This window comes from Neobacillus soli NBRC 102451, from assembly GCF_001591665.1.
In the GTDB taxonomy this organism is placed as follows: domain Bacteria; phylum Bacillota; class Bacilli; order Bacillales; family Cytobacillaceae; genus Neobacillus; species Neobacillus soli.
Map to the genome: position 1 here is coordinate 115,343 of NZ_BCVI01000036.1, position 48,523 is coordinate 163,865.

General features: G+C 40.8%; 48 protein-coding genes and 1 pseudogene (1 of these 49 only partly in view). 11 read left to right on the forward strand and 38 right to left on the reverse strand.

Features of this window, described 5'->3' with window-relative positions; genetic code table 11:
* From BSO02S_RS13340 to BSO02S_RS27120, 3 genes are all read right to left on the reverse strand, one after another.
* A protein-coding gene (locus BSO02S_RS13340) for a magnesium transporter CorA family protein (RefSeq protein WP_066067854.1) crosses the window boundary here: on the reverse strand, positions 1-361 show its start. Its footprint begins 578 nt before the window's first position; the window shows 361 of its 939 coding nt (coding positions 1-361); it begins with the start codon at positions 359-361; the stop codon falls past the left edge of the window.
* A gap of 279 nt (positions 362-640) precedes the next feature.
* Complete coding sequence (locus BSO02S_RS13345; RefSeq protein ID WP_066067857.1) at positions 641-1,537, reverse strand: cation diffusion facilitator family transporter; 897 nt, start codon at positions 1,535-1,537, stop codon at positions 641-643.
* 106 nt (positions 1,538-1,643) lie between these two features.
* Positions 1,644-1,790 (reverse strand): hypothetical protein, encoded by a 147-nt coding sequence (locus BSO02S_RS27120; RefSeq protein WP_157081466.1) that lies wholly within the window; start codon positions 1,788-1,790, stop codon positions 1,644-1,646.
* 93 nt (positions 1,791-1,883) lie between these two features.
* Here BSO02S_RS27120 and BSO02S_RS13350 point away from each other — a divergent pair, with 93 nt between their 5' ends.
* Positions 1,884-2,084, forward strand: coding sequence for a YozQ family protein (locus tag BSO02S_RS13350; protein WP_066067860.1), 201 nt, complete (start codon positions 1,884-1,886; stop codon positions 2,082-2,084).
* Between the two features lie 54 nt (positions 2,085-2,138).
* On the opposite strand, the gene BSO02S_RS13355 is transcribed toward BSO02S_RS13350, so the two are convergent.
* Complete coding sequence (locus tag BSO02S_RS13355; protein WP_066067863.1) at positions 2,139-2,894, reverse strand: TraR/DksA C4-type zinc finger protein; 756 nt, start codon at positions 2,892-2,894, stop codon at positions 2,139-2,141.
* A gap of 241 nt (positions 2,895-3,135) precedes the next feature.
* Between BSO02S_RS13355 and BSO02S_RS27125 the strand changes: the two genes are divergently transcribed.
* On the forward strand, positions 3,136-3,297 hold the full coding sequence (locus BSO02S_RS27125; protein WP_157081467.1) for a hypothetical protein: 162 nt from the start codon (positions 3,136-3,138) through the stop codon (positions 3,295-3,297).
* Between the two features lie 148 nt (positions 3,298-3,445).
* Here the strand turns inward: BSO02S_RS27125 and BSO02S_RS13360 are convergent, their stop codons facing one another.
* The 20 genes from BSO02S_RS13360 to BSO02S_RS13455 all read right to left on the reverse strand — a co-directional run bounded on the left by BSO02S_RS13360 (position 3,446) and on the right by BSO02S_RS13455 (position 20,902).
* Positions 3,446-4,141, reverse strand: coding sequence for an ABC transporter ATP-binding protein (locus tag BSO02S_RS13360; RefSeq protein WP_066067868.1), 696 nt, complete (start codon positions 4,139-4,141; stop codon positions 3,446-3,448).
* The gene (locus BSO02S_RS13365) at positions 4,134-4,904 is read right to left on the reverse strand and encodes an ABC transporter ATP-binding protein (protein ID WP_066067871.1); all 771 of its coding nucleotides are present in this window, start codon (positions 4,902-4,904) and stop codon (positions 4,134-4,136) included. Before BSO02S_RS13365 ends, BSO02S_RS13360 begins: the two co-directional genes overlap by 8 nt.
* Before the next feature lie 10 nt (positions 4,905-4,914).
* Positions 4,915-5,916: a branched-chain amino acid ABC transporter permease gene (locus BSO02S_RS13370; protein WP_066067874.1), complete on the reverse strand. Its 1,002-nt coding sequence runs from the start codon at positions 5,914-5,916 to the stop codon at positions 4,915-4,917.
* Positions 5,916-6,782, reverse strand: coding sequence for a branched-chain amino acid ABC transporter permease (locus BSO02S_RS13375; protein ID WP_084375019.1), 867 nt, complete (start codon positions 6,780-6,782; stop codon positions 5,916-5,918). Before BSO02S_RS13375 ends, BSO02S_RS13370 begins: the two co-directional genes overlap by 1 nt.
* Positions 6,783-6,881: 99 nt before the next feature.
* Positions 6,882-8,099: an ABC transporter substrate-binding protein gene (locus BSO02S_RS13380; RefSeq protein WP_066067875.1), complete on the reverse strand. Its 1,218-nt coding sequence runs from the start codon at positions 8,097-8,099 to the stop codon at positions 6,882-6,884.
* A gap of 359 nt (positions 8,100-8,458) precedes the next feature.
* Entirely contained in the window at positions 8,459-10,036 is a 1,578-nt protein-coding gene (locus tag BSO02S_RS13385) for a benzoate-CoA ligase family protein (protein ID WP_066067877.1), read from the reverse strand.
* Between the two features lie 130 nt (positions 10,037-10,166).
* A complete protein-coding gene (locus tag BSO02S_RS13390; RefSeq protein ID WP_066067880.1) occupies positions 10,167-10,964 on the reverse strand; it encodes an enoyl-CoA hydratase/isomerase family protein in 798 nt (265 codons plus the stop codon).
* A 30-nt stretch (positions 10,965-10,994) separates the two neighbouring features.
* The gene (locus BSO02S_RS13395; protein WP_066067881.1) at positions 10,995-12,488 is read right to left on the reverse strand and encodes an aldehyde dehydrogenase family protein; all 1,494 of its coding nucleotides are present in this window, start codon (positions 12,486-12,488) and stop codon (positions 10,995-10,997) included.
* Between the two features lie 13 nt (positions 12,489-12,501).
* Positions 12,502-13,701 carry a thiolase family protein gene (locus BSO02S_RS13400; RefSeq protein ID WP_066067884.1) on the reverse strand — a complete coding sequence of 400 codons (1,200 nt, stop codon included), beginning with the start codon at positions 13,699-13,701 and terminating at the stop codon, positions 12,502-12,504.
* Positions 13,698-14,450, reverse strand: a complete 753-nt coding sequence (locus tag BSO02S_RS13405; protein ID WP_066067886.1) for a 3-hydroxyacyl-CoA dehydrogenase family protein — start codon at positions 14,448-14,450, stop codon at positions 13,698-13,700. Before BSO02S_RS13405 ends, BSO02S_RS13400 begins: the two co-directional genes overlap by 4 nt.
* Entirely contained in the window at positions 14,440-15,300 is an 861-nt protein-coding gene (locus BSO02S_RS13410) for a 3-hydroxyacyl-CoA dehydrogenase NAD-binding domain-containing protein (protein WP_066067889.1), read from the reverse strand. The genes BSO02S_RS13405 and BSO02S_RS13410 overlap by 11 nt, the downstream gene beginning before the upstream one ends.
* A 20-nt stretch (positions 15,301-15,320) precedes the next feature.
* Complete coding sequence (locus BSO02S_RS28655) at positions 15,321-15,491, reverse strand: PaaD-like zinc ribbon domain-containing protein (RefSeq protein ID WP_439951383.1); 171 nt, start codon at positions 15,489-15,491, stop codon at positions 15,321-15,323.
* Positions 15,475-16,113, reverse strand: a complete 639-nt coding sequence (locus BSO02S_RS13420; protein WP_066067894.1) for a Phenylacetic acid catabolic protein — start codon at positions 16,111-16,113, stop codon at positions 15,475-15,477. Before BSO02S_RS13420 ends, BSO02S_RS28655 begins: the two co-directional genes overlap by 17 nt.
* Before the next feature lies 1 nt (position 16,114).
* The gene (locus BSO02S_RS13425) at positions 16,115-16,345 is read right to left on the reverse strand and encodes a hypothetical protein (RefSeq protein ID WP_066067897.1); all 231 of its coding nucleotides are present in this window, start codon (positions 16,343-16,345) and stop codon (positions 16,115-16,117) included.
* Positions 16,342-16,662, reverse strand: coding sequence for a metal-sulfur cluster assembly factor (locus BSO02S_RS13430; RefSeq protein ID WP_066067994.1), 321 nt, complete (start codon positions 16,660-16,662; stop codon positions 16,342-16,344). Before BSO02S_RS13430 ends, BSO02S_RS13425 begins: the two co-directional genes overlap by 4 nt.
* Before the next feature lie 2 nt (positions 16,663-16,664).
* The gene (locus tag BSO02S_RS13435; RefSeq protein ID WP_066067898.1) at positions 16,665-17,603 is read right to left on the reverse strand and encodes a Phenylacetic acid catabolic protein; all 939 of its coding nucleotides are present in this window, start codon (positions 17,601-17,603) and stop codon (positions 16,665-16,667) included.
* A 198-nt stretch (positions 17,604-17,801) separates the two neighbouring features.
* Entirely contained in the window at positions 17,802-18,578 is a 777-nt protein-coding gene (locus BSO02S_RS13440) for an enoyl-CoA hydratase-related protein (RefSeq protein ID WP_066067901.1), read from the reverse strand.
* A gap of 46 nt (positions 18,579-18,624) precedes the next feature.
* On the reverse strand, positions 18,625-19,503 hold the full coding sequence (locus BSO02S_RS13445) for a PaaX family transcriptional regulator (RefSeq protein ID WP_066067903.1): 879 nt from the start codon (positions 19,501-19,503) through the stop codon (positions 18,625-18,627).
* A gap of 78 nt (positions 19,504-19,581) precedes the next feature.
* The gene (locus tag BSO02S_RS13450; protein WP_066067905.1) at positions 19,582-20,031 is read right to left on the reverse strand and encodes an acyl-CoA thioesterase; all 450 of its coding nucleotides are present in this window, start codon (positions 20,029-20,031) and stop codon (positions 19,582-19,584) included.
* A 76-nt stretch (positions 20,032-20,107) separates the two neighbouring features.
* Positions 20,108-20,902: an enoyl-CoA hydratase/isomerase family protein gene (locus BSO02S_RS13455; RefSeq protein WP_066067908.1), complete on the reverse strand. Its 795-nt coding sequence runs from the start codon at positions 20,900-20,902 to the stop codon at positions 20,108-20,110.
* Between the two features lie 346 nt (positions 20,903-21,248).
* On the opposite strand from BSO02S_RS13455, the gene BSO02S_RS13460 reads away from it, so the two are divergent.
* Positions 21,249-22,235 carry an MBL fold metallo-hydrolase gene (locus BSO02S_RS13460; protein WP_096190835.1) on the forward strand — a complete coding sequence of 329 codons (987 nt, stop codon included), beginning with the start codon at positions 21,249-21,251 and terminating at the stop codon, positions 22,233-22,235.
* Between the two features lie 48 nt (positions 22,236-22,283).
* Here the strand turns inward: BSO02S_RS13460 and BSO02S_RS13465 are convergent, their stop codons facing one another.
* The 4 genes from BSO02S_RS13465 to BSO02S_RS13480 form a co-directional block, all read right to left on the reverse strand.
* A complete protein-coding gene (locus BSO02S_RS13465; protein ID WP_066067911.1) occupies positions 22,284-24,074 on the reverse strand; it encodes an adenine deaminase C-terminal domain-containing protein in 1,791 nt (596 codons plus the stop codon).
* Between the two features lie 191 nt (positions 24,075-24,265).
* Positions 24,266-24,892, reverse strand: a complete 627-nt coding sequence (locus BSO02S_RS13470) for a LysE family transporter (protein WP_066067914.1) — start codon at positions 24,890-24,892, stop codon at positions 24,266-24,268.
* A 123-nt stretch (positions 24,893-25,015) separates the two neighbouring features.
* Positions 25,016-26,056 carry a glycosyltransferase family 2 protein gene (locus BSO02S_RS13475; RefSeq protein WP_066067917.1) on the reverse strand — a complete coding sequence of 347 codons (1,041 nt, stop codon included), beginning with the start codon at positions 26,054-26,056 and terminating at the stop codon, positions 25,016-25,018.
* Between the two features lie 20 nt (positions 26,057-26,076).
* Entirely contained in the window at positions 26,077-27,753 is a 1,677-nt protein-coding gene (locus BSO02S_RS13480; RefSeq protein ID WP_066067921.1) for a DUF6044 family protein, read from the reverse strand.
* 281 nt (positions 27,754-28,034) lie between these two features.
* Here BSO02S_RS13480 and BSO02S_RS13485 point away from each other — a divergent pair, with 281 nt between their 5' ends.
* The 3 genes from BSO02S_RS13485 to BSO02S_RS13495 all read left to right on the forward strand — a co-directional run bounded on the left by BSO02S_RS13485 (position 28,035) and on the right by BSO02S_RS13495 (position 31,001).
* On the forward strand, positions 28,035-29,303 hold the full coding sequence (locus BSO02S_RS13485; RefSeq protein ID WP_066067924.1) for an MFS transporter: 1,269 nt from the start codon (positions 28,035-28,037) through the stop codon (positions 29,301-29,303).
* 17 nt (positions 29,304-29,320) lie between these two features.
* The gene (locus BSO02S_RS13490; RefSeq protein ID WP_066067926.1) at positions 29,321-29,914 is read left to right on the forward strand and encodes a winged helix-turn-helix domain-containing protein; all 594 of its coding nucleotides are present in this window, start codon (positions 29,321-29,323) and stop codon (positions 29,912-29,914) included.
* Positions 29,915-30,014: 100 nt separating this feature from the next.
* Positions 30,015-31,001 (forward strand): potassium channel family protein, encoded by a 987-nt coding sequence (locus BSO02S_RS13495; protein WP_066067930.1) that lies wholly within the window; start codon positions 30,015-30,017, stop codon positions 30,999-31,001.
* 56 nt (positions 31,002-31,057) lie between these two features.
* Here the strand turns inward: BSO02S_RS13495 and BSO02S_RS13500 are convergent, their stop codons facing one another.
* From BSO02S_RS13500 to yugI, 5 genes are all read right to left on the reverse strand, one after another.
* A complete protein-coding gene (locus tag BSO02S_RS13500) occupies positions 31,058-32,404 on the reverse strand; it encodes a glucose-6-phosphate isomerase (RefSeq protein ID WP_066067933.1) in 1,347 nt (448 codons plus the stop codon).
* Positions 32,405-32,514: 110 nt separating this feature from the next.
* Complete coding sequence (locus tag BSO02S_RS13505) at positions 32,515-33,678, reverse strand: iron-containing alcohol dehydrogenase (protein ID WP_066067935.1); 1,164 nt, start codon at positions 33,676-33,678, stop codon at positions 32,515-32,517.
* 293 nt (positions 33,679-33,971) lie between these two features.
* Complete coding sequence (locus tag BSO02S_RS13510) at positions 33,972-35,255, reverse strand: Glu/Leu/Phe/Val family dehydrogenase (protein WP_066067938.1); 1,284 nt, start codon at positions 35,253-35,255, stop codon at positions 33,972-33,974.
* Between the two features lie 32 nt (positions 35,256-35,287).
* A complete protein-coding gene (locus BSO02S_RS13515; protein ID WP_066067941.1) occupies positions 35,288-36,487 on the reverse strand; it encodes an ornithine--oxo-acid transaminase in 1,200 nt (399 codons plus the stop codon).
* Positions 36,488-36,638: 151 nt separating this feature from the next.
* The gene (gene yugI / locus BSO02S_RS13520) at positions 36,639-37,046 is read right to left on the reverse strand and encodes a S1 domain-containing post-transcriptional regulator GSP13 (RefSeq protein WP_066067944.1); all 408 of its coding nucleotides are present in this window, start codon (positions 37,044-37,046) and stop codon (positions 36,639-36,641) included.
* Positions 37,047-37,289: 243 nt separating this feature from the next.
* On the opposite strand from yugI, the gene BSO02S_RS13525 reads away from it, so the two are divergent.
* Positions 37,290-37,514, forward strand: coding sequence for a helix-turn-helix domain-containing protein (locus BSO02S_RS13525; protein WP_066067947.1), 225 nt, complete (start codon positions 37,290-37,292; stop codon positions 37,512-37,514).
* Positions 37,515-37,833: 319 nt separating this feature from the next.
* On the opposite strand, the gene BSO02S_RS13530 is transcribed toward BSO02S_RS13525, so the two are convergent.
* The 4 genes and pseudogenes from BSO02S_RS13530 to BSO02S_RS13540 all read right to left on the reverse strand — a co-directional run bounded on the left by BSO02S_RS13530 (position 37,834) and on the right by BSO02S_RS13540 (position 41,131).
* Entirely contained in the window at positions 37,834-38,097 is a 264-nt protein-coding gene (locus BSO02S_RS13530) for a DUF1871 family protein (protein WP_066067950.1), read from the reverse strand.
* A gap of 534 nt (positions 38,098-38,631) precedes the next feature.
* Positions 38,632-38,757: pseudogene (locus BSO02S_RS27130) on the reverse strand (PH domain-containing protein); the annotation flags it as partial.
* A gap of 34 nt (positions 38,758-38,791) precedes the next feature.
* Positions 38,792-40,204 carry an NADP-dependent phosphogluconate dehydrogenase gene (gene gnd, locus BSO02S_RS13535; protein ID WP_066067955.1) on the reverse strand — a complete coding sequence of 471 codons (1,413 nt, stop codon included), beginning with the start codon at positions 40,202-40,204 and terminating at the stop codon, positions 38,792-38,794.
* A 177-nt stretch (positions 40,205-40,381) separates the two neighbouring features.
* The gene (locus tag BSO02S_RS13540; RefSeq protein WP_066067958.1) at positions 40,382-41,131 is read right to left on the reverse strand and encodes a helix-turn-helix domain-containing protein; all 750 of its coding nucleotides are present in this window, start codon (positions 41,129-41,131) and stop codon (positions 40,382-40,384) included.
* 106 nt (positions 41,132-41,237) lie between these two features.
* On the opposite strand from BSO02S_RS13540, the gene BSO02S_RS13545 reads away from it, so the two are divergent.
* The 4 genes from BSO02S_RS13545 (at position 41,238) to BSO02S_RS13560 (ending at position 47,142) form a co-directional block, all read left to right on the forward strand.
* Positions 41,238-42,503: an extracellular solute-binding protein gene (locus tag BSO02S_RS13545; RefSeq protein ID WP_066067961.1), complete on the forward strand. Its 1,266-nt coding sequence runs from the start codon at positions 41,238-41,240 to the stop codon at positions 42,501-42,503.
* Between the two features lie 275 nt (positions 42,504-42,778).
* Positions 42,779-43,993, forward strand: a complete 1,215-nt coding sequence (locus tag BSO02S_RS13550; RefSeq protein WP_066067964.1) for a carbohydrate ABC transporter permease — start codon at positions 42,779-42,781, stop codon at positions 43,991-43,993.
* A 12-nt stretch (positions 43,994-44,005) separates the two neighbouring features.
* Complete coding sequence (locus BSO02S_RS13555; protein WP_066067967.1) at positions 44,006-44,839, forward strand: carbohydrate ABC transporter permease; 834 nt, start codon at positions 44,006-44,008, stop codon at positions 44,837-44,839.
* Positions 44,840-44,859: 20 nt separating this feature from the next.
* Positions 44,860-47,142: a glycoside hydrolase family 65 protein gene (locus tag BSO02S_RS13560; RefSeq protein ID WP_066067968.1), complete on the forward strand. Its 2,283-nt coding sequence runs from the start codon at positions 44,860-44,862 to the stop codon at positions 47,140-47,142.
* A gap of 40 nt (positions 47,143-47,182) precedes the next feature.
* Here BSO02S_RS13560 and BSO02S_RS13565 read toward each other — a convergent pair whose 3' ends face one another.
* Complete coding sequence (locus tag BSO02S_RS13565; protein ID WP_066067970.1) at positions 47,183-48,373, reverse strand: alanyl-tRNA editing protein; 1,191 nt, start codon at positions 48,371-48,373, stop codon at positions 47,183-47,185.
* Positions 48,374-48,523: the final 150 nt, after the last annotated feature.

Consider the following 48,523-nt stretch of genomic DNA (forward strand, 5'->3'; position numbering starts at 1 on the left):
TCACTCTGTTTTTCCGAAATTCCTCTAGGATCGGTGTATCTTTTAATGAAACGGTAATAATACAGTCTTCCGTCAGGATAATCCCAATTGGAATCGTCTCATAACCGGCAAACCCCGTTTCGTCGTGAACGATATAGGGAAAGTCGACAATGATGTAGACTCGGCCGTCATCCCGTTCAATCCTTGGACGTTCTTCATCATCCAAGGCGTCTTTGATAATATCCACATCGACTTGGGCATCAATTGATACTCGGGTAATTTCTTCTGCTGTTGGGGCAGACATATTGACCCAGCAGCCCTTTGAAATCACATCAACCGTCTCTAACACCTTTGTCTCTGTGCTTTTAAAAATTTCCAACATACGAAAACCTCCTCACTTACTTTGTTTGAGGAAGCCAACAACCTTTTCCAGAGTTGATATTCTTGATATTCAATTCAATCCATTCAAAGACATTGACTTCCCCTCGCCTACTTGGGTCCGGGTCCACGGAATAACACAAAAATATCAACTCCTTCTAACTTTTTTCATCCTATCCTATCATAAACTGAAACTCCATAAAGTTCAAAGGAGTTTTTAAAAAAAGAAAGCCATGCTTCAGAATATTCATAGCCGAGACAATCTGTGCTTGTTTTGTTCGTCTTATTTGTCTTCTGAAAAATAGGGATTTAAATGAATTAATACTTCTCTAATGTTGTCATTTTTATCAATCAAATTCTTTTTAATCGATTTTGCTAAATCATGCCCTTGTTTGATTGTTTTATCATGATCAATTGCGATTCGTAAATCGACCAACACATAATGACCATGTTCTCTCGCCCTGATCCTGTCGATTCTCTTGACGTCAGGGGATTGCTTAATAATTGCCACGTATTCCTCAATTGTCTCTGTCTTAATATTACGCTCGAGTAATATGTCAAAGGCCTCTGTCAGCATTTCTTTCGCAATTTTAAAAATCAAATAAGCCACAAAAATACTTGCAACCCTATCACCGTAAAGTAAAAAAGGAATGTCCAACCGTTCCCCAATGATTGAAAGGAGTACTCCGATTGCAGCTGCGATGGATGCAACAATGTCAGCTTTATGATCAAACGCGATTGCCTCAATGGCCTTACTATTATTTTGATTGGCAACCCGCAATGAACTCCGGTATAAAATAATCTTGGTAATAAAGGAAAAGAGCGCGACCCACATTGCCAGGAAGCTTGGTGATTCTACTGTATGGAATAACCCGCTGATCCCTTCATAAGCGACATAAATGGCCACAAGCAGCAGCAAAAACCCAATAATTTCGGAAACGATAACCTCTGCTTTTCCATGGCCATATGGATGTTCCTTATCTGCTGGTTTATCAGAAATCTTTATAACCAACAAAACAATAACAGACGCAAAAACATCTGCAGCCGAATGGATCCCATCAGCAAATACAGCTTCACTATTTCCATAGGACCCAATAATAATTTTTCCTAATGTAAGAATTAAATTACTGATTACACTAATCCAAGCCACTTTTTTGGCCAGGGCTTCTCTCATTCCCATAGTAAACCACCTCGAAATTCCCTTTAGAAATCATAACAAACATGACCTTGATGGGTCTAGAGAAAAAGTCTTGCCCAATCCAAGTTAAGTTGAACGAATACAACATTTAGGGTTGTTTTTCTTCATGCCCGTCTCCTTCATTTTTAACCATTTCTACTTCCTCAATTACTGAAATTCGTGTGATTTGGTCGTGCAAGAAATGGAAGGCTTGATCTAAATCCTCCCGTGTTGGGAATTCATCTTTTTTATACATATTGGACACCCCCCTTATAAGTTTTTTTATGAGTAATATTTTATAAAAAGAAGAAAATATCGTTGTACCCAATATGAAAAGGAGGAATACAGGATGGACCACAAGAAAGCTAATCCAAAGAAAGAAGTTGCCGGAAGTTTTTATCATCCAAGCTATTATCAAGAAAAGGATGATTTATCAGCTGGACTTGCGACCACACATGAACAAGTAAGTGATGTTTATATGGAAGGAGACATCAGTGCCGCTGTCTTTGACAATGGCGGTGATTCCTCGGAAGGCCTGGACCGAGAATAAAAGCGGAGAAAACAGCTCTCACAAGAAAGCTGTTTTCTTCCTTTTTTCAGAAAGTTATTTATCGTCGTCAACGTATGGGTCATGTTCATATGCCGGCAAATCCCCAAAGCTGGTCATAATTCCTTCATCGTCTAAGACTTCCTCATACTGTTCATGCTGTGCGTTTGGATATACCTTAATCTCTTTTCCATACATGTCATTTCCAACAAAGTTTTCGTAATCCTCAACATAACCAACATTCTCATCCGCTTCGATATAGATATCACTATAGTCGTCCTGCGGGAAGGCTAAATCGGAGGGTGTATCAGACGTGCCCCATTCAGCAACAGCTTGCCACGAATCCTCCGCATCAAAGGCAACATCTTCATCCTTGTCATCCATATCAAATTTTCCGAAGGGAGGAGCCAATACTTCTTCCTCAATAGGGCGGCTGTGTGAAGTAATTTGATCCTGACTATGCTCAATACAAAAAATGGTATTTGGCAGGGCCCGAAGCCGTTCTAGCGGAATTTCCTTTCCACAGACCTCACATTTCCCGTAAGTGCCTTTTTCCATTGCCTCTAAGGCCTGATTGATATTCTTTAGCTGTGTTTCCGAATGTTCATTTAAGGCAATATCCTTTTCACGTTCATATAATTCGGTTCCCTCATCTGCAGGATGGTTATCATAGCTCGATAATTCTCCCATTGACTCATGTGCATGGCCTCGCTCAAGACCAAAATGGTCATTTTGCTTTAGGCTTTCCTCCACTTCGTCCTTGCTCTGCAATAATTGTAAACGCAACTCAGATAACTGCTCTGTTGATAACATTGAGATAAACTCCTTTCATAAAAAAACAGTACCTAACCTTTAGTATCCACCAACATCTATCACTTCATTTTTTTATTTTTAACTTTATATTTCCATTCTATTTTCATTTGTTTAATGATTGATTATGTAAATAATTTTTATTTCCATTAAAATTCACTCCATCACTTCTATACGAATCGAATAAGAATTAGTTTGTCGTGTATCTTAAGAAATATCAGCCGATGAGAAAAGAGGAGATTAGATGGTAAACCAAAACTTTGATAAATTTAAGCAGGCTCAGAAAGAACACCACCCCCAATATTTAGGTGGGACTAAAAACCAAAAGCCCGGTCTTAATGATCCAGAATATAACAATCAGGACAATACCGACAAATCGCCTGGGGCAACTGGGCGTAACATATAACAACCGTTAAAAGGCAGTCAGTATCACTGTTTCGATTGTGGCGGCATTGATGATGCCTAAATAAACCCGTTCAAAAGGCTTCCTCAAAAAATCATTAGTAAATGACTTTTTGAGGAAGCCTCCTATTGTGCCGCAGGATTAAATGGATTCAGCTTATCGCCAGATGATGGTAAGCGATATCCATATTTTTCTTTAGTTCATCGGGGTGATTGTGATAGACAACCTCACCCTTATTTAAAATGTAGACATCGTCAGCAATGCTTAAGGCCGTTGCAATGTTTTGCTCGACTAAAAGCATCGACATACCTGCTTCCTTTAATTTCAAAAGAACGTCCATTACTTCCCCTACCATTAAAGGGGAAAGGCCTTCTGTCGGTTCATCAAGAAGAAGAATTTTAGGATTACGCATTAATGCCCGGCCAATCGAAAGCATGGATTGCTCGCCGCCGCTTAAATTCCCGGCATGTGTCTTTTCCCGTTCCTTTAAGCGGGGGAAAAGATCAAAGATACGTTCCAAGTCCCACTTTCCGTTGTCGTGATCCGCAAACACAGCTAAATTTTCTCGCACCGTTAAGTTAGTAAAAATCCGTCGCCCCTGCGGTACAATTCCAATCCCTTTTCTGGCAATTTGATGACTTTTAAGCTTGATGATATTTTCACCTTCAAGTGAAACTTTGCCTTCCTTTTTCGTGACAAATCCGATAATAGAATGAATCGTCGTTGTTTTTCCCATGCCGTTCCTCCCAAGCAGGGTCACGACACTCCCTTTTTTCACTTCGAGATTAACTCCATGAAGAATATGGCTTGCTCCATAGTAACTATGGACCCCTTTCAAGCTAAGCATTGGCCGCTTCCTCCTTTCCCATATAGATTTCTTTGACGTCTGGATTTACCCTTACCTCCTCAGGGCTTCCATCCGCAATGAGTGTACCGGCGTGCAGAACAATCACTCGATCCATATTACCAAATAACACTTCGATGTCATGCTCAATCATCATAATCGTCACCTCGGAAGGTAATTTGTTGATTAACGAAATGATCTGATCGGTTTCCAATTGCGACATCCCGGCAGTTGGTTCATCTAATAGAAGCAATTTAGGATTCCCTGCTATCGCCATAATGATCTCAATTTGCCGCTGCACACCATAAGACAAATCCTGAACCTTCGTTTGGCTATATTCTTGTAATCCCCACTCATATAGAAGTTTTTCTACCTTTTCATACAACGATGGATAATTCTTCTTATTTGCTGTTTTCCACCATTGGGTATGTTTTTTATCTATTCGCTGTAAAACCAGAAGCAAATTTTCCTTTACAGTTAAGCCCAGCATTAAATTATTTTTTTGGAAGGTACGGACGATTCCCTGTTCCGTCCGTTTATAATTTGGCCAACGATTGATCATATCAGCAAAATAGCTAATTGATCCCCCAGATGGTTCTAAATCGCCGGCAATCATATTAAATAACGTCGATTTACCAGCACCATTTGGACCAATAAGCCCAACTCGTTCTCCTGCAGTTACTTCTAATGTAACATCCTCAATCACCTTTATACCGCCAAAATGTTTCGATAGGCCCTTAAGGGAAAGAATATTTTCCTTCTTCATCTACATTCTCCTAACCATCCATTTTAGTTTGCTGCTTTATTGGTATGATATTAGGTTCCTTATGTTCTATCTTTTGCTGTTTAACCACTATTCTTTTTGCACGATTGAAAATCCCGACAATTCCATTTGGGGCAAAGATGACAAATAAAATGAAGGCTGTACCAATAATCATCATCCAATTTTCCGTATAGGAACTAACAATGGTTTCCAAAATCACGATGAAGGCTGCACCAATGACCGGCCCCCATAATGTACCAACACCACCGATTAAAACCATGATTAACACTGACCCCGATGCTGTCCAATAAACGTCGGTTGGCGAGATGAAGCCGTTGAAAATTACATATAAACCTCCCGCTAAACCACCCATTGTCCCTGAAATTAAAAAGCTAATATTTTTATATAACGCTGTGTTATAACCGATTGATTTCATCCGTTCCTCATTTTCTTTTATACCAATAAATACAGATCCTAACGGGGAATGTAAGAACCGGCTCAAGAGGAATAGTAGTATAGCCATCACAACCAGGATAAAATAGTAGACAAACACTTGATTTGAAAGCCGTATATCACCGAATACATCGAGGGGAGCGATACCTGATAATCCGTTCGAACCACCGGTTACGGTTGTCCATTGGTAGACTAGCGAGTAAAAGATTTGCGAACAGGCTAGTGTCAGCATTAAAAAATAAAAACCATGTGCTTTAGTGGAAAGTAAACCAATAATCAGTGCCAGCAAAAAGGCGAATAAAAGTCCGATTCCGAGGGTGACGAAAATGTTCGTGCTAAACTTTATGGCAGCCAATCCCGTTGCATAGGCACCAGCACCAAAGAAGGCAGCGTGGCCCAATGAAACCATCCCTGTCTGTCCGACCAGAATATTTAAGCTTACCGCAAAAACACCTAAAATTAATATTTCCGATAAAATATTCACGTAATAAATAGATAAAAAGAATGGAACAAGAACCATTAGTAAAAATAGGAGAGTTCCTTTAATCGGTCCCTTCTTCATTACACCACTCTCCTGCCAGTAAGACCTTGCGGACGAATCACTAGTACCAACGCCATTAAGGCAAATGTAATAATTAAACTTAGTTCAGGCAGAAAAAAGCGGCTAAAGGTTTCAACAAAGCCTACGAGCAAACTTGCAATAAATGTTCCCGTTACTGAACCAAGGCCGCCTACGACGAGAACAACCAAAGATAAAATGAGAATTTGAAACTCCATTCCCGGATAAACACCGAGTACTGGTGAACCAAGGACTCCTCCCAAACCTGCCATTAAGCTGCCTAAGAAAAATACACAAGTAAACACAAAATGAATGTTAACACCTAAACCTCCTACCATTTCCTTATCAGACAATCCGGCCCGGATAACAGCACCCCACTTTGTTTTTTCCTGGGTATACCATAAGAAAATAGCAATCACAATTCCAATAACGATTAGGGCAAGGCGGTAAGCAGGAATGGCATTACCTGCAATTTCTACCGACATATTCAGTACATCCGGCGGGTTAACAACTAGAATATTTTTACCCCACATCATCGAAAAAACATCGTGAAAAATATAGGCCAATCCAAACGTTAATAAGACTTGGGAAAGGTGTCCCAGCTTGTATGTAGGCCGGAGAATAACCACTTCGAGCACTAATCCGATAATTGCAATCAGAAGCGGAACCGCCATTAAGGCCACCCAAAATGGCAATCCCGCCTTTATTATGAGCGAGTAGCCAACATAGGAACCAAGTACATACAAGGATCCATGCGCTAGGTTTAACACGCCCAATATACCAAAAACAATCGTGATCCCACAGGTGATAATAAATAGTAACATTCCATAGCTTAATCCATTCATCATTTGCAGAAGCAAGGCGCTCAAATGTTTAGCCTCCTTTTCCCAACTTTTATTTTATTTTTAAAAGAAAGAGGCAATTTAAATCTTGCCTCTTTCAACTTGCAGCTATTCAGTAAAATAAGCTTATTTTCCTGGATCTACTACTTGTGGAATCGTATCAATGACTTTATTTTCTGTTTTTCCATTAACAATTCCCGTTTCCACAATATAAAGATTTTGGATTACATTATGAGTGTCTTTATCAAACTTAATTGGGCCTCGTGGACTGTTTATTTCGACAGATGACATGGCTTCAATCAACTTATCTGGATCAGATACATCACCTTTTAATTTATTAATTGCTTCTGCAAGAATCATTGCTGCATCGTATCCTTCAGCGGATTCAATACTTGCCCGTTTGTTGTATTTCTTTTCGTAGGCTTTGATAAATGTCTGATTTTCCTTCGTATCTAAACTGTAATCCCAGAAAATAGATGCCTTAATTCCATCTGGTGAATTAGCTTGCTGCGGACGAACATCTTCAGCAGTTAGCCAGCCTGATCCAATTAGCGGAATCTTCTCTTTTAATCCGTATTGGTCATATTGCTGGACAAACCTTACCGCATCACTGCCTGCATAGAAAGCGTAAATGCCGTCAATACCCTCTTTATTCATTTTCCCTAGATAGGAGGAATAGTCATTATTCCCTAGCGGTGGATAAACTTCTCCGGCAATTTGCCCGCCGGCTTTCGTATACGCTTCTTTAAATGCCTCTGCAACTTCATGACCAAAGGCATAATCAGCAGCCGTAACATAGATTTTCTTGCCAACGTTTTTGTATGCCCATTCACCCATAGAATGACCGATTTGCCATGAGCTAAAGGAGGATCTCCAAATATAATCGCTCCGCTTGCTTCTAGTTAAATCATTGCCTCCTGCATGGGAATCAAGAAATGGAAGCTTTTTGCTATCAACTTCATCACGTATTGCATAAGCGACTGCTGTACTGACCGGACCAGTTAGAATGTCGATTTTATCCTGATCCGTTAATTTTCTCAGCTTTCTTAGTGCCACCTGCGGATCTGCCTCTGTATCTTCATGGATTATCTCAATTTTTTTACCGGCAACTTCCCAGTTTTGTTCTTCAAAGTATAGGTTCATTCCATTTAGCAGGTTTTCACCTAAGGATGCGTATACACCAGTTGAAGGAAGCAAGGCCCCAATTTTAATTGGAGAATTGTCATCCGTTTTTTCTTTTGTTTTCTCTTTTGAAGTGGTTGTGTTAATGGCACCTGAACTGCATGCCGAAAGTAACAGGACTAAAAGGATTAAGACAAAACCATTTCTTTTAAAATTTTTCATAATTACCCCCTGATATATTGATAACGCTTTCAGTAATAACGAATGAACCTCCCTTTTTTGAAAAATTTAGAACATTTACACTATTATTATATTGTTTATAGTGTTTATTTTCAATGCTTTTTTTAAACACTAATTAAAAAATCATAATATAAAAATAGTTAAAATGGGCTAAATAGAGGAAATTATCGTTATCTTTCGGGAAAAATGACTTATATTTTATTTTTATTTCCAATAATTAAAATATGTTTTTAATCCCATAGTAATAATTTCGCATTATAACTTCAATAGACTATGTGTGATTTAATTGACATAAAAAATAGCCAGCTCAAAAACTGGCTATTTAGTCACTAGATTAATTTTTATGCGTGTTTCAACCTAAACCGCTGCACTTTTCCAGTTGCTGTTTTAGGTAAATCCTCGATAAATTCAATTTCTCTAGGATACTTATATGGTGCAAGATTTTGTTTTACAAACAGCTTGAGATCTGCTTTTAAGTCATCTGTAGGTTCTACCCCATCCCTTAGGACAATAAATGCCTTCGGGTATACAAGATTATTCTCGTTTTTCGCCCCGACAACAGCGACCTCAAATACATACTCATGCCGGATAAGAGTTGATTCTATTTCAATAGGTGAAACCCAAATACCGCCCACCTTCAGCATGTCATCAGAGCGGCCGCAGTACCAGAAATATCCTTCTTCATCTTGATAATATTTATCCCCTGTATACATCCACTCTCCGTGGAATTTACTTTGATTTTCTGCTAAATTACAAAAGTAACCGATGCTGACGCTATCCCCTTTGATGACAAGGTCGCCAATTTCATTGACTTCCACTGGCGCAGATTCTTCATTGACAATTTTAGCCTTGTAGCCCGGGACAACCTTTCCCGTGCTTCCCGCTTTAATTTCACCAATCGTATTAGAAAGGAATATGTGTAAAGCTTCCGTCGATCCAATTCCATCTAAAATATCAATATTAAATAGCTCTTTCCACTTTTGAATAAAGGTTGCCGGAAGTGCCTCACCTGCTGATACGCAAATCCTGACGGATGAGAGATCGGGAATGACTCCCGTTCTTTCAACATATTGGATCAGTGATCCATATAAAGTAGGCACGCCAAAGAATATGGTCGGCTTCTGCTTTTCAATAACGGTAAAGATATTTTCGGGTGTCGGGCGATCCTTTAATAAAACGGTTGAACCGCCAGCACCAAGCGGGAAGTACATCCCATTCCCAAGACCATAAGCAAAATATAGCTTGGATGCAGAAAAGGTTCGGTCGTTCTCATTGATTTTAAGTACAGTCTCTGCAAAATTTCTATGGGCCACTTCCATACTTCTTTGCATGTGGACAACACCCTTTGGATTACCTGTGCTTCCGGAGCTGTATAGCCAAAAGGCAGGGTCTTCCGAAATGGTCAGTTCTGCCTCCAATTCAGAAGAGGCTGGATTAATAAACTCATCATAATCAAAAGCATCCGTAAAACTATAGCCGTTCTCTGAAATGACAATAACGTCTCTAAGGAAAATAAATCGGTCTCTGTTTTCCTTTATTGCATTCCATACTTCTTCCTGTATTAATAATACCTTGGCACGACTGTGATTTAGAAAATATTCATAGTCTTGTGGCTTCATTGACGTATTGACAGGGATTGGAATGGCACCAATTTTCACAGCCCCAAAAAAGGAGTAAATAAATTCAGGGGAATCATAAACAACTTGCAGGATCCGATTTTCCCTTTCTACACCAATTTCTTTGAGAGCGTTTCCAAATTTATTTGCCTTTTCAAGAATGTCTTGGTAGGTGATTTGTTCATCCTCACTATAAATAGCCACCTTGCTGCCAAGACCTTTTTGCACATTTTCTTCTACAAAACGGTTAGCACTATTATAAAAGTCTTTAATACCCTTTAACTGTTGAACTGACTCTAGCATTCTTTAACCCCCAATAGAAAATTGGTACTCATTAATCCGGATAAAACTTTCTGCTGAATCTAGAGGTAGGGTTATCATGTTTTTTTCAATAGCAGGGTCTGGCTCATTCGGATGAGCCAGACCGTACCTATTACTTACCGGCCCATTCCGCCGGGCGTTTTTCAATAAAGGCACTAAGGCCCTCTTTTGCATCTTCTGAGCGGAATAATAGATTTTGTAATTCTCCTTCGTAACGAATGGCTGCATTTAAAGGCATTTCTTTCCCATTCATTATCGAAAGCTTAATGTTAGAAGCTGCATATGTTGCACTATTAGCAATCTTTCTTGCATATTCTAATGTTTTTGCACGTGTTTCTTCCTGCGGATAGACACGGTCAACTAATTTTATATTTAGGGCTTCTTGTGGGGTTAATGTTTCCCCTGTTATATTCAAATCAAGCGCTTTCGAATGGCCAACTTGGCGTGCCAAACGTTGTGTTCCGCCTGTACCAGCCAATACCCCAAGGGTAATTTCAGGCAAGCCAATCTTACCGGCTTGGTCTCCCATAAACCGCAGGTCACAAGCAAGTGCCATCTCTAGTCCGCCGCCAACGGTATGTCCTTCAAGACAAGCGATCCAAATTTGCGGGGAACGGGCAATCTTATCTAAGGTTTCATTACAGAATAAGCAAAATTGTGTTTTAAAACGCGGCTCTGCTGCTTTTAGAAAGTTAATATTTGCTCCCGCCGAGAAGAATTTTGGCATATCACTCATTAATACAGCGACTTTAATGTCGTTATCAAAACGAATATCATCAATGGCAGCGTTTAATTCTTTGTAATATTCTAAGTCATACGCATTGGTTTTATTGACGTGAATATGAACCTCAGCAATTCCATTTTCTTTTTTAACTGTTAATGTTTTAGTATCTAATTTGACTTGAGTCATTAGAATTCCTCCTTGTATTTGTAATCTTTCCTATATTCCGAAAATATTTAATGGTTTAGCCCCAATATAGGAGACAACACTCTTCGTTTCTGTATATAATTCGAGCGTTTCAACACATAACTCCCTGCCAAATCCAGACTGTTTGTAGCCGCCGAAAGGTGTGCCCGGGAAGGCTGAAATCGGACTATTCACCATCACAATGCCTGCCCGGATTCCCGCCGCAATTCGGTGTGCTTTGCCGTGGTCTTTTGTCCAAATCGCAGAACCTAGCCCAAAGATTGAATCATTGGCCTGTTTTAACACTTCGGAGTCATCTTTAAATTTCATCACAACGACTACAGGTCCAAACACTTCTTCTTGGGCAATCCTCATATCATTGGTTACATTGCCAATAATGGTTGGCTGATACCAATAGCCGTTTTCAAACTCTGGTCCTTCAGGGCGGCTTCCGCCAAAAAGAATTTCCCCGCCTTCTTCAATCGCCAGCTTTACATAGCCATCAACTGTATTCTCATGACTTTTCGAGATGAGTGCGCCCATATGCGTTTCTTTGTTGAACGGGTCGCCTACTTTTAATTTCCTTGCCTTTTCAATAAACCTTGTCAAAAATTCATCATAAATATTTTCATGAACAAAGATTCGCGAGCGCGCTTCACAGGATTGACCTGAGTTGTAGAATATTCCATATATAGACCCAGCAACTGCCGCCTCAATATCACAGTCATCAAAGATAATACTTGGTGATTTTCCGCCCAGCTCAAGGGTTATACGCTTAAGGGTTTCCGATGCACGTGCCATGATGTCTTTCCCTGTTTCGGTTTCACCGGTAAAGGCCACTTTATCTACACCCGGATGCTCGGTCAAATATGGACCAATTTCAGAACCGCTCCCAGTTAGAACATTCACCACGCCAGCCGGTACGCCGGCCTCCTGACAAATATCTGCAAGCATGAAAGCCGTAATTGGCGTATAGCTAGCTGGTTTTAAGATAATTGTACAACCTGCTGCCAATGCAGGTGCTACCTTCCATGCAGCCATCATTAATGGATAGTTCCAAGGAATAATTTGAGCACAAACACCCACTGGTTCCTTCGTGGTATAGTTAAAAAATCCATTGGGTACTGAGTTAGTCCGTCCTCCAAAAGTGGTAATTGCACCTGCATAAAATTCAAAGTCCTCAATCGCCTGTGTAATTTGACCTTGTGCGGCTGCCACCGTTTTTCCGCTATTTAAAACCTCCGCCTCAACAAGCTCATTAAAGCGCTCACGCATAATTTGGGCAATTTTATTAAGGACCCTTGCCCTTCTTGCCGGCGATAATTTCGGCCACTTGCCAGTATCAAATGCCTTTCTTGCTGCATTTACAGCACGATTTACATCTTCCTTCGTCGCTTTTGCGACTTTTGCTAACACTTCACCCGTAGCAGGATTATGTGTTTCAAAAAATTGTTCACTGCTGCTATTGCTGTATTCCCCATTAATTAATAACTGGTACTCTTCCTTCAATGTCGTTGTTTTTAACATTCCGGTAACCCCTTTACATTTTTTCGATAATCGTGGAAATTCCTTGGCCAACTCCAATGCACATGCTAGCAAGACCATATCTGCAATCACGTTTCTGCATCTCATGCACAAGCGTGGTTAAGATTCTTGCACCACTACAGCCAAGAGGGTGTCCAAGTGCAATTGCGCCTCCATTTACGTTGACTTTCCCCATGTCAAACCCTAACTCTTTAATGCATGCTGCAGATTGAGCAGCAAATGCTTCGTTAAGTTCAATCAAATCAAGATCATTAACGGATAATCCTGCTCTCTGCAATGCCTTCCTAGTTGCGGGAACCGGCCCAATTCCCATGAATGCCGGATCCACCCCTGCAACGGCAGAGGTCACGATTCTAGCTAATGGTTTTAAGCCTAACTTTTCTGCCAGCTCTTTTTCCATGATTAAGATGGCGCTTGCTCCATCATTAATGCCTGATGAATTTCCAGCAGTAACCGTTCCCCCATCCTTAAATACGGGTTTTAACTTCGCCAGCGCCTCCCATGTGGTGGAAGGACGAACATGTTCGTCCGTTTGAAAATTAATCGATTCTCCCCTTTTCTGCGGAATTTTAACTGGGATAATTTCATCCTGGAATCGACCACTTTCTATTGCAGCAGCTGCTTTTAATTGACTGCTGAGTGCGAGCTCATCCTGCTCTTCTCTGGAAATGTGATATCTTTCCGCTACATTTTCCGCTGTTTCTCCTAAACTAATCGGAGGATGTGCCTTGGCAAGACTAGGATTAACAAGGCGCCAGCCAATCGTCGTATCAAATAAAGTTTGATTGCTTCTAGCGTTTGACAACTGGGGTTTCATCATGACATATGGAGCCCGTGTCATGTTCTCGGTTCCACCTGCAATAAAAATGTTACCAAGCCCTGCTTTAATTGCGGAGGAGGCTTGATTTATCGCATCTAACCCTGAACCACATAAACGATTAATTGTCACCCCAGCTACGGATTCAGGAATCCCTGCTAATAGCAGGCCCATTCTCGCTACATTTCGATTATCTTCGCCCGCTTGGTTCGTACAACCGAAGTAAACATCTTCTATTAAAGAAGGATCCACTTGTACTCTAGCCAAAAGACCTTTCATGACATGTCCTGCTAAGTCGTCGGCACGAATGTTTGTTAAAGCACCGTTTATCTTCCCAATGGGTGTCCGCACCGCATCAATTATGACTGCTTCTCTCATTGCGAGTACTCCTTCACCTGACGATTTTGGTTGAAATAGAAACCCTTCCCTGTTTCCGTGCCGGTCCAGCCGGCATAAACAAGCTTGCGGATTAATGGTGCGGGTCGATATCTCTCTTCACCCAGCTGTCTGTGCAACCCAGTTAAGACAGCATACACATCATCAATACCAATTTTCTCCGCCCATTCTAAGGGGCCGAGCGGATAATTGGTTCCTTTTTTCATCGCTTCATCAATGTCTTCCGCCGAGGCTGTGCCTTCAATGAGAGAAAAGGCTGCTTCATTAATAATCATCGATAGGATCCGCGGGAAGACCAGACCGGCTTCATCCTGAACCACTTCTGTTTCCTGCCCAATCGCAAAAAACAGTTCTTCGACCAGCTGCAAATAATAAAGATCTGATTGTAATGCCGGGGCTATTTCAATCAATTTTCCCTCCATGAAATTCGCGAAGGCTCCAAACCCAATCAGCCTCTCAGGATGGGTCAGCCACGATGCTGCTTCTGTTGCCGTTAATGCAAGCGTGGTTGCTACTATCAACGTCGAAGGATGGACATGGGCTTCAATATCTCTTAGGTTTTTCCTTTTTTGCTCAAGATCGAGATTGGTCGTTTCAATAACTGCCTCAATGTCTTTAACTGCTTCGAAGTCGTTGAGCGCAACTTCTTTTAACCCATTTGCTCGAAGAGAATGTACAAGCTCTTTTGCTAACAAATTTTCACCTATGACGACAATTCCTTTAGGTGTCATATGAAAAGAACCCTCCCTTCGTCTTTCTCCCCAGGCTGCCTGCTTGAACCATCCGTTCCTGAAGATAATGCGGTCGAAAACGCGGTTCCCCATAAAAACTGTTGTGGACTGATTTTGTTACCGCGAAATTGACATCAATCCCAATTAAGTCCTGAAGCTCAAAGGGCCCCATTTTAAAATTCCCTGCCATTTTCATAATACGGTCAATTTGTTTCACGTCAGCTACTTGATCATTCATGATTTTCAAGGCTTCACCGTAAAATGGCCGTGCGACGCGATTGACAATAAAACCTGGAGTATCTTTGCAGACAACCGGACTCTTACGAATCTTTTTAGCAAACTCAACCAATGTTTCCACTGTTTCAGATGACGTTTTTAATCCGCGGACGACCTCAACTAATGGCATGACAGGAGCTGGATTGAAGAAGTGAAAACCAGCTACTCGCTTTGGTGTCTGTATTTGCCCGGAGATTTCTGTAATGGATAACGATGAAGTGTTCGTTGCCAGGATGGTATCTTTAAAACATACTTCTTCAAGGGTTCTAAAAATGGAACGCTTAATTTCGATATTTTCTGGTGCCGCTTCAATGATAAGCTGGCAATCATGAAGCTCTGATAAATCAGCCGTTGTTTGCAGGTTTTCTTTCATTTCCTTAATTTCTTGAGCGCTTGCTCTATTTTTTTGCACTAATCGATCCAATCTTGACTCTATTGCTGCTTTGGCTCGATCAACTGTTTCAAGGTCGATATCATAAATGATGACGGTATATCCGTATTGAATCATGAGCTGGGCAATTCCAGCTCCCATTGTTCCCGAACCAACAATACCAATTTTCTCAATTTGCTTCATCGGAAGCTTGACACCTCTCATTATTTCGACTGTGATGCTTGCCAGCGAATATATTCAAAGACAGTGCGGCAGCTGTTGCAATAATACTGGAGGACCAATTGGGCGGTACCGAAAGAAGATATTTTTTCAACATTTTCGGAAGAGCAAAATGAGCATTGAATTGTTCTTTTCTCATCAGACATGTTGTACATCCCCAAGGGTCATTAGTTTTTCGATTGTTTCATTGTATGCATTTACTAGATTGCTATTTTCCAAGATTACTTTTTCAGAGATTAATAGTTTGTCATTTTCCACATTCTTTAACCATTGCAAAACTTCTATAGTTACCCGTTCTAACTCCTCTGTAAATGTTTTTGGAACGGCCCCTTTATCAGTAAGCAATTGTTTACACCAACTCTTTGAGTAAAGAAGATGTTCCTCTTGTTCTTTAAGCATTTTACTAAATGGCGTGTGTAAACCTGGGTGCTTTGCACTGCTAACAGCATTTATGACGAGATCCACGGCAGCATTCACCGCGTAAACTCCGGCAATTAACGCAACCCAGTTGGTGGTATTTACAACAGCCGGAAAGGCCTTTCCTGTTTGGGTTTTAATTTCAACTTTACTGCCGTTTAGACCCTGCAATTCATTTGCCCATTTATACATAAGCCGCGCATGACCAAGTTCAGCTTGGGCCAAGGCAATCGAAGATAGCGTAGCTTCTAAATTTGGACCGCTAATACCAATTTCTACAAGACGGTCACCTAGGATAAATTTGTTATCGGCCACTGTTTCGGCTAATTTTATAAGAGATACATTGTTTAGGATACTCATTTTAATTAACACCCTCTTTTTCAAATAGTGGTTCTGGAAGGCGTACTGTAATGAAGGCATCTTTTCGGACAATTTGCATTTCTACCCAGTCTTCTTCATCGTAAATGTATTGTGCATAAACTTTTGCCAGTTCATCACTCTCAGCCTGAAATGACCCAACATAAATTAAATCATCGCCTCGTTTGATCCGGGTAAAAAGAAAGTATTCCTGTTTCTGTTTCGTAAAAGTCATGAGCTAACCCCCCAAGTTCTGAGTTTTTCTTTCCCCTTATCGCTCATATTTTGTACGGTCCAAGGCGGACTCCAAACCACTTCAATATCCACTGCTGAAATATCTTCTTCTTTAAGAAGCCGTTCCTTGATATCGCTTTCAATCCATTGCATGCAGCCGCAGCCTGTTGAGGTGTAGGTCATCTTTACGGCAAGCTTGCTGCCTTCCACTTTTGTAATTTCATAGATTAATCCCATATCAACGACACTAATCGGAAACTCTGGGTCCATTACTTCGGTTAGAGCATTCCAGTATTTTTCAGTCTCTACCGTTTGCATCATTAGATAACCTCCTTCGCTCTTAGTTCTTCTAATTCAAAGAATCCCTGTTGAATTCTACTAACAAACTCTTGATTATTGGGGCCGCGTTTTTTAAAGCGTTCAATTACTCCCTGCCATGTGTCTGGTTGATCCGTCAGCCATTTTTTATTTTCAACATCAAATTTGCACGGAAAAGGGACATCAATCACGTACTTCCCTTGTTCCTCATCAAAATGGGCGGGAACTTTTATACCAATTGATTCACAAAATGGCACCGCTGTTGACAACCATTTTTGCCTTAGCTCATCATTTGTGCTTCCTTTGAGCTTATAATCTAATTGAGCCGAACGGCTTTTGAGGTTGTCAGAGACTCCGAAAAACTCTAAAGCCATTAAGAACATCCAATCCACCGCTTCTTGAACTTGCTTGGCTGTTTCCGGGCTTTTCATTCCCGCCTTCATAATGATTTCCCCATTGCGTAAGTGGAAAAGCTCTTCTTTGTCTACCTTCACTAAGGCACGTTTCCATGGACCATATGATGTGTTGTGGTAGGCATCTCCCAGCAGGGTGTATCCTGAGCGGTCAAATAGGCCATTAAAAACGCCTAACTCAATCCAATTGTCTAATTTAAAATCAAAGGCATATGGGTTTTTCCAACGATTGGCAGGGCGATTATAAAGAAGCTCATCAACATCTTCACCAAGATCCTCTAATAGTCGATAGGCAATATGTGCGTGGCCGATTTCGTCCTGAATAACAGCAAGTGCTGTAATCTTATAGTTTAGATTTGGGGCTTGATTGTATACGGTTAAAAGGGGAGGTACACTCAAAAGCTCTGTGTCGCCAACAATGGTTAACGTCTGTTTTAGGGCACGGAGATACTCATCATTCATATCATCTCTACACTCAAGCATAAATCCCTTTTGAATCTTATCTATTAAAACTTCAGCCTGACTCATATTGCTCGCCTCACTTTATTACGTTTTTTATTTCATCGTCTATATATGATAATATAGATTATTTTAAATTGTCTGTCAATATATTTATTACGTTTTTACAGTGATAATATTAAAAACATAATATCCATAAAAAAAAAGACACCATTCACTGTAAAAATGGCGTCTTTCGCTTATCTGTATTTTATTAGTAATCCTCTACTACTCACCTTTAAAGTTCGGTGGCCGTTTTTCCTTAAAGGCTTCTAAGGCCTCTAACCGATCTTTAGTAGGGATTATCACCTCATAGGCCTTCGCTTCAATCGCTAAACCTGTGTTTACATCTGCATTGCTTCCGTAATTTATCGCAAACTTCGCCTGTGTGACGGCAAGTGGAGCATTTTTCTTGATTTCCTCTGCTAATTCAATAGCGGAATCTAGTAACTGGCTGCGTTCAACCACCCTATTTATGATTCCCAAATCAAAGGCTTGGGCAGCATCTATCCTTCTAGCCGTTAAAATCAATTCCTTTGCTTTCGATGTTCCAATTAAGCGGCTTAAACGCTGTGTGCCGCCAGCGCCGGGGATAATTCCCCAGCTCACTTCCGTTAACCCCATGGTTGCTTCTTTAACTGCCATGCGAAAATCACAAACAAGGGCAAGCTCCAGCCCGCCGCCAAGCGCATAACCATTGATAGCAGCGATGGTTGGCTGCGGCAACTCTTCAATCTTTGTGAACACATCCCGGATCATATTCACGTTTCTACGTACTTCTTTTTCGTTGAGTGTGCGTCTTTCCCGCAAATCTGCGCCTGCACTGAATGCCTTTTCTCCAGCTCCAGTAATAATAACGACACGTGTATCCTTATCTAACTTAAGGCCGTCTATCACTTCTTCCAATAGTAAAAGTGTATCATAATCAAAGCAATTTAATTGTTCAGGGCGATTAATGGTCACGACCGCTAAATGATTTTCTATCTTTAATTTTACTTTTTCCAAATCGAACCCGCCTTCTAATTAGGGATTAGTCTTTTTACGAAGCGCATTAAACATAAACTTCTTTAAAAGGATTAATTGCTTTGTCTCTTACCGGCTTTATTTCTTGGTCTGGTGCAGATTCATAGATGGATTCAAAATAGCGAATGGATGGTATCGAGATTAATTGATGAATATTCCAAAATAGTTCTCTTGCTTTTGTTCCTACCCAATCCTCCGGCAGTAAATCGCGGGGAAAGCCTGGGTCTTGGAAGAGAAATTTTCGATATTCATGAACGATAGATGTTCGTTTAATGAAACATTCTTCATCTGTTAATGTATTGGTTAAGGCCTTCTCCCGTAGTTGTTCAAATTCCGGGGAATACTTTTCAATGAATTTATCGTAATTATCAGAAACCTGACCAATGTCCCATCCCTTTTCAATAATACTGTCGTTTGTATGCGAGACAACATCGGAACAGCTAAATAAAATGGTATTTTCCTCAATTTGATAAATCTTAATCATTTCCATTACCTGGTTTTCGAGTGGATTAGGGCTGATCCAGGTACTATTTGAAATCATGCCAAAACCTGTCCAGGTAAGCTCCTTGCGGATTTCATTGCGAAGCTCTCGTTTTTCCTCCGGGAAGGAATAGCTTAAAATTCTCCACTTGCCATCCCAAGCTGCTCGAGGGGCTGCATATACCCTTGTCACTCCATCATCCACCCTTCGTTTCCCATGTTCTGTAATAGAGTAATAGCTTTTATTGCCCTTTTTTCTGACCTTCAATAAATTCTTCTGGACCATTCTTAAGATTGCACCACGAACAGAGGATTCTGAAATACCAAATCCACTCATTAGCTGAATTAAACTCCCGACCCAGATTTCTCCCCCATAATATTGAATGTATTCTCCATATAGAGTAAACATTAGCGATCTCGGCTTCATAATTGCCACCATCCAGTAATTTATAATTTCATTTGTCTTTCTTTAGGAGACATTTATATTATAGAGGAACGCCATCATTTATGCATTAAACCTGGGCCTGTTTTCATCTGCTTTTACATGAATATTTTTGCTTAGAATCGTTTTAACATCCTCTGGAATGATGACTGCTTTGATTCCTTCGGCAGACTGCTCTACCCAGCCGCGCACTTCGTAACCGTAGGCAACGCGTTTTCCATCCCTATAAACCACATGTCTCAATTTAATGGTCTTTCGATTCATTTCTTCCACCTGTGTATGAATCGTGATCAAATCATCATAAAGCAGTGCTTTTTCAAACGTACATTGCACATCGAGAAGCGGCACAATAATTCCTCGTTCTTCTTCCAACTTTGCCGGTGATAAATCACAGCTTCTAAAAAATTGATGGCCTGCAATATCAAACCATTTAAAGAAGTTCGGATAATAGACAATCCCCGCTTTATCCGTATCACCCCAATTGACCAACACTTCAAGCTCATTTGATCGCACTCAGAGGCCTCCTTTCACGTTTACCCTCACTTGATTAAAATGGCGATATCGATAATCGATATCGCCACTTTGTATATTACTGACCTGACCAATCAGCGCTGCGTTTTTCAATAAATGCACTCAAGCCTTCTTTCGCATCTTGGGAACGGAATAATAGATTTTGCAGTTCGCCTTCATAACGGATGGCCGCATTTAACGGCATTTCTTTTCCATTCATAATCGATAGTTTAATATTCGATGCCGCATATGTCGCACTGTTAGCAATTTTCTCTGCATACGCCAATGTCTTAGCTCTTGTTTCCTCTTGTGGGAACACGCGATCAACTAATTTTATTTCCAATGCTTCTTGCGGTGTTAGTGTTTCTCCCGTGAGGTTCAAGTCAAGCGCTTTAGAATGGCCAACTTGACGTGCAAGACGCTGGGTGCCGCCTGTTCCTGCAAGGACACCAAGTGTTATTTCTGGAAGTCCAATCTTACCGGCATTGTCACCCATAAAGCGTAAGTCGCAAGCGAGGGCCATTTCCAACCCTCCGCCCACTGTATGTCCTTCTAAACAAGCAATCCAAATTTGCGGGGAACGCGCGATTTTATCTAATGTCTCATTACAGAATAAGCAGAATTGCGTTTTAAAGCGCGGCTCAGCGGCCTTTAGAAAGTTAATATTTGCTCCAGCAGAGAAGAATTTAGGCATGTCACTCATTAAAACCGCCACTTTAATATCACTATCAAAACGAATATCATCAATCGCCGCATTTAATTCTTTGTAATATTCCAAGTCATAGGCATTCGTTTTATTGACATGGATATGTACCTCTGCCACACCCTTCAATTTTTTAACTGTCAGCATTTTTGTTTCCGTTACTGTAGTCATTTTAAATCCTCCTCAAAGTTTTCATTATGGTTTTATTTCTATCGTCCTTATTTCATAATATATAAAATATTTTCACTATTTGCAATACTTAAAATCCATCTGTTTACGGTGGTAAATATGACATTTACTTTCATTTTCTTTACTATCCTCACTTTTTCTCACATTTAGTATTTTTCACACCATCATAGTAAAAACCTACGAGCAATCGTGACTACATTATTTTTTTTCGACAACCGTTACAATTACCTATAACGAAATAATTGCCGCTGAAATATTTCATTGCTATAATACAAATTAATTTCAAAATTTTGAAAATACTTTATTGATAAATTTATCTTCTTGAGAGGTGTATTCTTTGATTGAATTGAAAAACGCTTGCTGCGAGGTATTCCCAATCATTATTCCTGATCGGTCTTCATTAAAGAGTGTTAACTTCTTTTTAGTTAAACAGGGGCATTCCCTTTCATTAATCGATGCTGGTTGGAATAATGATGAATGCTGGAATGGACTAATCGAAACGCTAAACAAAAATGGCTTCACTCTAAAGGATTTAACGGAAATTATCCTGACCCATCACCATATTGACCATGTTGGATTAGTCAATCGTATTACGTCAGAACATCCGATTCCGGTTTATGCCCATCCTGATTCCATTCCCCGTTTAAAAAGGGACAGACATTTCCTAGTGATGAGGGTCGAATTTTACGAACAGCTTTACCACGAAATGGGTTGTGGTGAAAGCGGGGAACATCATGCTGCCTACCTAAAAAAGGCTATGGAGCGCAATAAACAGAACATTATTCAAGCTGATATCACTAAAATTATTGATGATCCATTGTTCAATTTTCATATTATCGACGTTCCAGGACATTCCCCGGATCAGCTTGCTTTTTATGACGAAAAACAAAGTTGGTTGTTTGCCGGTGATTTGTTGATTGAGCATATTTCAAGCAATGCTTTAGTGGAACCAGATTTATTGGGGAACAGAACCCCAACACTGCTTCAACATATTGACTCTTTAAAAAAATGCTTAGCCTTAAATGTGAAATGTGTCTTCCCCGGTCATGGCTCGTTAATTGAAGATCCACATTCATTAATTTTAAAACGATTGGACCGTACAGAAGCAAAATCAGAGCGATTTATTCAATTAATCAAGTCAGGTATATCAACCGGAAGTGAGCTCGCCATTTCCTTTTACAAAAAGACTTATTACGAGCAATTTTCTCTTGTTATGTCAGAAATTATTGGTCATTTAGATTACTTAGAGATTAAAGGGAGACTTAAAAAGGAGCTTATTCAAGGCATTTGGCATTATTCGGTTATTGAAAGCTAGAAAAAAAGGATCATGCAATTTCTACATTGCATGATCCTTTTTCTTATTTCAACGCTTTTCCATTTGATAGCTTAAGGTCGTTAATGGTGTCGAATTTAATAAAATTTCATTGGCTCTAACCTCATATAAGCCATATGGAACCAAACGAAGGCCCGGCAAAAAGTCACAGGTTAAGAAGAGCAAGGTATACAGGATGTCATGGAATGGAAACCCGCGTTCCTGCAGGGCTGACAACAACTGTTCATGATAGTCCAATGCAGAATCAAAGGAAGGATCTGGTGTCATCATGCCTGTTACCGGTAAAGGAATTTCTAATACCACTTTATCACCGTCTACAATCGCAATTCCTCCCCCCATGTCGTGAACCCTTGAAGCTGCTTTTGCCATCGCTTCAGGATTTCGACCAACCACCAAGAGTTCCGTCGTTGTATTATATGTGGAAGCCATACCATCAAGATTTACAGCAAATCTTTCCAAGATCCCCTTGGCCACCCATTCTCCATTGCGGTCAATTAAGGCTGCCTGTAATAATCCGTCATGGCCAGCAAGATTGGCGTAGCCATTTACAGAAGGAAGGTCGGTATCTTTTCTTTGGGTAATGACATTACTTTTAAAATAAACAACGGGGACAGGTTCACCTTCAGATGGATGTGGATAGCGATATAGATTCATATTTTCCAAGACCGATTTAGGGAAGGCAAATGGTTTGCGAACCATATATCTATTCCAATCGATTTCAGGGAGTGAAGCAGTTAACTTTCCATTTTCAGCCGCTATTTTCCCAGAGGCAATCACGATATCGGGACGGAAATCGACAAGGTCAGGCAAGACCAGAATGTCAGCCTTTCTGCCCGGAGCAAGGCCGCCAATATAATCATCAAGTCTTAAGTAGGTTGCAGCATTGATGGTAACCATCTGAATCGCAGTCATCACCGGGACACCAAGTTCGACTGCCTGCCTTACAAGCCCATCGACATAGCCTTCTTTTTCAATAAATGAAGGGTGTGGACCGTCTGTTGTCATAATGACCCTGCTTGTACTTACATTCCCCTCGGTAATCAGTTTTACAATTTCCTGTAAATCGGGACGAAGTGAGCTATTTCGAAGTGTCGTCCACATTCCTAATCGGAGGCGGTCAAACGCTTCTTTTGCTGTAATTGCTTCATGACATGCCGTTACACCGGACGCGACAACGGCATTTAATTTTTCATAGGAGCAGCCTGCTGTATGCCCATCGGAGACCTTACCCAGTTTCTTGATAAAATCCATGGTATCAAGCAAGAACGGATCACCATTATATAACAACGGCCAGCGCGTTACTTCGGCTGATCCTACGACGTCATCAAGTTCAAGCAGCTCTCTGATATCCTTATGGTTATACCACTCCCGTTCCCCCGGATAATCCGCTTGGGATACAAGCCGGGTCAGCCAAAAAAAGTTGCCGGGCAATGGTTTTAAATCGCTTACCATTTCTTTAAAACCTTTTGCTCCCATATGTAGATAAAAAAATAAATTATCGTTTACAGTGGAGGTGGTACCTAATGGCAGGACTTTCCCTGTCACACTTACTGGATTATAAAAAACCCATGGATGGGCATGCGCTTCGATAAACCCTGGTGATAGGTACTTCCCTTCCGCATTAATTACTTTTGTCTGCTCGCCAATAGCGGCTTCACTTGTTCCAATATAGGCAATACAATCCTTATAAACGGCAATATTTTGTTTCAAAAATTCCCCGGAATACACATTGATAACCGTACCGCCTTTAATATATAGATCAGCGGGCCGAACCCCTTTTGCCACTTCAATCAATTCACTTCTTTGCGCTATAAGGTCCATAATTTCACTCCTATCATCTGTATTATTAAATAGTAATAGGATATTAAAAAACATCATTATGTTTTTACTAATATCGTACATTTAACATAATAGTAATAGGAACACGATTTATATGTCAATAAAAACGAACTAAATAGACAAAATAGTCAATCAATTAACTTCTTGCCTTTTTGATTTTTTTACTACCATTCTTAACTAAATAAATTATTAAAGGCTTGAATCCCAAAGTAAATCCCAAAGCCAATCAATGAAAGAGCAGACAGAAAGGAAATGATAACAAGTAAATGCGAGGTTAAAAATTTGCGAAAGCTGCTCGCTACACTGGCCATGGCGATATCCCATAGCAGCAATCCTATAAAAATAGCACTGCTGTAAAGTACTAATTGACCGGTATCATAGGTTGCTGCTGTCTTTGCCAGGACGGAACCGTAAATGCCCAACCAAAACAAAATGGTCAATGGGTTGGAGATGGACATCAAGAACCCTGAAAAAAAGGATTTGATCAGCGGTTCCTGACCCCTTGAATGCTCCAAATGGACTTTTCCGGCATTCATAAACGTTTCTATACCCGTATACATAAGGACAAAACAGCCAAAAAACCAGAGAAAGGTTTGCATAATTGCAGTTTCAAGAAACTGGACGACCCCTATGTAAACAACAAGCATATATATTCCGTCGGCAATAACTGCCCCGACCCCAATAAGCCACGAGTGCATAAAGCCGTTTCGTATTCCCCTGTCAATTTGCGCCGCATTGACTGGTCCAATCGGCGCTGCCAGAGATAATCCTAACAGTATATAGCTTAAAAATACATTCATCCCTATCTCTCCCTAATAAATGAGTAGAAGCCTGTCTATCCATTTCTATTCAGGCAAGAGGGTTTGTACCACAAAAAAAGAAGCTTTCCCATTTGAATCGGGGAAACTCCTCGGCAATGTATGTTAGTTTTTAGTTTCAGATGTTTTTCTAAAGTCGAAGGAAAATAACTCATCTTCTTCTTGTGGATGGAGCAAATGGTGCCTTGGTATCGGCAGATTAAGGGTATCAATATCGACTATATATTTTGGACGCTGTTTCGTTTCCTTATATATTTTCCCAACATACTCACCTATTAATCCAATCGCAATTAATTGGAGCCCGCCAATCAGCCAAATAGAAGTAATCAGCGATGTCCAGCCTGTCTCGGTATTTCCCAAAAACTTTAGTGTTAAAAAATAGCCCCCGAAGAGAAGACTCATAAAAAAGGAAACAAAGCCAATGAGTAATACGAAACGGATGGGTGAGACGGAGAAGGAGGTAATGCCATCAAAGGCAAAGGCAAGCATTTTTTTTAAAGGATACTTGGTTTCACCAGCCTGCCGCTCTAATCGATCATAATAAACCACATCGGAACGAAAGCCAAGCAGTGGAACCATTCCTCTTAAAAATAAATTCACCTCATTAAACCGTTCTAACTCCTTAACGGCCCTCTTGCTCATTAACCGAAAATCCGCATGATTGTAAACAAGGTCCACACCCATCATTTTCATTACCTTATAAAAGCCTTGTGCCGTACACCGTTTAAACAGGGTATCCGTATCACGCCCTTTACGGACACCATAAACGATTTCAAAACCCTCGTGGTATTTTATGATAAAGTCGCGGATGACCTTAATATCGTCCTGCAAATCAGCATCAATCGAAACCAGACAATCAGATTGCTCTTTTGCCGCAAATAAGCCGGCAAGCAATGCGTTCTGGTGCCCGACATTACGCGCTAATTTTAAGCCCCGGACAAGCTCATTATGTAATCCTTCTTTATATATTAATTCCCAGGTGCGGTCCTTGCTTCCATCATCTACAAACAGGATCTTGCTTTGCTTTGACACAAGCGCATCATGAATCAGCCTCATCAAAAATTGTTGAAGCTTATTAATAGTCTCTGGTAAAACCGCTTCCTCGTTATAGCAAGGCACAACAATTGTTAGAACTGGTTCCGTCATCTGTTAAAAACCCCCGCTGTCTACAAAGTCTTATATAAGTAAATTTTCCAGGCTGACGTTTTTGATACGAACACTTTATCTAGTGCTAGTTGATTTTGCTCGGCATTGTCGATGGGCAGTGCCGCGAAAATATAGCGGCCGCCCATTTCTTTAAAAACATCCGTATGCAACTCTAAATTTTTCAAATGGCGTTTGGAATCTTTTTTGATCATATATCTTTTCCCAAGCTGCGCTGTAAAAATATAGCAGCGTCCGCCCCATTGATCGAAATACTTGCGGATGGTTTTATTTTTCGCCAATTCCTTTTCAATTATTTTCCTAAACTGATGTTTATAGCTTAATGGATAAAAATTATTATAGGTGTCAAGTGTGTAAAAGCCATTATACTGGGCAATCGCCGGGTGGATTCCGATACTGGCGACACGATACTCCTCCTTTGGCAGTGCAATATGATCGTTAATTTCTTCGAACAAAGCCTCAGCGTAAAATTGCTTCACTGTCGGCTTTTGTCGATAAATAATTTCGTCATTAAACAGGCACAAAAAGAGAATTTGAAAGACGGCAATCCATTTAGCTGTTTTGGCCCAGCCCAGGCCTTGGAGCGAAATGACCTTTAGGGCGAGCGCAAACCCTGCATAAATAACAAGCGGCCTTAAAAAGTGATAACGGGCAAAATTAAAGGTATCCAAAAAATGAAATCGCTTCGTTAACGGAAGCCAGCCTTCATAAAACCAAAAGGCATACCAAATCGATAACAAAATATTTACTAAAAAAAGAAAGACAAATAGTTTTTCCTGCTTCCAAAGCTTTTTAAAAAAGACAAAATAGATGGCAATAATCGTGGCGGGCAAAATAAATAACGTATGAACCGTCATCACATGGGTATGCCCCAGCAGGAAATTTTTCAATGCAAGCCGGGCAGCTCTCCAAAAAGATAGTTCCGCATGGAAATATTCATCACGGCTATTTGGTTCGCCCGTCACTAAAAAGGAAGAAACGAGCCGATATTCGACGAGCATAAAAATAACAGTCATATACACAATGGCAAACAAGAAGCGCAGGTTCCAGCCCTTTCCTCTTAAACAATCAGTTAACCAAAAAAGACCCATAGCAGTTAAGAAAAAGAAAAATCCCAACACAATGCTTGCGTACAAAGGCAATAAAGTGAGGACTAGATACTCCTTCCAGGTCCCCTCCCCATTTCGAATAGTGAGAAGGGCCCAAAGTGCAAGCGGCATCCCTAGCGTACTCAGCATCCCCGACGGCCAAAATGGCGTTAGGGCAAAGGCAAGTGCTGCTCCGATTTGCAAAAATAGCCACTTCTCTTCTGGAAGGAAGTGTTTTTTCAGAAGCCAATACATACCGAAAAAGGCGACTATTCTTGTCAAAGCCTGGCTTAATGCATAGGCAATCATCGTCGGAAAAAGCTTATATAACCAAACAATAATGCTGTATTCTGTCCCAAACGCATTTCTTGGCAAGGTTCCATTAATGATTTGCGGAATGTTCGCATTAACAAGCCCAAACATTTCCCCACTTCTCGCCAGCACCTTATACCACGCTAAATTCGAATCTAAATTATCATGAACACGTATATGCGCATTTTCCTGCAGAATAAAAAGCGGAGAAAGATAAATCGCTAGCGTAATCAAAGCAAGGACGACAAGTATTTTTTCCCTTTTCGTTTCGATAACCACTCAACTACACCTCTTCAATCCAAGACTCCAAAGGAGCTATCCGTTATAAACTTTGCATCCCTGGTAAATATTATTCCCTTTTCTCCACAAATAAGGTTAGCCAATAAATTAATAAAGATGAAATTGGCCTTGTTCTAGCCTATTTTTTTGCAATAAGAGGCTTTTCGACAAAACTAGACGTTTCCCATTATTTACATTTCATAAATTCCCTGTTAAAATAAATTTAATCATTAAAATAAATTTTAACGATAAATTAAATTTTTCCAGGAAGGATGATATTCATGTTTAAAATTCTTCAAAACCGGGCCTTTCTTCGTTTTTGGTTAGGTCAAATCATTTCCCATCTCGGCGACGGCTTCACTAGGATTGCCATCGTTTACCTAGTGGCAACTTTAACGAAGGATCCACTTGCCATTGGTTTAGTCATCTTTGCCCAGCTTCTCCCGACTGCCTTTTTCGGTCTTCTATTAGGGCCGTTAGCAGATAAATATAACCGTAAATGGTTAATGGTCGGGGCTGACATTTACCGGATGGCAATTGTGCTCTTGATGATTCCCTTCCATCACTCCGCCATAGCACTAATCATCTTAATTGCTTTCCAAGGGCTTGGTTCCGCGCTTTTTGATCCGGCCCGTTCCTCATCAATTCCAGATCTTGTCGGCGAAGAAAATATTCAGCAGGCCATTTCCCTCTCGCAATCTACGAGGGCAGCAATGGATATTATCGGTCCCTCTGTTGGTGCCTTATTGATGATGACCAACAATTACAATATTATTTTTGGCATCGATGCCGTCACCTTTGCCCTTTCCGCCCTGTTCATCCTTACACTGCGGAATCTTGGTAAAACTAAATTCGCTTTAGTGGCCGCTTCGGAATCGTACTTCCAATCCATTGGGTCAGGTGTAAAAGAAGTTATTGGGATGCCGGCGTTACGATTCTTACTAATTCTTTTGTTACCAATTACTCTAGTCTGCGGCGTATTAAATACAAATCTTGTTGCTGTTCTTACTAATGAATTTCATGTATCGGCTTTTCATTTTGGCTTTATTGAGGCAGCCACGGCTGTTGGTGTTATTGTTGGTGCTGGTATTGCCGCCCCATTTGCCCTAAAGAAATTCAAGGCCAGTACTGTTCTTTTAACAGGCACAGCCGCAATTGGAATTTCGATGGTGTTAATCATTCCTTTAGAAACCTTTCAGTCTCTTTATGGTCTCCTTCCTGTCTATATTTGGAGTATAATGGTAGGTGTATTGAATGCCTTTTTAAATGTGCCGTTAAGCAGTTTGTTTTTAAAAGTTACTCCGGCTGCCTTCAGGGGCAGAGGGTCATCATTATTAGGGTTTACGGCCAGCTCAGCGATGATGATTGGAATTTTGGCAGGAGGCTGGTTATCGAAAGAAATCGGCGTTTTATATGGCACGGCTATCTCAGGTGCCCTTTTAATGACCGTCGCCATTTTAATGCCCTTACTGAAGGGATACAAAAGCCTTTCAGATAACAGCGAACCTCAATCTGCACGGGAAACGCCAAAGCCGGCTGCCGTTAATTAATCTTGGGGGTTAGTTTTGTGAAAAAAATTGATGATATCGAAATAGCGAAAATGATGTTGGATGTCCGAAAAAGAGGGATCCTCGATATTGCTAAAGAACCTGTTACCGTCAGCCAAATTGCTGTGGAATTGAATGAGAAGCCTTCACGGTTATACTATCATGTTAAGAAACTTGAAGAAGCAGGACTTTTAGAGCTAGTCGAAACCCGCCTGCAGGGAAATTTAATTGAAAAATATTACAAACGGACAAAGGCTGCAGGAAGAAGTTTTGAGCTGGATGAATCTTTACTAAAAGAACATCATGGTACCGTGATGGAAGAAATCATGAAACTGCTCCAACCTGGACTCAAGCTATTACAATCAGAGTTAAAAAAAGGAAAACCGGACTTTGATAAGCAAGTAAACTTAATGATTAGTTTACCAACGTTGACCGGAAGAGAGTGGGAAACGTCGCACGAACGAATGATGGGGGCGATTCGGGAACAATCTGACGGGGATGAAAAGTTAGAAGAATCGAGCCTGCCAAACCTTACTGAAGAAGAGCTGAATAAAAAATCCAAATATGCCTATATAATGTTAAGCTATCGTGTTGATGACGCAGTCGAGGACTGAAATTGTGAACATTGACCCACACCCAAAATATCATTAAGGATTATTAGATTCGTCCCCTTTGGTAAATAATAGGACGATACCTAAAAATGAGGTGTGGGTCGTGCCAAATAGAGTTTATATCAGCTTTTTACGAATGCCTCTCCTAGTTCGCATCCTGTTCATTGCACTGCTAGTGTTTTTATCCTTTGGAATATCGATTCATTTTTTAGAGCCTGAAACCTTTCCAACTATTTTTGATGGCATTTGGTGGGCAATTATAACCGCCTCAACGGTAGGATATGGAGATTATGTGCCGCAATCCACCCTGGGCAGACTAACTGCGTTAATTTTGATATTGCTTGGTGTTGGATTTGTTTCCTCCTATTTTGGAACTTTAGCAGCGGCAGCCGTAACAAAACAAGATGCTTTTTCAGAAGGAAGAATCCCCTATAAGGGCAAGGGGCATATCATTATCATCGGCTGGAATGAACGTTCTAAAGAGTTAGTGGGCAAGCTGACAAACACGAAATACCCACAAATGATTGTGCTAATAGACGAGACACTTGAAGCAAATCCGGTGAAATCGAAATTTGTCCATTTTATCCAAGGAAAAGGACATGTGGATGAAACGATTATTAAAAGTGATATCGAAAAAGCGGATAAAGTCCTTATAACTGCCGATCGTGGCAATGATGAACTCCAGGCCGATATGAATAGCATATTAACATTGCTGACGATTAAAGGCCTTTGCCCGCAAGTAAAATGTATAGTCGAAATTTTAACCGCTGAACAGGTCATTAATGCACTAAGAGCTGGTGCGGATGAAGTGATCCAATCCAATAAACTGACAAGCGTTTTTATGGTCAACAGTCTGCATTCCAATGGGGATGGGGTCTTATCAAATGTTGTTCATCAGCTCCAGGAAAGCCGATTGTCCTCTAGTCCAATTAATGAAGCTGATATCGGAAAAACCTTCAGTGAAATATGTCAGGGAATGTCTGCGAAAGGAATCCTGTTAATCGGAATTCAAAGAGGAGATAAGACCTTTTTGAATCCCAGCCACTTCTTACCAATCGAAGAACATGACCAACTACTAATTATTAGATAAGGTTTACATCAAAAGAGTGCTGATGCAACAAACGCATCAGCACTCTTTTTAAATTTCTATAGTCGTTTCTCTAATTCTGCCTTTTTCTCCTCATAACCTGGTTTACCTAAAAGGGCAAACATATTGACTTTATAAGCCTCTACGCCCGGTTGGTCAAATGGATTGACACCAAGCAGGTAGCCGCTCATGGCACAGGCTTTTTCGAAAAAGTAAACAAGGTAACCAAATGTAAACTCATCCATCGCTGGAATCGTGACAATTAAGTTTGGCACGCCGCCGTCCGTGTGGGCCAGCATCGTACCTTGGAAGGCTTTGTTGTTAACGAAATCCAGTGTTTGTCCGGCAAGATAATTGAGACCATCCAAATCCTGCTCGACCGCTTCAATTTTCAGCTCGCGGCGTGGTTTTTCCACCTTAATGATTGTTTCAAATAAATCGCGGCGTCCTTCCTGCACGTATTGTCCAAGTGAATGGAGGTCTGTCGAAAAGTTTGCTGAAGATGGGAAAATCCCCTTTTGGTCCTTCCCTTCACTTTCGCCAAACAGCTGCTTCCACCATTCGGAAAAATATTGAAGACCTGGCTCATAGTTGATTAGCATTTCAATTGTTTTGCCTTTATTGTAAAGCGCATTTCTAACCGCTGCATATTGGTAGGCCGGATTATCTTCAAGCTCGGATTGACCAAAGTCCCCTTGGGCCTGTGCTGCACCTTCCATCATTTTTTCAATATCCGCACCGCTTGCGGCAATTGGAAGTAAGCCGACAGCTGTTAATACTGAGTAACGGCCGCCGATATCATCTGCGATCACAAACGACTCGTAACCTTCTTCTGTTGCTAACGTTTTTAACGCACCTCTGGCCTTGTCCGTTGTCGCATAGATTCTTTTCCGGGCCTCTTTAAGACCGTATTTTTCCTCAAGAAGCTTGCGGAAAATACGGAAGGCAATCGCTGGTTCCGTTGTTGTGCCTGATTTAGAGATGACGTTGATTGAGAAATCCTTTCCATCAAGGAGTTCAATTACATCGCTCATATAAGTGGAGCTGATATTGTTTCCGACAAAAATGATTTGCGGTGTGCCGCGTTTTTCTTTTGTTAATGCATTGTAGAAGCTGTGATTCAGCATTTCAACGGCTGCCTTTGCTCCTAAATAAGAACCGCCAATCCCAATTACCAGCAATACATCCGAATCAGATTTGATTTTTTCCGCTGATTTTTGAATGCGTGAAAACTCTTCTTTATCATAGTTAGTTGGAAGTTCAATCCATCCTAAAAAGTCGCTGCCCGCTCCTGTCTGCTCATGTAAGGAATGATGGGCAACTTTAACGGCATCGCGTAAATATGTAAGTTCATGCTCACCAAAAAAAGTGAGAGCTTTCGAGTAATCAAAACGAACATGTGTCATATATGATCCTCCATAATTTTATTTATACTAACCACTTTAACGAATGACAGGCCGATTATCAAGGAAGGTCCACTGATGTAAGCGGACCCATTTTGAATATTTTTTTACTTTTATAATGATGCCCCATAAATGGCTAAACAATCATTGCGATTCAGCTTTTTAAAGTTACCAAATTCGCCATTTGCCATCGCTCGGTCAGCCATAAGTTCAAGCTTCTGATCATCAATATCATAATCTGCTAATTGAGACGGTGCCTCAATGCTATTCCAGAATTCACGTAATTTTGCAATTCCTTCGAGCCCTGCCTCTTCGGCACTCTTCCCGTCAGGGTCAACACCAAATACCCGAACAGCAAGCTGTTTGAAGCGTTCCGGTTTTACGCTTAGGTTATGCTTCATCCAGTGCGGGAAAAGAATGGCCAGCCCGCCGCCATGCGGGATGTCATAGACAGCAGATACCGCGTGCTCCAAGTTGTGTGTCGCCCAATCGCCGCTATAGCCCATATTTAAAATGCCGTTTAGTGCCATTGTGCCGCTGTAAAGAATGGTTGCTCGATGTTCGTAATTTTCTAGGTCTGCCAGCAATTTTGGGGCCGTTTCCATCACTGTAATGAGTAAGGATTCACACATGCGATCCTGAAAATCGGTGTTCTCTTCAAGGTGAAAATAATGTTCGAGTACATGTGACATCATATCGACGATTCCATAAATCGTTTGATTTCTTGGAACTGTATACGTATTGACTGGGTCTAAAATGGAGAATTTCGGATACGTTACTGGGCTTCCCCAGCCGTATTTTTCGTTGGTTTCCCAATTGGTAATAACCGAGCCAGCGTTCATTTCCGAACCAGTGGCAGCGAGCGTCAACACCGTGCCAAATGGTAGTGCCTCACTTGCAAACGCCTTTTTAACGACTAAATCCCAGGCATCGCCATCATATTTCGCACCTGCTGCGATTAGCTTTGTGCAGTCAATCACACTGCCGCCGCCAACGGCTAACAGGAACTCAATTCCTTCTTTTTTACAAAGTTCTACCCCTTTTCGGGCCGTCGAAATACGTGGATTCGGTTCTACCCCTGGGAGTTCAAACACCTCAGCACCGATTTCCCCAAGCAGGCTGGTGACCTGTTCATAAAGACCGCTTCGTTTAATACTGCCGCCCCCATAAACAAGCAGCACCTTTTTGCCATAGTGCGGTATTTCTGTTTTTAATTGTTCTAGCTGACCTTTACCAAAAATTAATTTGGTTGGATTCCAAAATGTGAAGTTTTGCAAAATAGACACCTTCCTTTTCATCCTTCATTATTATTTATAATGTGTTATTTTGCAAAAAAGCTGATTTGTTTTTATATAAGGTTGTTTTAAATTTGTCTATTGATTTGCGCTCCAGGTGCTTCGCGCACCTTAGGGCGGTCCGGGGAGCCTCCTCGGCGCTTTAGCGCCTGCGGGGTCTCCCCTGCCCCGTCCTCCCGCAGGAGTCTCGCACCTTCTGCTCCAATCAACATAGTTATAAAATCAACACAGACATATAAAAAATCCTGGCATCAATATTGATGTCAGGAACTTTATTATACCCATCCCCTTAATAAAGATGCTTCGGCCATTTTTCCTACTCCAACCATATAAGCGGCTAAGCGCATATCAATATTGCGACTTTGGGAGATATCATAAATCTGATTGAACGAGTTCACAAGCTTCTTACGGAGCCGTTCGGCTACTTCCTCTTCACTCCAGTAATACCCCTGATTATTCTGTACCCATTCAAAATAAGAAACCGTAACACCGCCTGCCCCTGCAAGGACATCAGGAACGAGCAAAATGCCCCGCTCCGAAAGAATCCTAGTGGCCTCCAATGTCGTTGGGCCATTCGCTGCTTCAACCACAATCCTTGCTCTAATGTTGGAGGCATTTTCAGCTGTGATTTGATTAGCTATGGCGGCTGGCACCAATACATCACAGTCGTGCTCGAGCAGTTCCTTGTTGGTGATTGCCCCTTCAAAAAGAGATGTCACAGTTCCAAAGCTGTCGCGGCGGTCCAAAAGATAATTAATATTTAATCCATCCGGATTGTATAGGGCACCATAAACATCGGATATTCCAATGATTTTTGCACCCCTCTCATGCATAAACTTTGCGATATAGCTGCCGGCATTTCCAAAGCCTTGGACAATAATGCGCGCCCCCTGAATTCGAATCCCACGTTTTTTTGCTGCTTCCTCGATGCAAATGGTTACCCCCGCAGCCCCAGCTTTTTCCCGGCCTTCAGAACCTCCAAGCACAAGCGGTTTTCCTGTGATAAAACCGGGCGAGTCGTATTTACGGAAACGGCTGTATTCATCCAGCATCCAGGCCATAATCTGCGAGTTAGTGTACATATCGGGTGCCGGAATATCCTTAGTTGGTCCGACAATTTGGCTGATCGCCCGAACATAGCCACGGCTTAATCGTTCAAGTTCACCAAAAGACAACGTCCTTGGGTTACAGAGAATAGCGCCCTTTCCTCCCCCAAAGGGTAAATCCGCAATCCCGCATTTCATGCTCATCCACATCGATAAAGCCTTTACTTCATCAACATCCACCCGGGGATGAAAACGGACACCGCCCATTGTTGGTCCAATTGCATCATTATGCTGGGCCCGGAAACCTGTAAATACTTTTGTAGAACCGTCATCCATACGAACGGGAATCCTAACATGGACCATTCTCAAAGGTTCTTTCAATAATTCAAACAGTTCCTCGTTATAGCCTAGTTTTTTTAATGCATCATGAATAACAATCTGTGTTGATGTGAGAAGATTTAATGTCTCTTTATCCTTTTCATCTACACGATTTGTTACATCATTAGTCCCCATTTTGCCCCCCTATATAATTTCCGCTTTTTCCATTATCCTAAAACTTTTTTAATCCGCTCAATCGCCCAGTCTAATTCCTCTTTACTAATAACAAGCGGCGGTGCAAAACGAATCACTGTATCATGTGTTTCCTTACACAATAGTCCATGGTCTTTCAATTGTTCACAATATGGGCGGGCTGTTTCTGTCAGCTCCACACCAATAAACAAGCCGCGGCCGCGTACTTCTTTAATCAATGGATTTTTTATTTCTTTTAATTTACTTATAAAATATTCCCCAAACTCCAAGGACCTTTCGGCTAGTTTTTCATCGACTAGGACATCTAAAGATGCAATTGATACCGCGCATGCCATCGGATTTCCTCCGAAAGTAGACCCATGCGATCCCGGATTAAATACACCTAAAATATCTTTATTGGCTACGACACAGGAGATTGGGAACACACCGCCTCCTAATGCTTTACCAAGAATATACATGTCTGGATCAATACTTTCCCATTCGCAGGCAAACATTTTTCCCGTCCGCGCCAAACCAGCCTGAATTTCATCGGCAATAAACAGAATATTGTTTTCCTTACATAGTTCAAAGGCCGCCTTCATAAAGCCGGCAGGAGGAATCACGATTCCTGCTTCACCCTGAATTGGTTCAATTAAAAACGCTGCTGTATTTGGAGTAATTGCTGCTTTTAATGCCTCAAAATCACCATATGGAATGAGTTTTATCCCTGGCAGCATTGGGCCAAATCCGCGCTTATATTCTGCATCAGACGACAATGAAACCGCTGTCATTGTCCTTCCGTGAAAATTTCCGATACATGCAATGATCTCTGCTTGGTTTTCGGCCACACCTTTTACATCATAGCTCCAGCGACGCGCCGCTTTGACCGCCGTCTCAACTGCCTCAGCACCTGTGTTCATTGGCAGAACCATTTCTTTATTTGTTAATTGACTTACCTTTTCATACCAAGGGCCGAGCTGGTCATTATGGAAAGCACGTGAGGTTAAGGTAACCTTATCAGCTTGATCCTTTAAGGCTTGAATGATTTTTGGATGACGATGCCCTTGGTTTACGGCAGAGTAAGCACTGAGCATGTCCATGAATTTATTGCCTTCAGGGTCTTCCACCCATACTCCTTCAGCATGCGAGATGACAATTGGCAGTGGATGATAATTATTAGCCCCATACTTCTCTGTTTTTTCAATCAACTCATTGGTATTGATGTTTGTTGTCATAAAAAGTTTTCCTCCCTTTCAAAAGTTGAAATATGTATATTATCTATTGTAGCCGAGCTTGAAGGAAGAATGAATACTTCCGCCTAAACTTTTTATTTTCTAATCATAAAAAAAAGAAAAAGCCCGGGCATAGGCCCAGGCTTAAAATGGATTACTTTTTAATTAAATCTTCACGTTGTGATTGGTCAATCCACTCTTGAAGCTTATCTTTTAATGTGTTAAATCCTTGTTGTCCATCTGCTTCAGGAATAATCGTTGCAGCTTGGCGTTTACGAGGCTTTTTGGCCTTAGCAGCGGCAGCCTGCTGAACAGGTGCTTCTTCTGTAGCACGGATAGAAAGGCCAATTTTTCCAGCACCTTCATCTACAGATAATACTTTAACTTTAACTTCATCCCCTACTTTAAGGTGATCGTTAATGTCTTTAACATAGCCGTGCGTGATTTCAGATATATGAACAAGACCTTGGGTATTATCGTCCAGCGCGACGAATGCTCCATAGGGTTGAATTCCTGTTACCTTACCTGCTAAAATACTTCCAGTTTCAATCTTTTCTGTCATAAAAACACTCCTAAGTAAATGATTTATATATAATCCCTTATATACGATATACGCATTATAATATTATATCACAAAGAACAGTATTAATCAAAAAAGGTTTTCATTAATTTAATGTGCACCTTCTTTAGAAAACAAATTGCCGGAAAAACTTAACATAATGTTCAAATAAGGAAGGAAGAAAAACGAATCTTTCGTGATAAACTAATAGTAAGAAAATCCTTTTTTTATTCGGAGGTGAACAGGTTGAATACTATCGGCCAAACCATTAAAACAGCCCGGGAAATGCTGAACATGTCTCAAAAAGAGTTGGCGCAAAAGGTCAGAGTTGGAACACAGACGATTGAGAAATACGAATCTGGGGAATCCCTTCCAAGCACTCAGACAATCTTAAAGTTATCGACTGTTCTAGATATTTCTGCTTCTGAGTTAATAGAGCACAGCAAGTTCTTACAGACCCCACACCCATGAATAATGATAAAAAAGCGGCAATAGACCGCTTTTTTTTCCTTTCAGACAGTATAAAGGGAGGGAAAGCTGGAAAGACTTAACACATAAGCTTTTCTAGTATTTCCCCCCTTTTTGAAGTGGACGACCATGAATGGTTGTCCGCCTTTTTTTTATGGAAAAGGGGCGGAGCGGCGCAAAAAGCAAGTTAAGTAGAAAATATACGTTTTTCGCTATGAATGGGGAAGCCTTGCTCTGCTCACACCGCCTTTATTAGGTGACTAGGGCTAGTTCTCTGAATTTATTTCCATGGTAGATGGTGGCGTGGAACGCCATATTGGTTTTATATCGAACAGGACTCGTTCGTTTTGATTGCTAGTAATTCTTCTGCTATTTTTAAACAGCTTTCCATTGGAATAAGCTTTTCAAATGAAAATTCATAAATGGTTTGGATTCTTTGGGCCAGCAATGATGAATCATTTAGTTCATGGACCGCTTGAATCGTATCAGCAATTTCCGTTTCATAACCACCGTTTTTCAATTGAAATGGATCCCATTCATTTAATAAATCCACATACTGCAAATTGGTACGAATCTCTTTTCTCATATTTTTTTCTCCTGTTAGTCTTCATTTGATGAGAGTATTTTATCATAAGAGTTGTGATGTTACACAATTGAAGGAGAATATGTCATTTATATAAGGGAGTTGCGGGAATTTCCAAATATTATCCAAGAAATGTCGTAAGTTTCGATAAATTTGTAGTATATACCTGAAATGATGTCATAAGTGTCCAAAAATGTGTCATAAGCACCCGAAATTATGTAGTAAATGAAGCAAATAACGACATAATGGATTTCTTCATGGACTTTTCGGGGATGGAATCTGCGGAAACAATCAAGAAGAGGGCTTCTACTTCAACATTCAAGCTCAAAACTTTTGGAAACATCCACGTAGACGCGCTCTACTTCAACTTTCTAGCTCAAAATCTTGGGAAACGTCGAAGTAGATGAGTTCCCCTTCTGTTTTTTTCCCTTCCGGACACAATTAATTATTTATTCATTAAACAAACCTTGAAATAACAATGAAAATGCACACAACATTTCAAGTTTATGAATGTCATGTGCATTGGATTGTTATTTATTATTTAAGCACATATTCCGCGAGAACGCTTTGTAGTCCATAGATGTTTAAACTCTTGTTAAATTGCTTCTGCACTGGCAAGGCGGTCCCCGAAATCCAAATCTTTAGTTCTGCCTCTAAATCGAAGTGGCAGCCGTGGTACTCACGTCTGGCTTGTTTTTTATTTCTCCAGCCAATTGGTGTGGAAGGTTCCTTCACGGTCCACTCTTTGGTACGTATGGGCACCGAAATAATCTCGTTGGGCTTGCAGTAAATTGGCAGGAAGATTCTCCGAGCGGTAGCTGTCATAATAGGCCAGTGCACTGGAAAGCCCCGGAACTGGTATTCCTGCCTTAATCGCAATCGAAACCACTTCTCTAGCTGCATCCTGATAGTCAGCCACAATCGATTTGAAATAGGAATCCATTAATAAATTATCTAAATTTGGATCACGGTCATAGGCATCTTTAATATTTTGCAGGAAGGCAGCACGGATAATACAGCCCCCGCGAAAAATCATCGCAATTTCCCCAGGCTTTAAGTTCCAATCATACTCTGCGGAAGCTGCCTTTAGCTGGGCGAAACCTTGCGCATAGGAGATGATCTTGCTTAAGTACAAGGTTTTACGAATGAGCTCGATAAAATCCTTTTTGCTGCCGATAAATTTATTGGTGGATGGACCGGGTAAAACCTTACTTGCCTTAACGCGCTCATCCTTCATTGCCGAAAGGAAACGGGCAAAGACGGATTCGGTAATAATTGAAAGGGGAACCCCTAGGTCAAGTGAACTCTGACTTGTCCACTTTCCAGTTCCTTTTTGTCCGGCTGTATCCAAAATAACATCCACTAAAGGTTTCCCTGTTTCCGGATCTATTTTTGTAAAAATATCAGCGGTGATTTCAATCAAGTAGCTATCAAGCTCGCCTTCATTCCAGCCCTTAAACACCTCATGAAACTCCGTTGCGGACAAACCAAGCAGTGTTTTCATTAAATGATAGGACTCACATATTAACTGGATATCACTATATTCAATACCGTTATGTACCATTTTTACATAATGACCAGCACCATTTGGACCAATATACGTGCAGCATGGTTCCCCATTTACTTTCGCTGAGATTTCCGTTAACAACGGGGCGACTGCCTCATAAGCTTCTATTTGCCCGCTTGGCATGATTGCAGGACCTTTTAGGGCACCTTCTTCTCCGCCGGAAACGCCCGCACCAATAAATAGAATGCCTTTTTCAGCAAGGTCCTTATTTCTGCGAATCGTATCTTGATAAAAGCTGTTTCCTCCATCAATGAGGATATCACCTTTGTCTAAATGCTGCAGCAGCGATTCAATCGCCTTATCCGTTATTACCCCGGCATTGACCATTAATAAAATTTTCCGCGGGCTTTCTAACGATTGAACGAATTCTTCAATCTTCGTTGTACCCACTATTTTTTTTCCTTTATTATGTTCGAGGATTTCATTAACTTTCTCGGCGGAAAGGTCATAGACAGCTACCGGGAAGCCTTTACTTTCAAAATTTAATGCCAGACTCCTCCCCATTACTCCTACACCCACTACACCGACTTGTTGTTTTTCCAATTTGAATCATCCCTTCTAGGTGTTTAAAAAAGTTCATTAAGCTTTATTATAAATGAAAGGTAATTTCTCACAACTTTTATACTTAAAAAGATGTTACAAACATAGTCTTAAAAAAAACACACCTTTTTATGAAAAAAGTGTGTGAAGATTATTATTAATATTAAGGCAAGCTAATCATTAAGTTCCTGCTTTACCTTTTGATAGATTAGCATTTTTATATTGCCCTGGAGTCATCCCCGAAAACTTTTTGAAGAGAACGGTGTAGTAGCTTTGATTGCAGTACCCAAACATTTGCGCAATTTCACTAAGCCGCGAATTTGTGTGAAGAAGAAAATACTTGGAGTCTTCAATTTTTTTGCGATTTATGTATTCCGGGATAATCATTCCCACTGATAATTTAAAAATCCTTGAAAGGTAGCCGGGGTGGACACCCGCAAATTCTGCCATTTTTTCTAAGGTGATCTCATGTAAGATTTCCTGATGAATGTATGTAATTGCTCGATTTACCACATGGTTATATTCTAATCGTTCAGCTGATTTTAATGTATCAATGAAACATGAAACCATTTCATACTCAAGTGCTTTCAAGTCAGCAAAGGTATTTGTTTTTTCAATTTGCCGAATCATAACATCGCTTAAACTGAAAGCATCCTCAGGCAACGCCCCGCCTTTAATAATGGCACGTGTAAATAATGTGCAGGAGCAAATAAGCGAATTCTTTATCGACCGAATGGGTTCGGCTGCGAGCTTCGCTCTTTCCAAACTATTAATTTGGTCAAGGACCTCTTTGGCCTCTTCTTGATCACAACGAATAATAGCATCCATTAGTTGCTGCTCTAATGCAAAGGAAGGATGATAGTAAAAGTTTCGGATATTTTCAGCCCGTGTTTCAAAGAAATACTTATTATTGTTATTTTTCATTTCCATCCACATTTCACCTTAAAAAAATGTTAAAAATATCATTTTTTTAATATCATTGTAATTTTTTAGTCTATAGAATTCAAGTATAAACCTTAAAGGGGGCTATAAAGAAATGCAGAGAAAAAAATTGTTCACTAAATTGTTAGCGTTTTCCTTTGCGGCAAGCATCGCATTAACTGGATGCAGCAGTGATGCCAGCACCGAAAAAACGAAACCGGCAGACAAGGACAAAGCTAGCGAAAAGCAAATTGTAGTTAAGTTCGCAGCCCAAAATGACAATACTCCTGCAACGCAAAAGTTGATTGACGCCTTCAACCAAAAGCAGGCTAAGTACAAAGTCGAGTGGACCCAAATGACCAATGACTCCGCTCAGATGCATGATCAGCTCTTAAATTCTTTATCTAGCGGCTCTTCCGATTACGATGTTCTCTCTATGGACGTTGTTTGGGCCGGTGAATTTGCCGGTGCAGGATATTTAGAACCCCTTGACGTGAACATGAATAAAACTGCCTTAAAAAAGACCGATTTCAATGCTGGCTCGATGGCATCTGGAAATTATAAAGGCAAACAATATACGCTTCCTTTCTTCCCAGACTTAGGTTTACTTTATTTCCGAAAAGACATTGTAAGTGCTGAAGATGCTGCTAAGCTTGAAAGCGGGAGCTACACATATGACGACCTATATAACATGTCAAAAACCTATACTGGAAAAAATAAGACAAAGTACGGATTCGTTTATCAATCCAAGCAGTATGAAGGATTAACCGTTAACGTAACAGAATTCACAAAATCATATGAAAATGTAAAAGCTGGTCTTGAATCCATGTATAAATTTACGCAGGCACCATTCGAGCCTAAGGATCTCTTAAACTATATGGAGGGGGAAACCCATACAAACTTCGAACAAGGGAATGCTGTATTTTCCCGGAACTGGCCCTATGCATTCGGGCGGATTAAAGGAAAAGAAGATGGCGTGACCGTTGCGGTTGATCAAGTCGGAATTGCTCCACTTCCTAACGGCGGTTCTGTTGGCGGATGGTTACTCGGGGTGAATAAAAGCTCGAAACAGCTTGACGGTGCATGGGAATTTATTAATTTTGCCGCTGGGGAAGAAGGTCAAAAAATTATGTCTACCCAAGGTGGATATTTACCTGGATTCAATGCCCTGCTAGATAATGACGAAGTTAAGTCTGCAAATGTCATGCTTAGCTACCCAGGCTTCCAAAAAGCGTTAACAACAACCATTGCCAGACCTGTTTCACCTGAGTATTCCAAAACGTCGGATACGATTCAGGTTCAAGCCCATAAATATTTAAGTTCCGGAGCAGGACTTGATGAAGCTGTCAAAGCAATTGAGGCAGCTGCCAAGGGAGAATAAAAAAGAAAAGCGGAAGCGCCCGTATAGCGGCGTATGGATTGGAGCGCTTTGACTGAGATAAAGGAAACACGGAGAGCGTAAGCGCATCCGTGCTTGACTTATCGTAGGGAAAAGAGCGAAATCCACTAGCCGCTGGGCGCTGGAGCTAGACAGTTATCATCTAAACAATGTTCAAATAGGGCTCTAATTTAAACATTAGAGCCCTTTTCATTCATAGAATGAAAGGTTTTGCTTAAATTAACCCGATAAATTGGACAACAGAGAGGGTGATAATAATGCAGAAGATGGGGTTTAAGGGGTGGCTTTTTGTTCTTCCCACCTTGTTGATCATCGGCATTTTCTCCTTATGGCCAGTGATCCAATCTTTTACCTATACTTTTTTTGATTATCGTCTCAATGACCAGCAAAAAGCTGGATTGTATGTGAGCGAAAGATTTAATGCCTCCCTTTTTAATGAAACGCAAATGTATGTCTCGATGTTTTTGGAAGAAGACTTAGCTAACATAAAAAGTGAAGAAGATCTGAATCAAGTTACCCAGCTAAAGAAAGATTTAATGGCAGCAGATAAACAATTTAACGGTCAAAAAGGTGTCATTAAAATCAGTAAACAAGAAAAGTCAAAAATTGAACATTTGCATAAATCTGCGAAGGAATTGGTACATTCCCTTAATAGTAAGTATGAACTCATTCATAAAGATGATTTGCCAGCTTTAGTGGATGATCTGCAAAATAGTGTGATTCCTTCCAATTTTATTGGCTTAAAGGGTTATAAACAGGTCTTTACCGACAATCGGATTGGTATTGCCCTCCGGAATACGTTCTCTTTCACGGTATTATCCGTCTTTTTTGAACTTGTACTTGGTTTAGGACTTGCCCTTGTATTAAATAAAGCTATGTTTGGCCAGGGAATCGTTCGAACGGCCTCATTAATTCCATGGGCCATTCCAACAGCTGTTGCGGCACTTATGTGGAGCTACCTTTTCAACGGAAGCAGCGGCATCGTCGCCCATTTTTTTGAAGCGGCTGGACTCGTCGATAAATCCCAAAACCTTTTACTCAGCGGGCCCGGGGCTTTTGCATCAACAATACTAGCGGATGTCTGGAAAACGACGCCTTATATGGCATTATTATTGCTGGCCGGCTTGCAAAACATTTCGCACTCCTTATATGAAGCTGCCTCCATCGATGGAGCGGGTAAAGTTAAATCGTTTTTCAAAATAACACTGCCGCTTTTAAAGCCATCCATTTTGGTCGCATTATTATTCCGAACATTAGATGCCTTCCGCGTATTTGATCTCATCTATGTATTAACGGGGGGCGGACCAGGGGGCGAAACGGAAACACTCTCTATTTACGCCTATAAAGTCATGTTTGCTCAAACGAACTTTGGCTATGGATCGATTATTGTAATGTTTATGTTTGTATGTGTCGCCATTATTGCGATTTTGTTTGTGAAATTCTTGGGTGCGAACCTGATGGAAAAAAATTAAGGAGGGATAGCTATGCAGACCTCTAAACGAAATTTATGGATCACCTTTGGGGTGGTCGTTATCTGTTATTTGTTTGCGATGGTATTCCCGTTCTTCTGGGTATTTATCACCTCCTTTAAAACATCTGGTGAGATATTTGGAACGGGGGCCTTCCGTGTTATTCCTGAAAATCCAACCTTTCAAAACTATCTAACCATTCTGTTTGAAAAAGGAATCTTAAACTCGATAAAAAATAGCCTTATTGTTGCAACAACGACAACCATTTATATCATTGTGGTCGCAACCTTTTCTGCCTATGCCATTTCCAGGTTTCATTTTAGGGGAAAGAATATTCTTTTGGGTTTGATACTCGCAGTGTCGATGTTTCCGCAAATGATTATCACTGGCCCTGTTTATAACTTATTTTTACATTTTAAACTATTAAACTCCTTCGCTGTCGTTTTACCTTATTCAACGATTACCTTGCCGATGGCCGTTTGGATTTTAGTCACACATTTCAACCAAATCCCAACTGCGCTGGAAGAATCAGCAAAAATGGATGGCGCCACTACTTTTCAAACATTATCTAAAATCATTTTTCCACTGGCAGCACCAGGCGTATTTACGACTGCCATCATTACCTTTATCGCGTCATGGAATGAATTCCTTTTAACAATCACATTGAACCCTAACCCAGAATATCATACTGTTCCTGTTGCCATTTCCTTCTTAAGAACTCAATTTGAGATCCTTTGGGGACAAGTATCAGCAGCAACAGCGATTGTAACCATCCCAACTCTTATTATCGTCCTCTTATTCCAAAGACAAATTGTCTCCGGGTTAACGAGCGGCGGGGTCAAAGAATAGTTAATATCGAGGTGTACCACATGTCTTGGAAAATAAGTTCCCACAATATGGAGCCTGCTCAAATTTTAGTTGATGAAAGTTTATTTTTCACTGGAAATGGTTATTTAGGTGTACGTGGAAATTTTGAAGAAGGCCTTTCCATAGGTCAACAATCAATCCGCGGCACCTACTTAAATGCCTTTCACGATAGCGTAGCAATTCCCTATGGAGAAAAGCTTTATGCCTTTCCAGATACACAGCAAAAGCTATTAAACGTCATCGATTCCCAATCGATTGAGATTTTCTTCGGGGAAGAACACGAAGAGGAACGATTTTGTTTAGAAGAAGGAGAAGTCCTTTCGTTTGAACGACATTTGCATTTTGATCAAGGCTTTTCTGAGAGAACAATCGAATGGCGATCACCATCTGGGAAGGAAATAAAGCTGACCTTCAAAAGGTTAGTTTCATTTCTCGACAAAGAAGCCTTTCTTCAAAAAATAAAGCTGGAATCTACAAACTTCCAAGGAAGGATTCGGATTGTTTCGAGCGTTAATGGAGATGTAGCTAATTATGTCGACACCGTCGACCCGCGCGTATCCTCAGGCCACGCTAAACTGTTAAAGGTGACCGCTGTGCAGCAATTAGGTGCTGTCTCCTATGTTGAGTGTGAAACGACAAATACGATGCTTAAAACGGCTTGTGCTGCGTCCTATCAGCTGTCGAATTCTTTTAAAAGAAGGAATCACCTTCATGCGAATTCTGTTGTATCTGAGTTTATTTTTCATTTCAGTGGAAAAGCTACTTTCGAAAAGAAAAGTATTTTCGTCGATACATTGCGGCATGGGGAAGGTTTAGCTGTCTCCGCTCTCCAATTACACACAAAGCTAGCTGAAAAAGGGTTCTCTCAATTTTCAATCGAACAGGAAAGCTATCTTAGTGATTTCTGGAGCGATACAGATATTGAAATTCGCGGAGATTCTTCGTTGCAGGAAGGAATTAGATTTAATTTATTTCATCTCTTGCAATCTGCGGGCCAAGACCGTTTTTCCAATATCGCTGCAAAAGGCTTATCTGGAGAAGGCTATGAAGGCCACTATTTTTGGGATACAGAAATCTATATCCTCCCTGTTTTTTTAATGACCCAGCCTGATATAGCGCGAAAGCTTCTTCTTTATCGTTATTCGATTTTGGAGCAAGCCAAACTTCATGCAAAGGATATGGGCCATCGGAAAGGAGCTTTATTTCCTTGGCGGACAATCTCAGGGACAGAATGTTCTTCCTACTTTCCATCAGGGTCGGCTCAGTATCATATAAGTGCGGATATCGCCTACAGTTTTGTCCAGTATTCCCTTGTTAGCGGGGATTCTAATTTTATGAAGGAACACGGTGCGGAGGTCCTTTTTGAGACAGCACGGCTATGGGTGGATACAGGCCATTTTGATGGGGAATCTTTTAAAATTGACGCTATTACCGGGCCCGATGAATACACCTGCATTGTTAACAACAACTACTACACAAATGTGATGGCGAAATACAATTTGATTTGGGCAGTGAAATGTTACCAGCTATTGGACTCTTTAGATGGCGAACAGCTTTCAAACTTGAGCAGGAAGATAAGTTTGACTAAAGATGAGATCCGAACATGGCAGCGTGCAGCCGAGCGGATGTATTTGCCCTATGATCAGAATCTTGATATTAACCCTCAAGATGATACTTTTTTACAAAAGGCCGTATGGGATTTAAACAATACACCGAAAGAAGATTTCCCGCTTCTTTTGCACTATCATCCGCTTACATTATACCGGTACCAGGTCTGCAAACAAGCTGATACCGTCTTGGCACATTTTTTGCTGGAGGATGAGCAAGAATTAACAACCATCAGGAATTCATTCGATTATTACGAAAAAATAACCACACATGATTCTTCTTTATCCTCCTGTGTTTTTAGTATTATGGCATCAAAGCTTGGGCATAAACAAAAAGCCTATGATTATTTTATTGAAACGGCAAGATTGGATTTAGATAATACCCATGGTAATACAAAGGATGGTCTCCACATGGCGAACATGGGCGGCACATGGTTAGCGATTGTCTTTGGTTTTGCTGGACTTCGCATTAAGGAAAGCGGTATTTCCTTTCACCCTGTCTTACCTGACAAATGGGAGGGCTATCGATTCTCTATCCAATGCCGAGGCCGTAAGTTACAGGTTGAAAAAACTGCGGAACAGACCATCATAAAGCTAGTCCGTGGAGAAGGTTTATCAATAAGCGTTTTCGAGCAATCCTACCACCTTGAAAAAGAAAAGGCACTGATCATCATATAAGCAGAAGACCTGCCTTGACGGGAGGTCTTCTGCTTATTAACTATTTTGTTGATTCTAATAAATGCTGCAGCATTTGTTCCCCTGACATCAGCGCTTCGCCTCCGCCCTGGGCAAAGGAGTCGCTTCCACCACCCTTTCCGTTAATAAGCGGAAGAGCATTTGCGATTACCTTTTTCATATTTTCCATTCCCGCTGCCCCTCTCGCACAAACGAGCTGCAAGCGATTTTCATTTTGCGACACAAAGAAAACAATGGCCGTTTCCTCTTCACTAGTGATCAGTCTGGCCAGCTTTTGCAGTTCTTGAATGGTCCGATTTTGAAAAACTTCACCGATGAGTTTTTTCTGTTCACTTTTTTGGAGTAAGTCCTTTGCTTCATATTGAAGCAGCCTTTCCTGAAGTTGCTCAAGTAATTTTTCTGCCATTTTTCCATTCTCAAGAAGGCGCTGGGTCGCTTGTTCCATTTCCTTCTCCGGAGCATTGAGAAGTTTAGTCAATTCAAGCAGGACTTTTTGCTTTTGATCCAGTTGCTTTATAACACGATTTCCGCACACAAATTGAACACGGGTCTTTTTCTTTTGCTTTTCCCAATCTAATATTTTGATGGCGAAGACCTCACCGGTTGCTTTTGGATGTGTCCCGCCGCAGCCGTTATCATCAAAATCTGGAATAATAACAAGTCGAATGTCTTCTTTAACCTTTGTCTCTTTTCTTAGTGAATACTGTGACAATTCTTCTTCTGACACCCATTTCGTTTCAATTGGCCTGTTTTCGAGGATAATCTGGTTGGCAAGCTCCTCTGCTTTCTTAGCTTCTTTTTCCGTGAGGCTTTCTGTTTCCAAATCAATGGTTAGCAGCTCATTTCCTAAATGGAAGCTTACTGTTTTGAAAGCGAATAAATGATCAAAGGCTGCTGATAGGATATGCTGTCCGGCATGCTGCTGCATATGATCAAAACGTCGTTTCCAATTGATTATTCCGGATACTTCCTTTCCTAAATCTTGTAATGGACGATCAAGATAATGACGAATTTCTCCTGCGACTTCTTCTACGTTTACTACTTGTTGATCCTCAATGGTACCTAGATCATGAGGCTGTCCTCCTCCGGTTGGGTAAAAAGCGGTTTGTTTCAAAACAATGTACCAATTTCCAGCCCTATCTTGCTCTTGTTTTACTACTTGTGCCGTAAAAGATTGTATGTAAGCATCTTGATAATAGAGTTTTCCTTCCATGGTTTATAGCACACTCCTATTTAATTTTCACTATAATATATAACCTATTGTCGGGAATTAGGGGAAATAAATCAAGAAAATAGAAAAGCGCAAGCGCCCGTTTAGCGGCGTATGGACTGGAGCGCTTTGACTGAGATAAAGGAAACACGG

Bases quoted from the DNA above. Each gene is read 5' to 3' on its own strand.
- BSO02S_RS13365 (WP_066067871.1), bottom strand. From the start codon at position 4,904: ATGAAGAAGGAAAATATTCTTTCCCTTAAGGGCCTATCGAAACATTTT.
- BSO02S_RS13530 (WP_066067950.1), bottom strand. From the start codon at position 38,097: ATGAGAAAAGAGATTCGTACCAATTTGCAGTATGTGGATTTATTAAAT.
- BSO02S_RS13360 (WP_066067868.1), bottom strand. From the start codon at position 4,141: ATGCTTAGCTTGAAAGGGGTCCATAGTTACTATGGAGCAAGCCATATT.
- BSO02S_RS13435 (WP_066067898.1), bottom strand. From the start codon at position 17,603: ATGAGTCAGGCTGAAGTTTTAATAGATAAGATTCAAAAGGGATTTATG.
- BSO02S_RS13410 (WP_066067889.1), bottom strand. From the start codon at position 15,300: ATGAAGCAAATTGAGAAAATTGGTATTGTTGGTTCGGGAACAATGGGA.
- yugI (WP_066067944.1), bottom strand. From the start codon at position 37,046: ATGACAGAAAAGATTGAAACTGGAAGTATTTTAGCAGGTAAGGTAACA.
- BSO02S_RS28655 (WP_439951383.1), bottom strand. From the start codon at position 15,491: ATGTACAACATGTCTGATGAGAAAAGAACAATTCAATGCTCATTTTGC.
- BSO02S_RS27120 (WP_157081466.1), bottom strand. From the start codon at position 1,790: ATGTATAAAAAAGATGAATTCCCAACACGGGAGGATTTAGATCAAGCC.
- BSO02S_RS13500 (WP_066067933.1), bottom strand. From the start codon at position 32,404: ATGACACATGTTCGTTTTGATTACTCGAAAGCTCTCACTTTTTTTGGT.
- BSO02S_RS13465 (WP_066067911.1), bottom strand. From the start codon at position 24,074: ATGGACCTTATAGCGCAAAGAAGTGAATTGATTGAAGTGGCAAAAGGG.
- BSO02S_RS13540 (WP_066067958.1), bottom strand. From the start codon at position 41,131: ATGGAAATGAAAAATAACAATAATAAGTATTTCTTTGAAACACGGGCT.
- BSO02S_RS13420 (WP_066067894.1), bottom strand. From the start codon at position 16,113: ATGAGTATCCTAAACAATGTATCTCTTATAAAATTAGCCGAAACAGTG.
- BSO02S_RS13560 (WP_066067968.1), top strand. From the start codon at position 44,860: ATGTCTTGGAAAATAAGTTCCCACAATATGGAGCCTGCTCAAATTTTA.
- BSO02S_RS27125 (WP_157081467.1), top strand. From the start codon at position 3,136: ATGGTAAACCAAAACTTTGATAAATTTAAGCAGGCTCAGAAAGAACAC.
- BSO02S_RS13390 (WP_066067880.1), bottom strand. From the start codon at position 10,964: ATGACTCAAGTCAAATTAGATACTAAAACATTAACAGTTAAAAAAGAA.
- BSO02S_RS13380 (WP_066067875.1), bottom strand. From the start codon at position 8,099: ATGAAAAATTTTAAAAGAAATGGTTTTGTCTTAATCCTTTTAGTCCTG.
- BSO02S_RS13455 (WP_066067908.1), bottom strand. From the start codon at position 20,902: ATGACTACAGTAACGGAAACAAAAATGCTGACAGTTAAAAAATTGAAG.
- BSO02S_RS13550 (WP_066067964.1), top strand. From the start codon at position 42,779: ATGCAGAAGATGGGGTTTAAGGGGTGGCTTTTTGTTCTTCCCACCTTG.
- BSO02S_RS13515 (WP_066067941.1), bottom strand. From the start codon at position 36,487: ATGACAACAAACATCAATACCAATGAGTTGATTGAAAAAACAGAGAAG.
- BSO02S_RS13545 (WP_066067961.1), top strand. From the start codon at position 41,238: ATGCAGAGAAAAAAATTGTTCACTAAATTGTTAGCGTTTTCCTTTGCG.
- BSO02S_RS13445 (WP_066067903.1), bottom strand. From the start codon at position 19,503: ATGAAGCCGAGATCGCTAATGTTTACTCTATATGGAGAATACATTCAA.
- BSO02S_RS13470 (WP_066067914.1), bottom strand. From the start codon at position 24,892: ATGAATGTATTTTTAAGCTATATACTGTTAGGATTATCTCTGGCAGCG.
- BSO02S_RS13555 (WP_066067967.1), top strand. From the start codon at position 44,006: ATGCAGACCTCTAAACGAAATTTATGGATCACCTTTGGGGTGGTCGTT.
- BSO02S_RS13425 (WP_066067897.1), bottom strand. From the start codon at position 16,345: ATGACTTTTACGAAACAGAAACAGGAATACTTTCTTTTTACCCGGATC.
- BSO02S_RS13345 (WP_066067857.1), bottom strand. From the start codon at position 1,537: ATGGGAATGAGAGAAGCCCTGGCCAAAAAAGTGGCTTGGATTAGTGTA.
- BSO02S_RS13350 (WP_066067860.1), top strand. From the start codon at position 1,884: ATGGACCACAAGAAAGCTAATCCAAAGAAAGAAGTTGCCGGAAGTTTT.
- BSO02S_RS13370 (WP_066067874.1), bottom strand. From the start codon at position 5,916: ATGAAGAAGGGACCGATTAAAGGAACTCTCCTATTTTTACTAATGGTT.
- BSO02S_RS13355 (WP_066067863.1), bottom strand. From the start codon at position 2,894: ATGTTATCAACAGAGCAGTTATCTGAGTTGCGTTTACAATTATTGCAG.
- BSO02S_RS13385 (WP_066067877.1), bottom strand. From the start codon at position 10,036: ATGCTAGAGTCAGTTCAACAGTTAAAGGGTATTAAAGACTTTTATAAT.
- BSO02S_RS13510 (WP_066067938.1), bottom strand. From the start codon at position 35,255: ATGGGGACTAATGATGTAACAAATCGTGTAGATGAAAAGGATAAAGAG.
- BSO02S_RS13565 (WP_066067970.1), bottom strand. From the start codon at position 48,373: ATGGAAGGAAAACTCTATTATCAAGATGCTTACATACAATCTTTTACG.
- BSO02S_RS13485 (WP_066067924.1), top strand. From the start codon at position 28,035: ATGTTTAAAATTCTTCAAAACCGGGCCTTTCTTCGTTTTTGGTTAGGT.
- BSO02S_RS13405 (WP_066067886.1), bottom strand. From the start codon at position 14,450: ATGACACCTAAAGGAATTGTCGTCATAGGTGAAAATTTGTTAGCAAAA.
- BSO02S_RS13400 (WP_066067884.1), bottom strand. From the start codon at position 13,701: ATGAGAGAAGCAGTCATAATTGATGCGGTGCGGACACCCATTGGGAAG.
- BSO02S_RS13430 (WP_066067994.1), bottom strand. From the start codon at position 16,662: ATGCAAACGGTAGAGACTGAAAAATACTGGAATGCTCTAACCGAAGTA.
- BSO02S_RS13395 (WP_066067881.1), bottom strand. From the start codon at position 12,488: ATGTTAAAAACAACGACATTGAAGGAAGAGTACCAGTTATTAATTAAT.
- BSO02S_RS13475 (WP_066067917.1), bottom strand. From the start codon at position 26,056: ATGACGGAACCAGTTCTAACAATTGTTGTGCCTTGCTATAACGAGGAA.